56 protein-coding genes and 1 pseudogene (1 of these 57 cut by a window edge) are annotated in these 54922 nt (G+C 67.4%); 20 read left to right on the top strand and 37 right to left on the bottom strand.

Annotated elements, in window-relative coordinates; all coding sequences use genetic code 11:
• The 13 genes and pseudogenes from P2T65_RS18045 to P2T65_RS18105 form a co-directional block, all read right to left on the bottom strand.
• Positions 1-93: pseudogene (locus tag P2T65_RS18045) on the bottom strand (IS5/IS1182 family transposase); the annotation flags it as partial.
• 127 nt (positions 94-220) lie between these two features.
• The gene (locus P2T65_RS18050; RefSeq protein WP_276200428.1) at positions 221-1123 is read right to left on the bottom strand and encodes an SDR family oxidoreductase; all 903 of its coding nucleotides are present in this window, start codon (positions 1121-1123) and stop codon (positions 221-223) included.
• A 31-nt stretch (positions 1124-1154) separates the two neighbouring features.
• Positions 1155-2033 (bottom strand): helix-turn-helix domain-containing protein, encoded by an 879-nt coding sequence (locus tag P2T65_RS18055; RefSeq protein WP_276200429.1) that lies wholly within the window; start codon positions 2031-2033, stop codon positions 1155-1157.
• A gap of 42 nt (positions 2034-2075) precedes the next feature.
• Entirely contained in the window at positions 2076-2417 is a 342-nt protein-coding gene (locus P2T65_RS18060; protein WP_276200430.1) for a metalloregulator ArsR/SmtB family transcription factor, read from the bottom strand.
• Positions 2404-2853 (bottom strand): SRPBCC family protein, encoded by a 450-nt coding sequence (locus tag P2T65_RS18065; RefSeq protein ID WP_055457760.1) that lies wholly within the window; start codon positions 2851-2853, stop codon positions 2404-2406. The genes P2T65_RS18060 and P2T65_RS18065 overlap by 14 nt, the downstream gene beginning before the upstream one ends.
• A gap of 507 nt (positions 2854-3360) precedes the next feature.
• A complete protein-coding gene (locus P2T65_RS18070; protein WP_055457762.1) occupies positions 3361-3858 on the bottom strand; it encodes an SRPBCC family protein in 498 nt (165 codons plus the stop codon).
• Positions 3848-4195 (bottom strand): metalloregulator ArsR/SmtB family transcription factor, encoded by a 348-nt coding sequence (locus P2T65_RS18075; protein ID WP_055457763.1) that lies wholly within the window; start codon positions 4193-4195, stop codon positions 3848-3850. Before P2T65_RS18075 ends, P2T65_RS18070 begins: the two co-directional genes overlap by 11 nt.
• A 217-nt stretch (positions 4196-4412) precedes the next feature.
• The gene (locus P2T65_RS18080; RefSeq protein ID WP_245280445.1) at positions 4413-4769 is read right to left on the bottom strand and encodes an MmcQ/YjbR family DNA-binding protein; all 357 of its coding nucleotides are present in this window, start codon (positions 4767-4769) and stop codon (positions 4413-4415) included.
• Entirely contained in the window at positions 4766-5053 is a 288-nt protein-coding gene (locus tag P2T65_RS18085) for a hypothetical protein (protein WP_072249422.1), read from the bottom strand. The genes P2T65_RS18080 and P2T65_RS18085 overlap by 4 nt, the downstream gene beginning before the upstream one ends.
• Before the next feature lie 295 nt (positions 5054-5348).
• Positions 5349-6299, bottom strand: coding sequence for a threonine/serine dehydratase (locus P2T65_RS18090; protein WP_071924160.1), 951 nt, complete (start codon positions 6297-6299; stop codon positions 5349-5351).
• Positions 6296-6739: a thioesterase family protein gene (locus tag P2T65_RS18095; RefSeq protein ID WP_071924161.1), complete on the bottom strand. Its 444-nt coding sequence runs from the start codon at positions 6737-6739 to the stop codon at positions 6296-6298. Before P2T65_RS18095 ends, P2T65_RS18090 begins: the two co-directional genes overlap by 4 nt.
• Positions 6732-7637 (bottom strand): DMT family transporter, encoded by a 906-nt coding sequence (locus tag P2T65_RS18100; RefSeq protein ID WP_055457767.1) that lies wholly within the window; start codon positions 7635-7637, stop codon positions 6732-6734. Before P2T65_RS18100 ends, P2T65_RS18095 begins: the two co-directional genes overlap by 8 nt.
• Positions 7634-8773 (bottom strand): bifunctional helix-turn-helix transcriptional regulator/GNAT family N-acetyltransferase, encoded by a 1140-nt coding sequence (locus P2T65_RS18105; RefSeq protein WP_346348320.1) that lies wholly within the window; start codon positions 8771-8773, stop codon positions 7634-7636. The genes P2T65_RS18100 and P2T65_RS18105 overlap by 4 nt, the downstream gene beginning before the upstream one ends.
• Here P2T65_RS18105 and paaI point away from each other — a divergent pair.
• The 4 genes from paaI (at position 8672) to P2T65_RS18125 (ending at position 11021) form a co-directional block, all read left to right on the top strand.
• Complete coding sequence (paaI, locus tag P2T65_RS18110) at positions 8672-9031, top strand: hydroxyphenylacetyl-CoA thioesterase PaaI (protein ID WP_245280457.1); 360 nt, start codon at positions 8672-8674, stop codon at positions 9029-9031. The two genes, P2T65_RS18105 and paaI, sit on opposite strands and share 102 nt — an antisense overlap.
• A gap of 56 nt (positions 9032-9087) precedes the next feature.
• On the top strand, positions 9088-9699 hold the full coding sequence (locus tag P2T65_RS18115; protein WP_083585988.1) for a GNAT family N-acetyltransferase: 612 nt from the start codon (positions 9088-9090) through the stop codon (positions 9697-9699).
• Positions 9700-10134: 435 nt separating this feature from the next.
• Entirely contained in the window at positions 10135-10608 is a 474-nt protein-coding gene (locus tag P2T65_RS18120; protein WP_276200431.1) for a GNAT family N-acetyltransferase, read from the top strand.
• Positions 10609-10715: 107 nt separating this feature from the next.
• Positions 10716-11021 (top strand): putative quinol monooxygenase, encoded by a 306-nt coding sequence (locus tag P2T65_RS18125; protein WP_063186989.1) that lies wholly within the window; start codon positions 10716-10718, stop codon positions 11019-11021.
• Positions 11022-11027: 6 nt separating this feature from the next.
• Here P2T65_RS18125 and P2T65_RS18130 read toward each other — a convergent pair whose 3' ends face one another.
• From P2T65_RS18130 to P2T65_RS18145, 4 genes are all read right to left on the bottom strand, one after another.
• The gene (locus P2T65_RS18130; protein ID WP_019404235.1) at positions 11028-11366 is read right to left on the bottom strand and encodes a hypothetical protein; all 339 of its coding nucleotides are present in this window, start codon (positions 11364-11366) and stop codon (positions 11028-11030) included.
• A 203-nt stretch (positions 11367-11569) separates the two neighbouring features.
• Positions 11570-13000, bottom strand: coding sequence for a saccharopine dehydrogenase C-terminal domain-containing protein (locus P2T65_RS18135; protein ID WP_276200432.1), 1431 nt, complete (start codon positions 12998-13000; stop codon positions 11570-11572).
• A 110-nt stretch (positions 13001-13110) separates the two neighbouring features.
• The gene (locus P2T65_RS18140) at positions 13111-13677 is read right to left on the bottom strand and encodes an N-acetyltransferase (RefSeq protein ID WP_276200433.1); all 567 of its coding nucleotides are present in this window, start codon (positions 13675-13677) and stop codon (positions 13111-13113) included.
• A 122-nt stretch (positions 13678-13799) separates the two neighbouring features.
• Positions 13800-14930: a type III PLP-dependent enzyme gene (locus P2T65_RS18145; protein WP_276200434.1), complete on the bottom strand. Its 1131-nt coding sequence runs from the start codon at positions 14928-14930 to the stop codon at positions 13800-13802.
• A gap of 591 nt (positions 14931-15521) precedes the next feature.
• On the opposite strand from P2T65_RS18145, the gene P2T65_RS18150 reads away from it, so the two are divergent.
• The gene (locus P2T65_RS18150; protein ID WP_342585594.1) at positions 15522-17093 is read left to right on the top strand and encodes a glucan biosynthesis protein G; all 1572 of its coding nucleotides are present in this window, start codon (positions 15522-15524) and stop codon (positions 17091-17093) included.
• A 6-nt stretch (positions 17094-17099) separates the two neighbouring features.
• Here P2T65_RS18150 and P2T65_RS18155 read toward each other — a convergent pair whose 3' ends face one another.
• Together P2T65_RS18155 and P2T65_RS18160 are read right to left on the bottom strand one after the other, a co-directional pair.
• Positions 17100-17903 (bottom strand): creatininase family protein, encoded by an 804-nt coding sequence (locus tag P2T65_RS18155; RefSeq protein WP_055457777.1) that lies wholly within the window; start codon positions 17901-17903, stop codon positions 17100-17102.
• A 38-nt stretch (positions 17904-17941) separates the two neighbouring features.
• The gene (locus P2T65_RS18160; protein ID WP_276200435.1) at positions 17942-18331 is read right to left on the bottom strand and encodes a RidA family protein; all 390 of its coding nucleotides are present in this window, start codon (positions 18329-18331) and stop codon (positions 17942-17944) included.
• Positions 18332-18554: 223 nt separating this feature from the next.
• Here P2T65_RS18160 and P2T65_RS18165 point away from each other — a divergent pair, with 223 nt between their 5' ends.
• The 9 genes from P2T65_RS18165 to P2T65_RS18205 all read left to right on the top strand — a co-directional run bounded on the left by P2T65_RS18165 (position 18555) and on the right by P2T65_RS18205 (position 27606).
• Positions 18555-19559, top strand: a complete 1005-nt coding sequence (locus tag P2T65_RS18165; protein ID WP_055457779.1) for an ABC transporter substrate-binding protein — start codon at positions 18555-18557, stop codon at positions 19557-19559.
• Between the two features lie 167 nt (positions 19560-19726).
• Complete coding sequence (locus tag P2T65_RS18170) at positions 19727-20533, top strand: ABC transporter ATP-binding protein (RefSeq protein WP_276200436.1); 807 nt, start codon at positions 19727-19729, stop codon at positions 20531-20533.
• 57 nt (positions 20534-20590) lie between these two features.
• Positions 20591-21376, top strand: coding sequence for an ABC transporter permease (locus P2T65_RS18175; protein ID WP_096335222.1), 786 nt, complete (start codon positions 20591-20593; stop codon positions 21374-21376).
• Position 21377: 1 nt separating this feature from the next.
• Complete coding sequence (locus P2T65_RS18180) at positions 21378-22739, top strand: cytosine deaminase (protein ID WP_276200437.1); 1362 nt, start codon at positions 21378-21380, stop codon at positions 22737-22739.
• Positions 22736-24157: an FAD-binding oxidoreductase gene (locus P2T65_RS18185; protein ID WP_276200438.1), complete on the top strand. Its 1422-nt coding sequence runs from the start codon at positions 22736-22738 to the stop codon at positions 24155-24157. Before P2T65_RS18180 ends, P2T65_RS18185 begins: the two co-directional genes overlap by 4 nt.
• Positions 24158-24172: 15 nt before the next feature.
• The gene (locus P2T65_RS18190; protein WP_276200439.1) at positions 24173-24760 is read left to right on the top strand and encodes an NAD(P)H-dependent oxidoreductase; all 588 of its coding nucleotides are present in this window, start codon (positions 24173-24175) and stop codon (positions 24758-24760) included.
• 102 nt (positions 24761-24862) lie between these two features.
• Positions 24863-25375: a MarR family winged helix-turn-helix transcriptional regulator gene (locus P2T65_RS18195; protein ID WP_071924171.1), complete on the top strand. Its 513-nt coding sequence runs from the start codon at positions 24863-24865 to the stop codon at positions 25373-25375.
• 122 nt (positions 25376-25497) lie between these two features.
• Positions 25498-26418 (top strand): DMT family transporter, encoded by a 921-nt coding sequence (locus P2T65_RS18200; RefSeq protein WP_055457786.1) that lies wholly within the window; start codon positions 25498-25500, stop codon positions 26416-26418.
• A 141-nt stretch (positions 26419-26559) separates the two neighbouring features.
• Positions 26560-27606 carry a LacI family DNA-binding transcriptional regulator gene (locus tag P2T65_RS18205; protein ID WP_055457787.1) on the top strand — a complete coding sequence of 349 codons (1047 nt, stop codon included), beginning with the start codon at positions 26560-26562 and terminating at the stop codon, positions 27604-27606.
• 224 nt (positions 27607-27830) lie between these two features.
• Here P2T65_RS18205 and P2T65_RS18210 read toward each other — a convergent pair whose 3' ends face one another.
• The 4 genes from P2T65_RS18210 to ugpC form a co-directional block, all read right to left on the bottom strand.
• Positions 27831-28733: a carbohydrate ABC transporter permease gene (locus P2T65_RS18210; RefSeq protein WP_055457788.1), complete on the bottom strand. Its 903-nt coding sequence runs from the start codon at positions 28731-28733 to the stop codon at positions 27831-27833.
• Positions 28734-28744: 11 nt separating this feature from the next.
• A complete protein-coding gene (locus tag P2T65_RS18215) occupies positions 28745-29692 on the bottom strand; it encodes a sugar ABC transporter permease (RefSeq protein ID WP_055457789.1) in 948 nt (315 codons plus the stop codon).
• Between the two features lie 105 nt (positions 29693-29797).
• Entirely contained in the window at positions 29798-31114 is a 1317-nt protein-coding gene (locus P2T65_RS18220) for an ABC transporter substrate-binding protein (protein WP_055457790.1), read from the bottom strand.
• Between the two features lie 115 nt (positions 31115-31229).
• Positions 31230-32294, bottom strand: a complete 1065-nt coding sequence (gene ugpC, locus P2T65_RS18225) for a sn-glycerol-3-phosphate ABC transporter ATP-binding protein UgpC (protein WP_055457791.1) — start codon at positions 32292-32294, stop codon at positions 31230-31232.
• Positions 32295-32644: 350 nt separating this feature from the next.
• Between ugpC and P2T65_RS18230 the strand changes: the two genes are divergently transcribed.
• Entirely contained in the window at positions 32645-33607 is a 963-nt protein-coding gene (locus P2T65_RS18230; protein ID WP_198300586.1) for a 2-hydroxyacid dehydrogenase, read from the top strand.
• Positions 33608-34046: 439 nt separating this feature from the next.
• Here P2T65_RS18230 and denD read toward each other — a convergent pair whose 3' ends face one another.
• The 5 genes from denD to P2T65_RS18255 form a co-directional block, all read right to left on the bottom strand.
• Positions 34047-35027, bottom strand: a complete 981-nt coding sequence (gene denD / locus P2T65_RS18235; protein ID WP_055457792.1) for a D-erythronate dehydrogenase — start codon at positions 35025-35027, stop codon at positions 34047-34049.
• 168 nt (positions 35028-35195) lie between these two features.
• Complete coding sequence (locus P2T65_RS18240) at positions 35196-35942, bottom strand: SDR family oxidoreductase (RefSeq protein WP_063187002.1); 747 nt, start codon at positions 35940-35942, stop codon at positions 35196-35198.
• Positions 35943-35954: 12 nt separating this feature from the next.
• Positions 35955-36638, bottom strand: a complete 684-nt coding sequence (locus P2T65_RS18245) for a GNAT family protein (RefSeq protein ID WP_055457794.1) — start codon at positions 36636-36638, stop codon at positions 35955-35957.
• Positions 36635-37495, bottom strand: a complete 861-nt coding sequence (locus P2T65_RS18250) for an isocitrate lyase/phosphoenolpyruvate mutase family protein (RefSeq protein ID WP_063187004.1) — start codon at positions 37493-37495, stop codon at positions 36635-36637. Before P2T65_RS18250 ends, P2T65_RS18245 begins: the two co-directional genes overlap by 4 nt.
• Before the next feature lie 39 nt (positions 37496-37534).
• On the bottom strand, positions 37535-39337 hold the full coding sequence (locus P2T65_RS18255; RefSeq protein ID WP_071924176.1) for an IlvD/Edd family dehydratase: 1803 nt from the start codon (positions 39335-39337) through the stop codon (positions 37535-37537).
• A gap of 211 nt (positions 39338-39548) precedes the next feature.
• Between P2T65_RS18255 and P2T65_RS18260 the strand changes: the two genes are divergently transcribed.
• Positions 39549-39824: a hypothetical protein gene (locus P2T65_RS18260; RefSeq protein WP_276200440.1), complete on the top strand. Its 276-nt coding sequence runs from the start codon at positions 39549-39551 to the stop codon at positions 39822-39824.
• Between the two features lie 17 nt (positions 39825-39841).
• Positions 39842-41023, top strand: a complete 1182-nt coding sequence (locus tag P2T65_RS18265; RefSeq protein WP_276200441.1) for a pyridoxal phosphate-dependent aminotransferase — start codon at positions 39842-39844, stop codon at positions 41021-41023.
• Positions 41024-41210: 187 nt separating this feature from the next.
• Here P2T65_RS18265 and P2T65_RS18270 read toward each other — a convergent pair whose 3' ends face one another.
• On the bottom strand, positions 41211-42026 hold the full coding sequence (locus tag P2T65_RS18270; RefSeq protein WP_063187012.1) for a DUF533 domain-containing protein: 816 nt from the start codon (positions 42024-42026) through the stop codon (positions 41211-41213).
• A gap of 135 nt (positions 42027-42161) precedes the next feature.
• Positions 42162-42647 (bottom strand): Lrp/AsnC family transcriptional regulator, encoded by a 486-nt coding sequence (locus P2T65_RS18275; RefSeq protein WP_055457800.1) that lies wholly within the window; start codon positions 42645-42647, stop codon positions 42162-42164.
• 119 nt (positions 42648-42766) lie between these two features.
• Between P2T65_RS18275 and hppD the strand changes: the two genes are divergently transcribed.
• Positions 42767-43894 carry a 4-hydroxyphenylpyruvate dioxygenase gene (gene hppD, locus P2T65_RS18280; RefSeq protein WP_055457801.1) on the top strand — a complete coding sequence of 376 codons (1128 nt, stop codon included), beginning with the start codon at positions 42767-42769 and terminating at the stop codon, positions 43892-43894.
• Positions 43895-44083: 189 nt separating this feature from the next.
• Here the strand turns inward: hppD and P2T65_RS18285 are convergent, their stop codons facing one another.
• The 4 genes from P2T65_RS18285 to P2T65_RS18300 all read right to left on the bottom strand — a co-directional run bounded on the left by P2T65_RS18285 (position 44084) and on the right by P2T65_RS18300 (position 49810).
• Positions 44084-47227, bottom strand: coding sequence for an efflux RND transporter permease subunit (locus P2T65_RS18285; RefSeq protein ID WP_055457802.1), 3144 nt, complete (start codon positions 47225-47227; stop codon positions 44084-44086).
• A 117-nt stretch (positions 47228-47344) separates the two neighbouring features.
• Positions 47345-48433, bottom strand: coding sequence for an efflux RND transporter periplasmic adaptor subunit (locus tag P2T65_RS18290; RefSeq protein ID WP_055457803.1), 1089 nt, complete (start codon positions 48431-48433; stop codon positions 47345-47347).
• Positions 48430-49083, bottom strand: coding sequence for a TetR/AcrR family transcriptional regulator (locus tag P2T65_RS18295; protein WP_276200442.1), 654 nt, complete (start codon positions 49081-49083; stop codon positions 48430-48432). Before P2T65_RS18295 ends, P2T65_RS18290 begins: the two co-directional genes overlap by 4 nt.
• Before the next feature lie 166 nt (positions 49084-49249).
• On the bottom strand, positions 49250-49810 hold the full coding sequence (locus P2T65_RS18300) for a type 1 glutamine amidotransferase domain-containing protein (RefSeq protein ID WP_055457805.1): 561 nt from the start codon (positions 49808-49810) through the stop codon (positions 49250-49252).
• A 76-nt stretch (positions 49811-49886) separates the two neighbouring features.
• On the opposite strand from P2T65_RS18300, the gene P2T65_RS18305 reads away from it, so the two are divergent.
• On the top strand, positions 49887-50351 hold the full coding sequence (locus P2T65_RS18305; RefSeq protein ID WP_276200443.1) for a gamma-glutamylcyclotransferase family protein: 465 nt from the start codon (positions 49887-49889) through the stop codon (positions 50349-50351).
• 10 nt (positions 50352-50361) lie between these two features.
• Here P2T65_RS18305 and P2T65_RS18310 read toward each other — a convergent pair whose 3' ends face one another.
• Positions 50362-52533 carry a TRAP transporter permease gene (locus P2T65_RS18310; protein WP_063187019.1) on the bottom strand — a complete coding sequence of 724 codons (2172 nt, stop codon included), beginning with the start codon at positions 52531-52533 and terminating at the stop codon, positions 50362-50364.
• A 134-nt stretch (positions 52534-52667) separates the two neighbouring features.
• Positions 52668-53651 (bottom strand): TAXI family TRAP transporter solute-binding subunit, encoded by a 984-nt coding sequence (locus P2T65_RS18315; RefSeq protein ID WP_055457808.1) that lies wholly within the window; start codon positions 53649-53651, stop codon positions 52668-52670.
• A gap of 180 nt (positions 53652-53831) precedes the next feature.
• On the opposite strand from P2T65_RS18315, the gene P2T65_RS18320 reads away from it, so the two are divergent.
• The gene (locus P2T65_RS18320; protein ID WP_276200444.1) at positions 53832-54734 is read left to right on the top strand and encodes a CHAD domain-containing protein; all 903 of its coding nucleotides are present in this window, start codon (positions 53832-53834) and stop codon (positions 54732-54734) included.
• Positions 54735-54740: 6 nt separating this feature from the next.
• Here the strand turns inward: P2T65_RS18320 and P2T65_RS18325 are convergent, their stop codons facing one another.
• Positions 54741-54922: the final stretch of a sigma-70 family RNA polymerase sigma factor gene (locus P2T65_RS18325; RefSeq protein ID WP_055457810.1), read on the bottom strand. The gene runs 382 nt beyond the window's last position; 182 of the gene's 564 nt are visible here — the last part of the coding sequence; its start codon lies off the right edge, out of view; its stop codon occupies positions 54741-54743.

The raw sequence follows: 54922 nt of genomic DNA on the forward strand, positions 1-54922 counted from the left end.
CCGGTCATCCACGCGAGGCACGCCCCGCGACTTGTTGGGAAGGTGAGGCCGGATCGCCTCCCATTCGAAATCCGTCAGATCGTAGCGGCCCATCGCAAAGCTCCCGAAAAGGAGCTTGAATCACAATCGCCACCGTCAGGGAACCCAGAGCCGTTTATGGGTTTACGGCCTAGGATTCTATTCAGTTGACACAGCCCGCGGCGAGGCGGGGCGAAAGCAGTCATGGCGAAGGCTCCGGCACGAAGGCGGGCACGCGGCGACCGTCGATGTCAGTGAAACCGTAGTGCGCGGCGAGATCGGCCACCCGCAGCACCTTGCCGCTGTGCCGCATGACCCGCGGGTCGGCGGCCAGCGCGGCGACGGCGCGGCCGAGGTAGCGGGGTGACTCCGTCCGCGCCAGCGCCGGGACGTCCTGCCAGTGCGCCTCGTCGGTGCCATGGGCCGCCAGCACCCATTCCGTCCGCATCCAGCCGGGCGAGAGCGCCAGCGAGGCCACACCGTGGGGGCGCAGTTCCTCTGCCATGGCACCGGCGAGGCGACAGATCGCGGCCTTGGCGAGATCGTAGCAGAGGTTGCCGCGCAGCACCCGGCCCTCGTCCCAGAAGGTGGTGGCGACGATCACCCCGCGGCCGCGTCTCCCCATCCGCGGCGCGACGGCGCGGGCCGCCAACCAGTGCAGCCGCGCGCCGCCGTCCATCATCGCCGGCCAGTGCGACAGCGGCTGTTCCCAGAACGGCACGTCGAAACGCCCGTCGAAGCTCTCGTGTCCGCCCCAGGCATTGTTGACCAGAAGATCGATGGCGCCGGTCTCCTGCTCGATCCGTTCGACCAGATCGTTCACCGCCGCCGGATCCCCCTGATCGCAGCGCATCGCCATCCCGAAGCCGCCCGCGGCGGTGACGGCCTCGGCCGTATCCTCGATGCTGCCCGGTGCAGACGAAAGGCCCGAGAGCCCCAGAATCCCGCCGTAGCTGTCCGCCGGCCGGCCGCGCGTACTGCGCCCCGTCACCACGACGACCGCGCCGGCGGCCCCGAGTTCGATGGCGATGCCGCGCCCCGCGCCGCGGCTGGCACCGGTCACGAGCGCGATGCAATCCTTCAGGGGACGCTCGGGTGCTGACATGGGCAGTCTCCTGTCTCGGCTGGCGCGTTGCCTAGCCCGACTCCCGGCCGGCCGTCTTGGACGGACCCGAAACGGCCAGCGCCCGATAGGCCGTCGGCGTCATGCCCGCGAAGGCGCGGAAGTCGCGCAGCATGTGCGCCTGGTCGTACCAGCCCTGCGCAACGGCGAGCGCAGCCCAGTCCGGCCGGTCCACCATGCGCAGGCGGCGCAGCAAGCTGTGCCAGCGCCAAAGCCGCCGATGCTCCCGCGGCGAAAGCCCCAGATGTTCGACGAAAAGCTGCTGAATTCGCCGCTCGCCGAGTCCAATCTTGTCGGGGCCCTCGCCGCGCGCCAGCGCCGCCGCCACCCGCGCGGTCCGCCTGCCCTCGTCGGACAGGCCGCCGGCGCACTGAAGGCGCTGCCGCAGCCCTTGCCACAGGGCCGCGGCAAGCTGCCCCAGGTCTGCGGCACCCGTGAGCCGGTCGCCGAGATCCCTCGCCTCCAGTCCCCAGAGGTCGGTAAAGCCCACGGCCTGCGCGCGCAGGTCCCGGAGCGGGGCGCCCACAATTGCCCGCGCCGCGGCAGGCGTCAGCGCGAGCGACAACCCCGCCACGCACCCCTGCACGATGACAGTCTGGGCCTCCAACCGCGGGCCCAGAACCAACGGCTCTGCCGCCGCCCCCGACAGGTCGAACCAGAGCCGCACGGCCCCGTCCGGCAGGACATGCTCGACAATCCGCCGGTGGGGCGCCACGGCCTCGCGCCACACCAGCGCCTGACGGATCGCGGGGCGCAGGTCCGGCGGCACGGACAGCGTGTCCGTCTCGGCCTGCGGTGCAACGGTCTCGGGCCCCGGCCCGGTATCGCCTGGAAGGCCGACGAAGAGTCGGCGGGCCTGGGGCTCCGTTTGGCAGCCGGGTCGATCAGCCATGCCGGGCGCCCCTGTCGCGCAGAGTGAGGAATGTGTTTCTTTTCACCCCTCGTCCTCCTCGACCTGCCGCGCCAACCGGTCGAGCGCACCGTCCCAGGCGGCGCCAACCTCGGCCAGCCAGTTTGCCGCCTCGGCCAGCGGCGCGGGGCGCAGAGTCAGCTGCAGTTCGCGTCCATGGCGGCGCGCCGCGACGAGGCCCGCCGCCTCGAGCACGGCGACATGACGGCTGACCGCCTGCCGGGTGATCGGCGCGCCGCGGGCAAGCTGCGTCAGGCTCAGCCGCCCCTCGCGCGCCAGCCGCCGCAGGATGCCCGCTCGGGTGGGATCGCCGAGCGCGGCAAAGATCGGCACCGGATCGGGCGCGCGCATCTCAGGTCGCGACATGATCGACGATGTTCTGCATCTGCATCGTCCACCCACCCTCGTTGCGCTGCCAGACGGCGAGCGCCGGCCCCTCGGGCAGATCGGCAAAGCCCGATTCCACCAGCGTCAGCCGCGTGCCCGCGCCCTCGGGCGTGAGCGTGATCGAGACCGTCAGCCGCGCGTCGCTGTCCGGATCACCAGGAAAGGCTGCGGGGTCGAAGGCGGGCCAGTCCCAGACCAGCCGCCGGCCGGGTTCCAGCGTCACGATGCGCATGTCCCAGCGCATGTGCTCAGTGCCGGGATAGAGGCTGCGGCAGGAGAGCACCGCGCCCTCGCGGATCTCGCCGGTCACTTCTGCGCGGAACCAGCGGCCGAACTCGGTACTGTCGCTCAGCGCACGCCAGACGCGGTCGGGCGGAGCTTTGAGGTGGATGGTCTTCTCGATCGTATCGGGCATGGTCACTTCTGAATATGCAACACAATAGTTGCATGATGCCACGGGCACCGCAAAATACAACGAAAAGGTTGCATATTCTCCGGTCGCGTCGGTCCCGATCCGACGCGACCAGCGGAAAATCACCGCAACAGCGCGGCGCCTCGTCGACCGCGCCTGCAAAGGACGGGCGCGCCAACAGCCAGGCGCGATAGGCAACCCCGGATGCTCGAGCCCGATGGGTTGCGCCCAGCGGCATCGAACAGCGCCAGCCCTGCCGCCCTGGCCCGGCCGGTAATACGCCGCCGGATCCAGCCATGGGCGGCATCGAGCCGTTCGATGGCTTTTTGGCGCGCCTCAGCCAGCCCGTCCTATCCGGGCCGGATCGCCCCGTCCACGGCGGTCTGCATGGCGTTCATTGCGCCGGGTTCCTCGAGATGTCGGTCATCAATGTGGACGTTATTCTCCCACAGCGCGACCAGCACCTTCTGGCTGTGAAACGAGAACGGATAGGCATGGAGCGTCTCGTCATCACACACCTGCCCGCGCACCACGCGCGGCGAGGTGGCGCGCGAGCTTGTCAAGCGTCTGCGCGCCGTATTCGACCGCACCGAAGCCGACAGTCGCCTGCCGCTGCGCGCGGCTCGGATGCATCTGGCGCAAGGTCAGCACCGTCTTGCCGTCCGACTGCGCGTCGAACGTGACCAGCATGCGGAAGCGGCCGGGGTCGTCGTCGCGGTCGGCGCCGTGTTCAACCTCTATCCGGTGCGGCCGGTCGATGATGAGAAAGGTCATGCGATTGTCGTAGCGGGTGCCGTCTGCCCCCACCATGTCGAAGCGCCAGACGCCCCCTTCGGTGAGGTCGATCGCGCGCGTCTCGATCGCCATGCCTTCAGGCCCGAACCAGGCGGTGATCTGGTTGGGATCGGTCCAGGCGTCAAACACTGCCTCGGGCGGGGCATCGAGAACCCGGGCAAGGACGATCTCACGATCGAGCGGCCAGTCGGCCCAGGCGGAGTCAGCGGTCATTGCCTTGATCCTTCTTCATGCGGGTGAGATGCGCCTCCAGCCGGTCGAGCCGGCCTTCCCAAGCGGCGATATGGGTGCGCAGCCAGGCCTCGGTCTGGCGCAGGGCGTCGGGGACCAGAGCGCAGCGCCGGACGCGGCCTGTCTTGGTCGAGACGATCAGCCCGCCGCGCTCCAGCGCCCGGATGTGCTTGAGCATCGTCGGCAGACCGATGGCGAAAGGCTCTGCCAGATCGCCCACCGACGCCTCGCCCTGCGCCAGCCGCGCGACAATGGCGCGGCGGGTCGGGTCGGACAGGGCGGCGAAGACGTGATCGAGTCGGTCCGAATTGTTTTCCATACGGCGAAGTAATCGCACGGCACGCCGTCGTCAAGGACAATTTGCCGACCGACGAAGTTTACCCTTCGTCGCGGAGGTTCGCGCGGCATCAGCGGCAGCATTCGCCCTGGAATAGCGTCCGAAGACGGCATATAGCCCCGGACGGTCGCGGATCGAATGGCGAGCGCGTGCAGCGTATCGTCCGCGTCGGACCGCGCCTTGCGGATGAGCGTCTGCGCTATGTCGCCCCCCTGAGCGGCCGTTCGTCCATCCGCCCGCCAGCATCGAGCCAAGCCCGCTGCAGGATCGTTTCCAGATCGACAAGGTCGATCCGATCCAGTAGCACCTCCGTCCAGCCCCGCGCCCCCCAGCCGTTCGGCACCGGGCGCAGCGCCGCAGGAAGCAGGGCGCACCAATGCGCCTGATCCTCGGGCGACAGGCGCAGGTTCGCGGCGGTCCCATCCCGTGGCAGCGTGGCAAAGATGCGCCGGGCCCGAAATGCCGCGCGGTCGAAATGCGGCGCTTCGGTCGTGCCGGGGAGCGACAGGGCGAGGCGCCGCACGTCGGCGGCCGATGTAGGAGCAGGAGCAGTCACGGCGCCGCCCTCCGGACGGCCTTGCCTTCGGCGAAGGTCTCGCGCTTCTCCACCGACCCGTCGCGGGCAAGGCGCAGCCAGTCCCCGTGCTTCACGCCGTCGCGGAAATGGCCGATCTGCCACAGCTCGCCCGTCTCGCGCCAGAACAGCCATTCGCCCTGCATGACACCAGCGACAGAGCGTCCCTGGGCCTTCTTCAGCCCGGTCTTGAAATAGTAGGTCAGCAGTTCATCCTCCTGCCGGAAGACGGGCTGGCCGTTGGCATAGCGGGTCTTGCCCTGCATGGCCTCAGCCCCGACCGGCGGCATTGATGGCGGCTTGGTCGATCTTGCGCATGGTCATTATCGCGGCGAAGGCGCGCTCGACCTCGCGGTTGAATCCGAGACAGACGGTATTCTTCGGGACCATGGAGTCACCTCAGGCATCCTGAACCATCCAAAACCCGAATAGATCATGCGGCTTCCGTCAAACGACATAGAGCGGCCCGTCTCCACGGGGCGGCCATGACGCGGACACAAACGACATCGGGTAGTGACAGGCCGGCCGGTTGCCGACCTTGCCTCGCCTCTCGTCGGCGGCTCAGTCCAAGTCGATCCGCACGGCATCGGTGTTCGCGCCGCAGATCAGCACGCAGACCGTCTCGCCGGCCCGAGGCCGGTAGCGCCCGCTCAGGATCGCGGCAAAGGCCGCGGCTCCGCCCGGTTCGGCCACGACCCGCGCCGTTTCCCACAGTGCGGCTTGCGCCCGCCGAATCTCGTCATCGGTAACAAGCAGGCTTTCGGCGACAAGGGCCCGGGCGATCGGGAACATTATCCGTCCCACCTGCCGTGGCGCAAGGGAATCCGCAGCGATCCCGCCCGCAGGGGCATCGACCGGCTGTCCTGCGGCCAGCGCGGCATGAAGCGTCGGCGCTGTCTCGGGCTCGACGGCGACGACCCGCCTTTCGCCGGCAAACCAGGCTGCGATCCCGCCGATCAGGCCGCCGCCGCCGACGGCAACCAGCAGGGTCTCGGCTTCGGGGGCGTCCTGTGCAATCTCAAGGCCCAGCGTTCCTTGACCCAGCAGGGTCTCGGCCTGATCGAAAGCGTGGATCGGACGCGCTCCTGTTTCTGCTGCGAAGGCCTCGCTGGCGGCAAGAGCATCGGCGTAACGGGCACCGCCGACGACAAGGCGAGCGCCGTAGCTCTCGATGCGCCGGGCCTTGGCCGGCGACACGACTTCGGGCACGAAGATCGTGGCCGGATGTCCGAGGCGACCGGCGGCCCATGCCACCGCGGCGCCGTGATTGCCCCCCGAGGCAGCGACCACGCCAGCCTGCGGCACGGGATGGCCGATCAACGCCGCAAGGGCGCCGCGTGCCTTGAAAGATCCGGAATGCTGGTGGCATTCGAGCTTCAGGGCGACAGCGCAAGGCGCCCCACCGAAGTCCGCGAGGTCGCAGCGCAGCACGGGTGTGCGCCGGATGTGCGGGCGGATCAGGGCTTCGGTCTGCCGGATCGCGTCCCTGTCGATGCTTGCAGCCACGGTCATGTCGGGCGCCCCGTGCCTACAGTGGCTGTCCCCGCACGTTCGACGATCTTCTCGGAGAAGCGCGACATGCGAATGACCGCTCGGCGATGCGTCCCCTCGCCGATTGGACCAGCCGAATCGAAGGCCCGGACGCGGAAACTCAGGATCCGACCCGCGACGGTCTCAACTTCGACCTCGGCGCGCAGATCCGACCCTGCAGAGGTCGGAGCCGCATGGCTCATGTCGATATGGATGCCGACCGAATGTTCGCCCTCGTCGAGATGCGGGCGCATCAGGTCTATGCAGGTCGCCTCGACGAAGCCAACCATCATCGCCGTGGCCAGAACGGCGGGCATGTCCGCAAAGGGTGGCAGTTGGCCGGCCAGGGCCGGCACCAGCATGGCAGGGGTCACGATCGTCCTCGACTCGTGACGAAGGCCGGGAATCAGGGTGTCACGCAAGCGGCGATTTCCTTTCAGCAGGTTCGATCGAAGTGCAGCGCGCCAGCAGGATCAGACTGCCGAGAACCAGCGCCGCGGCGGCCACCTCGACCGGATGTGTCGGCGTGCCCAATGCCGCCCAGCCGATGACCAGCGCAGTCACCGGGCCGAGGCCGAGGAAAGCGCTGGCAACTCCGGCTGGCAGCCGCTCCAGAGCCGTGAGCCACAGGAGGATGCCGAGGCCGCTCGAAGCGCCGAGGCCCAGCACGAGCGCGACTGTCTCTTCCGACCAGTTGCGCGGCAGGACGGGCCAACCCTCGAGAAGGGTTGCGAGGGCGAGGAACGGCAGCGCCGCCGCCATCGACAGGCCACTCACGCGGGCGACTCCATGGCGCACGATCTGCGGCTGATGGACCAGCGCGCAAGCCGCCCCGACCAGTGTGGCCAGCGCAGCCAGACCCAGCCCCGGCAGGGCCGAGACGGAAGGGCTCGCGGCCAGCGCCTGCCGCCCCAGGACGAGGCCCGTCGCAGCAACCGCCCCGCAGACCGCCACCGCCTGACAACGCGTGACGGCGCGTCCCTCCGCCAAGGCCGACAGCGCCAGCGCCATCAGGGGCATGGTCGCGAAGACGAGCGCCACCTGCGACGCGGGTGCCGTGGCCACAGCCATGTTCAGCAGCACGACCAGAAGGCCGAACTGGGCTGCACCTGTCGCGCAGATGACCAGAAGATCGCGAGTGCCGGGCAGGATGCGCCATGCTCCGCGCAAAGCCGGCACGAGGATCGCGAGCCCTACACCATAGCGCAGAAAGGCGAGCGTGGACGCGCCGGTTTCGGCCACGGCCGCCGCGCTCATCGCCATCGCCGCGCCGACCTGCACGCCGGTCGCCGCCGCCGCGAGGTGAGCGTACCCGGTCACAGCGCGCGCTCCCAGGTCTGGCCGACGAGGTCCTGCCCGAAGCTGTGGTGGGGTTTCTCGTCGATCAGCCGGAAACCCGCCGCCTCGTAGATGCGCCGCGCCGAGACAAGAACATCGTTGGTCCAGAGAATCATTCGCCGGTAACCGCGGGCGCCGGCGAAGCGCAGCGCCTCTTCAACCAGCCGCCGCCCCAGACCCAGGCCGCGCGCCGAGGGCTCAACATAGAGAAGGCGCAAGCGCGCTGTTGCATCGTCCTCGCGGACGACGAAGATCGAGCCCACGATGCCGCCGTCGCGCTCGGCCACCCACGCGCGTTCGCCGGCCGGGTCGAAATGCTTCACGAACTGCCCGACGATTTCGGCCACGAGGCCCTCGTAGGTCCAGTCCCAACCGTATTCCTCTGCATAAAGGCGCGCCTGGCGGTGCACGATCCAGCCCAGATCGCCCGGCTCGGGATCCCGCAAGACCACGAAACGGTCCTCGGTCCGGTCGCCGAGAAGCTGCCGGATGCGCGCCATGGCCCCGACAAGCTCGCGCCGGTCACGCTCGGACAGGGGCGCGATCAGCGCCTCGACCTCGGCGGCAGAGGCGCTGTCGAGCCGGGCGAACTCCGCACGGCCCGTCTCGGTGAGCCGCAGTTCCTGCCGGCGCGCGTTGCCGGGCGCCGGCTCGCGCAGGATCAGCCCCTTCGCCTCGAGCCCGCCGATCAGGCGGCTGAGATAGCCGGGATCGAGCCGGAGGGCTTCGGCCAGATCGTTGGCCGAAAGCGGCGCGGCCGGGGGGGCGTTGGCGATCTCGTAGAGCACCCGGACCTGCGGCAGCGAATAGTCGGAGGCCAGCAGATGTTCGTTCAGCGCACCGACAAGCTTCGTGTGGAAGCGGTTGAACTGCCGGATGGCGGCGATGGCGGCATCTTGCATGTTGCCAATGTTCCATTTAAGTTGCTTTTGGCAACATAAAGACGGACGAGGCAACTTGCAATGGGTGTAAGTGAAGGGAAAAGGGCCCGGCAGATGTTCGAGGGTGACGCGCTGATGCGCAGTTTCGGCGCCGTTCTGGAAAGCGCCGACGGCGACAGGGCGCGGATTTCGCTGGTCGTTGGCGAGGGGATGGTTCAAGGTCATGGGACGTGTCATGGCGGTGTGATCTTTGCCCTCGCCGATGCCGCGTTCGGCGTCGCCTGCAATGGCGGAAGCGATACGGCGGTGGCGCAGCATTGCACCGTCACATATCTGCGGCCTGCCCGGCAGGGCGAGCGGCTGACCGCCGAAGTGTCGCGTCGGTCCGGGGCCGGACGCTCGGGCGTCTACGACGGTACGGTCACCGCGTCCGACGGCACCGTCGTTGCTGAATTCCGCGGCGTCGCGCGCAGGCTCCCGGATCGCGGGATTTGACGCCAGGCGCCGCACGGATTGGCCGGCACATCATGCCTATTACGAAGGGCTTCTCCATGGCCTTGATCGACGGCACCCGTCTGCGGCTTCCGGCCGAAACCTTCAGGTCGCCGGGCGCCCTGGCGCCGGCAACGATCCTCACGACGGCCCGCATGACTCTGACGCCCGCCTCGCCGGACGATGGCCCAGAGCTTGCTTCCCTTGAATTCGATGCCGAGGTCATGCGTTTCCTCGGACCGCCGGGACTGCCTGAAGATGACTCCGCACCCTTTCTGCGACCGCGCGGCGGCGAACCGGGCATCTGGACTGCGCGGTTGCGTTCGGACTGCAGTTTCGTCGGATGGTTTGCCCTGATCGCTGCGGAGGATCGCTCCGGCACGGCCGAACTCGGCTATCGGCTGCGTTCGGCTGACTGGGGTCGGGGCCTCGCCACCGAAGGGGCAACTGCCGTCCTGCAGCACGGGATCGCGACAATGGGCCTGACACGGGTCAGGGCGACAACGATGACAGTCAACACCGGCTCGCGGCGCGTCCTTGACAAGCTCGGCTTCGTTCACGTCGAGACCCGTCACCTGGACTGGCCCGCCCCCTTGCCGGGAAGCGAGAAGGGCGACATGTTCTACGAACTCGACACACGGCGGTATCGAGAAATACATTCGCAGCAGTGACGGGCCCGGCCGAAATTCTCAATGAGTGATGCATTCTGTGCCGGTCAGCAGTAGTCCCTGCTCGGACTTCGTGTCGACGCACTTGGTGTGGAAACGGTCCGATATCAGACCCATCCCCCGCCATTATTTATGATTTTCCCCAATGATCTTAAATTGCGTGAGCTTGCAAGCCGTCGTCCAATCGGCTAGCTCCCTGCGATGTGCAATGCGAACCGGGGAGCGCGCTCATGTCCAAGACTTCTGTCTCAAGCGCGCTCGCTGGCATCGAACAGGGCGACAGGCGTTAGGCCCGGTCGCGCCCGATCCCTTCTGAGCCAGTTCACCAGTCACCGGTTCTGCTCGGCCCCCGCGGGCTTGAGAAGAACATTGTGCATTGCCACGGCCGATCCCACTCCGGGCAAAGGGTGGTGATCGCGAACAACTCCGGAATTGTTCATGAAAGACATCGAGCAGCGGGCTGCCGAAGTGCGCGCCGCCGTTACAGTGAGACCACCGAAGCGTGAGGACTATCGCTCGATCTTGTCGTTGCGGCCCCATCCGCACCAGGCGGCGTATATCGCGAGCAACGCGGAATCGCTTGAGGAAGCAGAAGACAATGGTGCCTGCGTGCCGCTCATCATAACCGCGGCAGGTGAGCCCGTCGGGTTCGCCATGTATGCACGCGATGAGGACGACGGGAACTACTGGATCTATCGCCTGATGATCGATGCTCGGTTCCAGGGCAAGGGATATGGGCGGGCTGCCCTGGGGCACATCCTCGAGCAGTTCTCGCGGCTGCCCGGTTGCCCCTGCGTCGTCCTGGGCGTGCATCCCGAGAACGAGCGGGCGCGCCGGATCTACGAGAGCTTCGGCTTCCGGTACACCGGCGCTGTCATCGGGGGCGAGATCGTCATGGAATATCGGTTCTGAGACCGGTCGGGGGTGGCGCATGCACAGGCGCCGCCCTTCCGATTGCCAGTCCCCTTCGCCCGCCCTAACCTGTCGTCACACCGGCATCCTCAGGGGAAGACGACGCCATGTACGGACTGCTCGGCCAGATCATCGCCACGCCCGGCGCGCGTGACAGGCTGGCGGCCATCCTCGTCGAGGGCACGGCCGACATGCCGGGCTGCATCAGCTATGTCGTCGCCTATGACATGGAGGATGCCGACGCCCTGTGGGTGACGGAGGTGTGGAAGGACAGGGAGAGCCACGCCGCTTCGCTCGACCTGCCGGCGGTCAAAGACGCCATCGCCGAGGCGCGGCCGCTGATCGCGGGTTTCCGCAACCGCCACGAGACCCTGCCCATTGCCGGCGCGGGCCTGCCGGAGGACGCCGGCTGACGGCGTTCAATCGCCGTTGTCCGGCCGGCCCGAAAGCGCGACGTAGAAACCGGCGCCGTCGCGAGCCGGAAGCGGCGTGAGCCGCTCGACCCAGCCCTTGCGCCGCGCCTCGAGCAGAAGGCGGCCGACGGGCTGGAATAGGGTCTCTCCGCTCGTCGGCGAGGCCGGATCGATGAGCACGGCGACGGATTTGCCCGCGGCGAAGCGGCTGCGCTCCAGCATCTCCTTGATGGACGCGAGCGCCCGCTGGCGGGCCACGCCGCGCAGGTCGATCACTGATTCGGCATCGGCGAGGCCGAGATTGCCGCGCAGCTTGGCTGCGTAGATGTCGTCGAAGAAGGGCATGGGCGCGACAACTCGGGCAAGGCTACGCGGATAAGGGCAACGCTGGCGACAGACGCCGGACGACGTCGGGGTAGCCGGACCGGCACCCTGCGGGCCGCTCGGACCGCACTGTTGCCAACAGTCTGTCCATGCCCGCGCCGCCGCGTCAACCGCGACGGCGCTTGCTGCTGTCGAAGCGGAAACGAGGGCCTGTCGGCCCCGCCTCAGCGCACGATGACGTTCTTGAACTGCCAGGGATCGTCGTGGTCGACGTCCTCAGGGAAGAGGACGCCGCGGTCCTTGAGCGGCGTCCAGTCGGTATAGCGGCCGACGACGGGGCCGAGATAGGGCAGTTGCACCTCAAGGCACCGACGGAAATCCATCTCGTCGGCTTCGACCACGCCGCGGTCCGGGTTTTCGAGCGCCCAGACCATGCCGGCGAGCACCGCGGAGGTCACCTGCAGACCGGTCGCATTCTGATAAGGCGCGAGGCGCCGCGTCTCCTCGATGGAAAGCTGCGAACCGTACCAGTAGGCATTGCGCGCATGGCCGTAGAGCAGCACGCCGAGTTCATCGATGCCATCGACGATCTCCTCCTCGTCGAGGATGTGCCATATGTCCTGGATCCTCCATTGGCCACCGGCCATCTCGTGCAGCGACAGCACCGCGTCGTCGCAAGGGTGGTAGGCGTAGTGGCAGGTCGGACGGTAGACCACCTTCCCGCCCTCGCGCGCCGTGAAATAGTCGGCGATGGAGATCGCCTCGTTGTGGGTGATGAGCCAGCCGTGCTGGGCCTCGGCCGTCGGCGTCCAGGAGCGCACGCGCGTGCCCGCGCCGGGGCGCATGAGATAGATACCGGCGCCGCAACCGAAGTCGTGGCTGCGGCCCTCTGGCGGCAGCGTCTTCTCGTGCGTGCCCCAGCCAAGCTCGGCAGGCTGCAGGCCTTCGGCGATGAAGCCGTCGACCGACCACGTGTTGACAAACGTGCCGCGCGGCTTGGGCCACTTCGCGCGCTGGGTGTCGCGCTCGGCGACATGGATGCCCTTGACGCCGGCCTTCATCATCAGCTGCGCCCATTCCTCCCGGCTCGCCGGCTCGGGCTCGTCGAGGCCGAGGTCGGCGGCGAGGTTGAGGAGCGCCTGCTTGACGAGCCAGGACACCATGCCAGGGTTGGCGCCGCAACAGTTGACGGCCGTGCGGCCCGGGCCAAGCGCGCCCTTCATGTTGAGCACCCCCTCGCGCAGGGCGTAGTTCGAGCGCTGCGAGACCGTGAGGCGCGGGTCCGTGTAGAAGCCGGCCCAGGGTTCGGCCACGGTATCGATGTAGAAGGCGTCGCACTCGCGCGCGAGGCGCATCATCTCGGTGGACGACACCTCGACCGACAGGTTGACGAGAAAGCCCGGCCCCGGTCCGGCCGTCAGCAGCGGCTTGAGGAGATGGTCGAAGTTCTCGCGCGTGATCGCCTCGTTGATGAAGCGGATGCCGCGCTCGTCGAGCACGCCGCGGTTCTTGGCATCGGGATCGATGACCACGAATTTCGAGCGGTCGTGGGCGATGTGGCGCTCGATCAACGGCAGGGTGCCCTTGCCGATGGAACCGAAGCCGATCATGACGATGGGGCCGTCGAAGCGGGCATGCACGGGCCAGTCGGTCATCTCTTCACTCTCCTGGGCTGGCGGGTGATGTCCCGCAGGCGGGACGGACAAAACGGCTGCGACCGCACGAATCCGTGTCCGTGCGGCGCAGTCAATCGGAAAAGCAGGAATCAGGCCGCCCGGGCGTATTCCCGGCCGCCTTCGTGCGCCGCGGCGACGAGCTGGCCAAGATCGGGCAGTGCCGCCGGCAGCCCGGTCGGCGAGACGAGGCCGCGCGCCCCGCCGAGCGCGCCGGGGGCGAGTTCGAGCCCGAGGAAGCGCTCGCGCGTGAAGGGTCCGGGCAGCCACAGGCCGCCGGTGTGCGCCGCCGAGAAGCCGAAGCGCGCGTAATAGGGCGCATCGCCCACGAGCAGGATGGCCCCGTGGCCGAGATCGGCGGCATCGGCGATGGCCTGGCGCATCAGCGCGCCGCCAACGCCGGCCGAGCGCCTATCAGCCGCCACCGCGAGCGGGCCGAGCATGAGCGCCGGCCGTGAGGGACCGGCCGTGACGCGCCACAGGCGCAAGGTGCCGACGAGCCGCCCGCCCTCGCGCGCGGCAAAGGCGAGCCCCTCGGCCGGCAGGCGCCCTTCGCGCAGGCGCTCCGACGTCTTCGTGAAGCGCGCCGCTCCGAAGGCCTCGTCGAGCAGCGCCTCGCGTGCCGCGATGTCACGCGGCTCTTCTTTCCCGATGATCATGGCAATGCCTTCCCCGTCCCGCGGGCGGGACGTTCTGTGCAACCTGCGTTGCTTCGTGAGGAAGGGGAGCCGGCCGCCCGGCTCCCGACGATGGCGGAGCCGGGACCCAGACGGGCCGCGGCTCAGATGTGATAGGCCTTCAGCGGCGGGAAGCCGTTGAACGCGACCGCCGAATAGGTCGTCGTATAGGCGCCCGTGCCCTCGATCAGCACCTTGTCGCCGATCGACAGGCTGACCGGCAACGGATAGGGCACCTTCTCGTAGAGCACGTCGGCGGAATCGCACGTCGGCCCGGCGAGCACGCAAGGCTCCACCGCATCGCCATCGCGCGGCGTGCGGATAGGGTAGCGGATCGCCTCGTCCATCGTCTCGGCGAGGCCGCCGAACTTGCCGATGTCGAGATAGACCCAGCGCACCTCGTCGCTCGCGCTCTTCTTCGAGATGAGCACGACCTCGGCCTCGATGATGCCGGCGTTGCCGACCATGCCGCGGCCCGGCTCGATGATCGTCTCCGGAATCGCGTTGCCGAAGTGGCGGCACAGCGCCTGGAAGATTGACGAGCCATAGGCCTCGACCGCCGGCACGTCCCTGAGGTAGCGCGTCGGGAAGCCGCCGCCAAGGTTGACCATCGACAGGTTGATGCCGCGCTCCGCGCACTCGCGGAAGATGCCGGCTGCGGAGCCGAGAGCCTGATCCCAGGCCTCGGTGTTGCCCTGCTGCGACCCGACGTGGAAGGACACGCCATAGGCCTCGAGGCCGAGGCGGTGGGCGTGCTCCAGCACGTCGACGGCGAGCGACGGCTCGCAGCCGAACTTGCGCGACAGCGGCCACTCCGCACCCGCGCCGTCGCAGAGGATGCGGCAGAAGACCTTGGCGCCGGGCGCGGCGCGGGCGACCTTCTCCACCTCGTCCGCGCAGTCGACGGCATAGAGGCGCACACCGAGCGCGAAGGCGCGCGCGATGTCACGCTCCTTCTTGATGGTGTTGCCGAAGGAGATGCAGTCCGGTGTCGCGCCGGCGGCCATGGCCATCTCGATCTCGGCGACGGACGCCGTATCGAAGCACGAGCCGAGGCCGGCGAGCAGCTTCAGCACCTCCGGCGAGGGGTTGGCCTTGACGGCATAGAACACGCGCGTGTCCGGCAGCGCGCGCGCAAAATCGAGGTAGTTGTCGCGCACGACGTCGAGGTCCACCACGAGGCAGGGACCATCCTCTCGTCGGTTGCGCAGAAATTCGCGGATGCGCTCGGTCATCGACCTGCTCCCAAAGCTCAACAGGGGCGAAACCGCCCGGCATGACACGGATGCGATAGCCTGCGTCGCCACGCTGTGGAGACGTGACGACGACGAGGGGTTTCACACCCGAACGTGCTGCCTACGCTTTGGAAGGAATGCCTTCCGCACGCCTGGCAATGATGGACAAGCCTCTTCGGTAGCCCGAGCCGACCTTTGGAGGGTCGGTAGAGACCAAAAAAGCCCGTTCCGTCGTTGCTTTAAGCCGCGTCCCCCGCGGAGAGCGGAGTGCGCCGGTTTCGCCTCCGGCTGCCAGTCAAGTGTTCGAAGCGCTTGCGCTTCGGGCGGCTGTCCGGCCTCTTGTCCGGATGCCCACCGACCGGCACGCGACCACAGGCACGTGCGAAATTGGGCATGCGTTTAATAGTATCGTTGCCTGCCGCTCTCAAGACCCGAAGCGTGCAAAAATGTCGAAAAATTTCGTGCCCCCAGCGCAGCCCCGCCTTGATGCTGCCGCATGGGCGGATTGATGGGATCTTAAAGGTCGGAATGGCACCGTTCCGGCCTCGTTGTTCCCATGGGACGAGGACCAGAAAAGCGCAGCAGATGACGATGGACCGCCGCACCCTTCTCAAGCTCGTCGCAACGGCCGCCGCCGCTTCCCTGATGCCGCGGACCGGCATCGCCCAGCAGGTCGATCCCGCCGCCCGTGGCCCGCAGGCCCGCCCGCCCTTCAGCTTCGAGGAGGTCGTTCGCCGGGCCCGTGATCTCGGTTCTCTACCCTATGAGCGGCCGGCGAGCGCCGTGGCCGACGTATTGGCCAAGCTCGACTTCGATGCCTACCGCGACATCCGCTTCCGTCCGGACAAGGCCCTGCTCGCCCAGAGTGGCGGGCCCTTCCGCATGCAGCTCTTCCACCCCGGCTTCCTCTTCCGCCAGCCGGTGACGATCAACGTCATCCGCGAAGGCGTGCCAACGCCGGTGCCCTTCTCCGCCCAGATGTTCGACTACGGCCGCACCAAGCTCGACAAGCCGCTGCCGGTGAATACGGGCTTCGCGGGCTTTCGTCTGCACTATCCACTCAACAACCCGAAGGTGCTCGACGAGGTCATCTCCTTCCTCGGCGCGAGCTATTTCCGCTTCCTCGGCCGCAACCAGCACTACGGGCTTTCGGCGCGCGGGCTCGCCGTCAACGCCGGCGGGGAACCCGAGGAATTTCCCGTCTTCCGAGAGTTCTGGATCGAGAACCCGGAAGCCAATGCCGAGCGCGCCACGATCTACGCCCTGCTCGACAGCCCCTCCATCGCTGGAGCCTTCCAGTTCCACCTCTACCCCGCGGCGCAGAGCGTCCTCGACGTGACGGCGACGCTGTTCCCGCGCACCAGCATCCCGAAGCTCGGCATAGCGCCGCTGACCTCGATGTTCTTCTCTGGCGAGAACGACCGCCACCTCGACACGGGCTACCGGCCGGAGCTGCACGATTCGGACGGCCTGCTCATCCATTCCGGCTCGGGCGAATGGATCTGGCGTCCCCTGCGCAATCCCGCGCGTCCCGCCATCGCCGCCTTCGTCGAGAGGAACCCGCGCGGCTTCGGTCTGATGCAGCGGGACCGGCATTTCTCACACTATCAGGACCTCGACCTGCACTATCAGACACGCCCGAGCTACTGGATCGAGCCGCGCGGCGACTGGGGCGAGGGGCATGTGGAACTCGTCGAACTGCCCACCGGCGACGAGACGAACGACAACATCGTCGCCGCATGGATCCCGCGCCAGACGCCGGATCGCGGGCAGGAACTGACCTTCGGCTACCGCATCACCGCCCTCGACCGGGAGACGGAGATGCATCCCGGCGGCAAGGTGCTCAACACCTTCGTCACCGTGCCGAAGGCGCACGGTTCGGACGAGCCGGTGCCGGCGGGGGCGCGACGCTATCTCGTCGATTTCAACGGCGACGACCTGCCCTATTATCTCGGCGACCCGCAACTGGTGCAGGTCGATGCCAGCATCTCGGCCGGCCAGGTCACGCGCGCCTTCGTGCTGCCGAATCCGGCCATCGGCGGCTTCCGCGCCTCCATCGATATCGAGGTGCCGGAGGGCCAGACAGGCGATGTGCGCGCTTTCCTGCGCGCCGGCGACAAGGCGCTGACCGAAACCTGGATCTATCCCTGGTCGAGCCAGTGAAGGGGCTCAGTAACCCTCTTTTTGCCACGGCTGCGGCGGCGGACAATCCGCCACCTCGCGCAGCATGGCGATGAAGGCCTCGGCGCCGTGAATGGCGCAGGCCTCGCCTTTCTCGCGGCTGGCGCGCGCGGCATCGCCCATGGCGCCAGCCTCATGCAGGTCCTGGCTCATCCAGCCGAAGGACGTTGCCGTGCCGATGCCGATGTGGCGATAGCGTTGCTCCATGGCGAGCGAGCGCGGCTCGAAGTTCTCGGCCTTGTCCATGCGCACTGTGTCGGGCCGGAAGGCGAGCATCAGCGAGGTCTCCACCTCGCCCGCATGGATGCCGTGCCTCAATTCGCGCGCGGCGAAGAGGTCGGGATAGCCGAAGCGATGCCAGGAAGCCGAGACCACCAGCATGTCGCAGGCGACGCGCAACTCACGGGCCACGATGTCGATGATAGCGACGTTGCCGCCATGCGAGTTGACGATGACGAGCTTGCGACAACCGGCGCGGGCGACGCTCTCGCCGATCTCGGTCCAGGCCCGCATGGCCGTCTCGGCCGACAAGGTGAGTGTACCCGGATAGGCGAGATGCTCGTTCGACTTGCCAACCGACTGCACCGGCAGGAACAGCACGAATAGATCGTCAGGCAGGCGCCGCGCCACGGCGTCGAGATAGCCCTGCATGATATGGGTATCGACGCCGACCGGCAGGTGCGGGCCGTGCTGCTCGACAGCAGCGACCGGCAGCACGGCGATCGCCTCGTCCATGGGCAGACGGCGGAAGTCGTCGCTCGTCAGATCGAGCCAGTAGCGAGAGGGAAACATGGCGGCAGATCCTCGGCTTGCGGAATGTCAGCCCGGCGTCAGCCCTTGGCGGCGGCGATGATCTCCACCTCCACCTTGAACTCCTCGCGCGTGAAGCCGGAGACGATCATCAGCGTGGAGGCCGGCGGCGGCTCGCGCACGAATCGGTCGCGCACCTCCATATAGGCCTTCATGAAGGCCCTGTCGGTGACATAAGCGTTGATACGCACGATATCGCCGAAATCCATGTCCGCCTCCGCCAGGATCGCGCAGATCGCGCGAAAGCACAGTTCGGCCTGGGCGCCGGCGTCCTCCGGCACCTCGTCGTTGACGCTGATGCCGAGTTGGCCGGAAGCGAACAGCATGCGGCTGCCGGCCTGCACCTCGACGGCATGGCTGTAGCGGGCGAAGGGCGGGCGGACACTCGTCGGGCTGTGAGCCTTATTCATTCTGGTCGGTCCGTTGCTCGGATAGATGGCACACCATTGCCGAGACGCCGCATCACGGCAACGCCCGAATGGGAAGGGCGCCATGCACCGGGCGGGACCGTTCCTGTCCGGCACGGGTCTTGCCAGCGCCGTGCCGGGATCGCCGTTGAACCTTGCCAACCGGCGCGCTGGCATCGCACAACAGGCGTCTTAGCTGGAAGGCTGCGCAAGAGGGAGGCAGCGCATGAACGGTTCAAAGGCACTGGCAGCAGGTGTGACTGCTCTTGCCATCCTCGCTGCAACGAGCGGTGCCGAGGCGCTCGACAAGGTACGCTTCGGCACCAACTGGGTCGCCCAGGCCGAGCATGGCGGCTATTACCAGGCCGTCGTCGACGGCACCTACGCGAAATACGGCCTCGACGTCGAGATCGTCCCCGGCGGGCCGCAGTCCAACAACCGCATGCTGCTCCCGGTCGGCAAGCTCGACTTTTACATGGGCGGCAACATGATCCAGGCCTTCTCGGCCGTCCAGGAGAACATCCCGACCCTCGTCGTCGCCGCCCATTTCCAGAAGGACCCGCAGGTCATCATCTCGCACCCTGGCATGGACAAGTGGGAGGATCTCAAGGGCGCCACGCTGCTGATCTCCAAGGAGGGCCTTGCCTCCTTCTACCAGTGGATGGTGAGCCAGTACGGCTTCAGCGAGAGCCAGGTCCGCCCCTACAACTACAATGCCGCCCCCTTCATCGCGGACAAGAAAGCGGGCCAGCAGGGCTACCTCACCTCCGAGCCACTGGCCGTCGAGCGCGAGGCCGGCTTCAAGCCCAACGTCTTCCTGCTCGCCGACTACGGTTTCTCGACCTATGCGACGACCGTCGAGACGCGCCGCGATCTCGTCGAGAAGAACCCCGACCTCGTGCAGCGCTTCGTCGATGCCTCGGCCATCGGCTGGTACAATTACCTCTACGGCGACAACGCCAAGGCCAACGAAGCCATCAAGCGCGACAACCCGGAGATGACTGACGAGCAGATCGCCTATTCTGTCGCCAAGATGAAGGAATACGGCATCGTCGATTCGGGCGACGCGAGCGATAAGGGCATTGGCGCGATGACCGACGAGCGCATGAAGGACTTCTTCGACAAGATGGTGAAGGCCGGCGTCGTGCCGGCGGACCTCGACTACAAGAAGAGCTACACCCTCCAGTTCGTGAACAAGGGTGTCGGCCTCGACCTCAAACCCAAGAATTGATCGGGACCTGAACTGACGGGAAGAGGAAGCGGTCGGAAACCGGCAGCGGCTCGCCCCCGGCGGTTGACGCGCCGGGGCGGGGAGTGCAAGCACTGACGCAATCGACGCCAAGACGAATGCGCGGCGTGTCGCCCGGCGGCACGAGATTCAACAACACTCGAGACCTAATGATGCTCGCTTCGCTGTCGCCGACCGTCGCGGACCGGGAACCGGTCGTCTCCCTCATCGGGGTCGGCAAGACGTTCTCCAACGGCACGATGGCGCTCGAGAACCTCAACCTCGACGTCTTTCCGGGCGAGTTCCTGTCGCTGCTCGGGCCATCGGGCTGCGGCAAATCGACGGCGCTGCGGCTGATGGCGGGCCTCGGCCGGGCGACGTGCGGCGAGGTCTCCATCGTCCGCCACGATCCCGGCGAGCACCGCGGCGACATCGGCTTCGTCTTCCAGGAGCCGACGCTGATGCCCTGGGCGACGGTGGCGGACAATGTCTGGCTGCCCCTGCGCCTCAAGGGCGTATCGCGGGCGAAGGCCGATCCCGTGATCCGTGACAGCCTCGCGCTCGTCGGCCTCGCCGCCTTCGCCGGCGCGTATCCGCGCGAATTGTCCGGCGGCATGAAGATGCGCGTCTCCATCGCCCGCGCACTCGCGACGAAGCCCTCCATCCTCCTGATGGACGAGCCCTTCGCCGCGCTCGACGAGATCACCCGCTTCAGGCTCAACGACGATCTCCTGCGCCTCAAGGCCGAGCTCGGCTGTACGGTCGTCTTCGTCACCCATTCGGTTTACGAGAGCGTCTACATGTCGAGCCGCATCGTGGTGATGGCGGCGCGCCCCGGCCGCGTCGTCTCGACGATCGAGGTCGACGCGCCGATGCCGCGTGGCGAGAGCTTCCGCGCCACGGCGCGCTATGCCGAATTGTGCCGCGAGGCCTCGGCCGCCCTGCACGGCGCCATGGCGCCCGACGACCATCTCTAGCAGCCCACGATGAGCGCCTCGACAGACGATACGCCCGCAACCTCCGGCCCCTCGCGCATGGATGCGACGCGCCTCGCCGCCATCCTCCTGCCGGTCGCGATTCTCCTCCTCGCCGTCGCCGGTTGGGAGGCGGCGGTTCAGCTCAACGAGATCCCTCCCTACATCCTGCCGGCGCCGTCGCAGATCGCGGCGACGCTCGTCAAGGACTGGCCGGTGCTGTTCGGCTCGCTGCTCGTGACGCTGCGCATCACCTTTCTCGCGCTGTTCGCCGCCGTCGTCGGGGGCGTCCTGCTCGCCATCCTCTTCGCCCAGTCGCGCTGGATCGAACTGTCCTTCTTCCCCTTTGCGGTGATCCTGCAGGTGACGCCGATCGTCGCCATCGCGCCGCTGCTGCTCATCTATCTCGAACCGGGCACGGCCGTGCTCGTCTGCGCTTTCCTCGTCGCCTTCTTCCCCATCCTGTCGAACACCGCGCTCGGGCTTGCCTCCGCGGATCACAACCTGCGCGACCTCTTCGACCTCTACGGCGCCTCGCGCTTCAAGCAGCTCATCTACCTGCGCCTGCCGGCCGCCCTGCCCTATTTCCTCGGTGGGCTGCGCATCGGCGGCGGGCTGGCGCTGATCGGCGCCATCGTCGCCGAGATCGCCGCCGGTACGGCGGGCCAGGGCTCGGGCCTTGCCTTCCGCATCATCGAATCGGGCTACCGGCTCAACATCCCGCGCATGTTCGCGGCGCTCTTCCTGATCTCTGTGGCGGGCATCCTCATCTTCCTCCTCTTCACGGCCCTCAGCCATCTCCTGCTGCACCGCTGGCACGAGAGCGCCCGCAAGCGGGAGGCCTGAGGTGAGCCGCGGCTTCCTTTCGCTTCCCGACACGCCGGCCTTCGTCCTCGCCGACGCCACGGTGCCGGCGGCGGTGCTGCCCGCGGCGGCCATACGCGGCGCCGTCGAAGGGCTCGTGCGCTGCGACATTCACGTGGCCGACGGCCGCATCGCGCGCATCGCTCCCGTCGGTGGCGGCGAGGAAACAGCGTCCGCGCCGACGCGGGTCGGCCTCGACGGCGGCATCGTCCTGCCACGCCTCGTCGACGTGCATACTCATCTCGACAAGGGCCACATCTGGCCGCGCACGCCGAACCCCGACGGCAGCTTCATGGGCGCGCTCGACAGCGCCGGGCGGGATCGCATTGCCTTCTGGAGCGCCGAAGACGTCGCCGCCCGCATGGACTTCGCCCTGCGCTGCGCCCTCGCCCACGGCACGGGCGCCGTGCGCACGCATCTCGACTCGCTCGAGCCGCAGACCGCCATCTCCTGGCCGGTCTTCGCCGAGATGCGCGAGGCGTGGAAGGGGCGCATCGCCCTACAGGCGACCGCGCTCTTCACCTGCGACATCGTCACCGGCGACGAGCCGCAATTCCGCGACATCGTCGCCACCGTCGCCCGTCATGGCGGCGTCCTCGGCGGCGTCACCTTCCTCGGCGCCGCGCCAGATGCGGCGCTCGATCTTGCCCTCGATCGCATCTTCATGGCCGCCGCAGCCAACGGCCTCGACCTCGACTTCCATGTTGACGAGAGCGACGCCCCCGAGGCGCGCAGCCTCGAGCGCATCGCCGACGCCGCCATGCGCCACCGCTTCAAGGGCCGCATCCTCGCCGGCCACTGCTGCTCGCTGGCCCTGCAGAATGAAACCGATGCCGCGCGCGTTATCGACAAGCTGGGCGAAGCGGGCATTGCCGTGGTCTCGCTGCCGATGTGCAACATGTACCTGCAGGATCGCCGCCCGGGACGCACGCCACGCTGGCGCGGCGTCGCGCCCCTGCACGAGCTGAAGGCCGCCGGAGTGCCGGTGATGGTGGCGAGCGACAACACGCGCGACCCCTTCTACGCTTACGGCGACCTCGACATGGTCGAGGTCTTCCGCGAAGCGACGCGCGTCGCCCATCTCGATCACAACGGCGACGACTGGATCGCGACGGTGACGACGACGCCGGGCGACGTGATGCGCCTTGCCGACGCGGGCCGGCTCGCCGAGGGTGGCCCGGCCGACCTCGTGCTAACACGGGCGCGCAGCTGGACGGAACTTCTGGCACGGCCACAGGCGGACCGCGTCGTCGTCGTGGCCGGCCGGGCCCTCGACGAGGCCCTGCCGGACTATCACGAACTCGACCGGCTGGTCGCAGCGCAACGAGAGGGACAGGACCGATGACCCACCGCTACGACATCGAGGGGCTGAAGAGCCGCATCGACGGTATCAAGACAGAGGACAACCCGGCCCTCGTGCGCCAGAAGAGCCGCGACTTCTTCTGGTATTCGCCGACCCTCAAGCGCCAACTCGAGAACGTGACCGGCGACATCCTCGTCTCGCCCGCGAGCGAGAGCGAGGTGCTGCGCGTGCTCGCCGCCGCCTACGAGCTCGGCATCCCGGTCACACCGCGCGGCACCGGTACCGGCAATTACGGCCAGGCCATGCCACTCTCTGGCGGTGTCGTCCTCGACATGTCGGGCATGGACAAGGTCAAGGAGATCGGCCCCGGGCGCCTCGTGGCCGAGCCCGGCGCCATGCTCGCCAAGATCGACCGGCAGACCCGGCCCCATTCCGGGCAGGAGCTGCGCCTCTTCCCGTCCACCTATGCCACCGCCTCGCTCGGCGGCTTCATCGCCGGCGGCTCGGGCGGCGTCGGCTCCATCCGCTGGGGCGGCTTGCGCGATGCCGGCAATGTCCTCTCGCTCAAGGTCGCGACCATGGAGGCGAGCCCGCGCGTCCTGACGCTCACGGGCGACGACCTGCACAAGGTGGCCCATGCCTACGGCACCAACGGCATCATCACGGAAGTCTCCGTGCCGCTGGCGCCGGCCTATACCTGGGTCGACGTCATTGTCGGCTTCGACACGCTGGCTGCGGCCGCGGCCTATGCCAACGCCCTCGGCGAGCAGGACGGGCTCCTCCTGAAGGAGCTCGCCGTCATCGCTGCGCCGGTGCCGCATGACGTCTTCCTGCGCCACCAGAAATTCCTGCCGCGGGAGAAGCACATCGCTGTCGCCATGGTGGCGGAGCACGCGCTCGACGCCACCCTCGCCTTCACCCGCCGCTTCGCGGGGGCGCAGGTGCTCTTCCGCCAGGACGTGATGAGTCCCGAAGAGCTGCGCGGCCTGCCGCCCGCCTTCGAGCTCGCCTGGAACCACACGACGCTGCGCGCCCTGCGTATCGACCCGAGCATCACCTATCTGCAGACGCTCTATCCCTTCCCGAACCAGCTCGACCTCGTCGAGAAGACCCGCGAGCGCTTCGGCGACGAGGTGATGGCCCATCTCGAATTCGTCCGCTTCGACGGCAAGATCACCTGCTTTGGCCTGCCGCTCGTGCGCTTTACCAGCGAGGAGCGCCTCGACGAGATCATCCGCATCCACGAGGACATGGGCGTGCCTGTGTTCAATCCGCATCGCTACACGCTCGAAGAGGGTGGCATGAAGCAGACCGATGCCGTGCAACTCGCCTTCAAGCGCGAGGCCGACCCACGGGGCCTCCTTAACCCCGGCAAGATGATCGCCTGGGAGAACCCGGACTACGATTACACGTCGGGCAAGACCTACCTCTTTCCTGGCCTTGCCGACCGTGCCGCCTGACGCCGGGCGGCAGCGATGCGCATCCTCCTCGTCTACTGCCACCCTTGCGCGGACAGCTTCACCGCGGCGGTGCGCGACACCGCCCTCTCTGCCCTGTCGGGCCGAGGGCACGACGTGCACCTGCTCGATCTCTATGCCGAGGGCTTCGACCCGGTAATGAGCGCGGACGAGCGCCGCGGCTATCACACGCCCGGCACCAATGAGGAGCCGGTCGCCGGCCATCTCGCCCTGCTGCGCTGGGCGGAAGGGCTCGTCTTCGTCCACCCCACCTGGTGGTACGGGCCGCCGGCGATACTCAAGGGCTGGCTCGATCGCGTCTTCGTGCCGCATGCCACCTTCCGCATGCCCGAGCGCGGCAAGACGACCCTCGGCACCTTGGGCCACATCCGTCTTATCGCCGTCGTCTCCACTCTCGGCAGCCCGCGCTGGTGGTGGTGGTTCATGGGCATGCCCGGCCGGCGCATGCTGCTGACAGGCATCGGTGCCCTGTGCGGCCTCCGGTGCAAGCGCCTCTGGCTCGGCCTTCACGGCATGGACACGGTGACGGCGAACGAGCGCCGGCGCTTTCTGACCAGGGTTTCGCGCGTCCTCAGTCGTGTCTGATCGACGGCGCGTTCAGCCCGTCATTGAAGTGTCATGGCCTGCCGGTCATTATTTCGACGGCAAGGCAAGCCTTTCCGTGAGCAAAACTGTTCGAGGCCCGCAATGAAGCACCCGGTCGCCAAGAGTGTCGGGTGGGCATTGGTCCACGCCGCCCGTCTCCACCGCACGCGCGTCGGCGAGCGGCTCAACGGCCTCGGCCTGTTCCCGGGCCAGGAACAGGTGCTGCAGGCCCTCGTCGGCGGCAAGACGCTAACCATGGGCGAGCTCGCCAGCCTCCTGCGCGTCAAGCCGCCCACCGCCTCCAAGACCATCGCTCGGCTCGCGGCTCAGGGGCTTGTCCAGCGCGCCACAGAGCCGGGTGACGCCCGCATCGTCGTCGTGAGGCTGACCGACGAGGGCGCCCGCCGCGCCGCCTCGATCGATAATCTCTGGAACGAGGTGGAGGACGATCTGCTGCGGGGCTTCGACAACAAGGACCGCAAGCGCCTGCGCAAGCTCCTGCGCAAGGCTGCCAGGAATCTCGCGGGCAGCAGCTCCGACGAGGGCGAGAGTCTCGACGAGGATCCTGACACCGACGACATCGAGGAGGCGCCCGCGATCGCCTCCGTTGGCTGAGCACCGCATCGCCGCAGCACCGCACAAGGCGCAGGGGAGCTTTGCGGGGGGACGACTCGCTCTTCGCCCGCGCCTCGTCTAGCGTCGGGCATGGCTCGGTCAAAACGGTTGAAATCGGCAGGATGACGCAGGCCTCGCTCGAAGCGGCGGATGAAAGGGCGCGCAGGGACCGGCTCGTCGCGATCGCCCTGATGTGCGGGGCCCTTCTGTGCTTCGCCTGCCTCGACACCAGCGCCAAGTGGCTCAACCGTTACATGGACCCTATCCAGACGGTGTGGGTGCGCTATATCGGCAGCATCATCTTTGTGGCGGCGCTCATCAATCCCGCCACGCATCCCGGCGTTCTCAGGACCAACCGCCTCGCGCTGCAGCTCGGGCGCTCGCTGCTGCTCTTCCTGTCAACGATTCTCAACTTCTTCGCGCTGCGCTACCTGCAGCTCGTCGAGACGATGTCGATCCTCTTTTCGACGCCGCTCATCGTCGCGCTGATCGCCGGCCCGCTCCTCGGCGAATGGGCGGGGCCGCGACGCCTCGCCGCCATCGGCGTCGGATTCATCGGCGTCCTCGTGGTCACCCGGCCCGGCATCGGCGGGCTGCATCCGGCCGCGCTGCTCTCCGTCGCCGGCGCCGTCTGCTATGCTCTTTACAGCATCGCCACGCGCGTCCTCGCCGCCCATGATTCGTCCGAGACGACGATGGTCTATTCCGGCTTCGCCGGGGTGGCGCTGACGACGCCGATCATTCCCTTCGTCTGGTCAGCTCCGGCCTCGCTCATGGTCTGGCTCATGATGTTCGCCGTCGGCGCTTTCGGCGCGCTCGGGCACTGGATGCTGATTCTGGCGCACCGGCGTGCCCCCGCCCCGATTCTCGCCCCTTTCATCTACACGCAGATCGTGTGGATGATCGCGCTCGGCCTCATCGTCTTCGGCGATGTGCCGGACGGATGGACGCTCGCGGGCGCCGGCATCGTCGTCGCATCCGGGCTCTATCTGCTGTACCGGGAGCGCGTGCAGAAGGCCCCGCTGAGCCAGGCTGCAGGCTGAGACGGACATCTTGCCGCGTGCCGCGGCGCAGAATGTCGTTTCGCCAAATGGCCCCTTGACTTAATTCGATTGAAAATGCGTCCTTGCTGGACAAGCAAAGGGCTCCGGCGAAGCGGGGCAGACCAGGGGGAAGCGCAGACCATGACCGTCGATGGCTTGATGACCGAAGGCCAGGAGCGCGGCCGCGTAACCCTGCAGGTCATCGCCGACAAGCTCTCCCTCTCCACGGCCACCGTCTCGCTCGCCCTACGCGACAGCGCCGTGGTGGCCGAGAGCACCAAGCAGCGCGTGCAGGAACTCGCCCGCGAGCTCGGCTATGTCTACAACCGCAGCGCCGCCAGCCTGCGCACCGCCCGCACCAACATCATCGCGGTCGCCTTCCACGACATCACCAACCCCTATTTCACCGAACTGCTCAGCACGATCGAGGACACGGCGAGCCGCAACGGCCTCACCATCCTGCTAGGCACCTATGCCGAGAGTCTCGAGAAGCAGAACAAGGTCTTCGCGACGCTCCGGGAATATCGGCCGGACGGCATGATCATCTGCCCTGCCGGTGGCACCACGGTCGCCAACCTGCGCATCCTGACGTCAGCGGGCATTCCCGTCGTGCAGGTGTCGCGCGAGGTGCCTGACGCCCCTCTCGACTTCGCCGGCTCCGACGACGCGCGGGGCATGGAGCTGGCGGTCGAGCACCTGCTCGCGCTCGGCCACCGGCGCATTGCGCTCATCGGCGGCAACGAGTTGATCTCGACCGGGCACAACCGCAGGATCGGCTATCGCAACACCCTCGCCCGCCATGGCATCCGCTTCGATCCCGCCCTCGTCGTCGAGGGCTTCGGCACGCGCGAGCTCGGCTTCCGCAGCGTGCAGAGTCTGCTCGGACTTCACGATCCGCCGACGGCCGCCGTCTGCTTCAACGACCTCGTCGCCTTCGGCGCGATGCTCGGCCTGCGCCATGCGGGGCGTGAGGCCGGCGTCGACTTTTCAGTCGTCGGTTGCGACGACGTCGCCGAGGCAGCCCAGTGGTATCCGGCCCTGACGACGGTTCATAACCGCCAGCTCGAAATGGGCCAGAGCGCCGCCGAGCTGCTCATCCGCCGCATTGCCTCACCGCAGGCGGAGGTGCGCCGCGTCCTCCTCGAGCCGCGCCTCGTCGTGCGCAACTCGACCTGCCCGCTGCGGTGACAAGGGGCGGATAGCGAACCGCGGGCCCGGCCATCTCTCGACCCAGCGCCAGCACAACGCACGACCGTCCAGGTTGAGCGACGTATCGTCTGCAACGGCCCGGTGCACGCCCCTCTCGTCATGGCCTGGCGCGTCCCGGCCATCCACGCCTTTGACGTCGCTGATGTTGTCAAGGGCGTGGATGCCCGCGACGAGCGCGGGCATGATGACCAGGCCAGCCGGCCCTATTCCTTCACCGCGCCGGTCATCGACGAGACGTAGTGCTCGACGAAGAAGGAATAGAGGATGACCACCGGCAGGGAGCCGATGAGCGCCCCGGCCATCAGCGACCCCCATTCATAGACGTCCGAGCGCACCAGCTCCGTCAGCACGCCGACCGGCACCGTCTTGTTCTCCGACGAGGCGATGAAGGTGAGCGCGTAGATGAACTCGTTCCACGACAGCGTAAAGGCGAAGATGCCGGCCGAGATCAAGCCCGGCACCGACAACGGCAGCAACACCTTGACGAGGATCTGCCAGCGCGAGGCGCCGTCGATCAGCGCGCATTCCTCGAGCTCGTAGGGGATGGAGCGGAAATAGCCCATCAGCAGCCACGTGCAGAACGGTACGAGGAAGGTCGGATAGGTGAAGATGAGCGCCAGCTTGCTGTCGTATATGCCGAAGTTGAACACCATCAGGGCCAGCGGAATGAACAGGATCGACGGCGGCACCAGATAGGCGAGGAAGATGGCGAGGCCGACGAAGCGCGAGCCCGTGAAGCGCAGCCGCTCGATGGCATAGGCCGCGAACACCGAGGTGACGAGCGACACGAAGGTCGCCGCCACCGCGACGATCATCGTGTTAACCAGCCAGCCCGGATAGGAGGTCTCGAACAGGAGGTAGCGAATGTGGTCGAGCGTCGGGTCGACCACCCAGAAGGGGCTGTAGTTGTTGTAGTCCGTCAGCTGGGCATTCGGTTTGATGGAGGTGATCGCCATCCAGTAGAACGGGAACAGCAAGACGAAGAGGAAGACGAGAAGGGGCAGGTAGACGGTCACGAGTCGCCGCGGCAGGCGCTCGAGATAGCCCATCCCGCCCTCGTCGCCGACGAGGGCCTCGCGGGGCGCCGTGTGGGTTGGAGCGCTCATCGATGTCTCCCTCAATCGGCCCCGCCCTGCTGCCAGCGGCGGCGTTGCAGGCCGAAATAGCTGAACAGGATGGCGGCAAGCAGGAATGGAATCATGGCGACCGCGATAGCCGCGCCCTCGCCCAGCTGCCCACCGGGAATGGCCCGCTGGAAGCTCAGCGTTGCCATGAGATGTGTCGCATTGAGCGGCCCGCCGCGCGTCAGCACGTAGATGAGCTGGAAGTCGGTGAACGTGAACAGCACCGAGAAGGTCATCACAACGGCGATGATCGGCGTCAGCATGGGCAGCGTGATGTGGCGGAAGCGCTGCCATGATGTTGCCCCGTCCAGCGTCGCCGCCTCGTGCAGCGAAGGCGGAATGGTCTGCAGGCCCGCGAGCAGCGAGATGGCGACGAAGGGAATGCCGCGCCAGACATTGGCTGCGATCACCGAGGCCCGCGCATTCGTCGCGTCGCCAAGGAAGTTGATGTTGGAATCGATCAGGCCGATCTTGATTAGCGCCCAGGAGATGATGGAGAACTGCGCGTCGTAGATCCACCAGAAGGCGATCGCCGACAGCACGGTCGGCACGACCCAAGGCAGCAGCACGATGGCGCGGAAGAAGGCCTTGAACGGCAGGCGCTCGTTGAGAAGCAGGGCAAGCCACAGGCCGAGCCCGAATTTCAGCACCGAGGCGACGGTGGTGTACAGGATGGTGTTGAACACCGACAGCCAGAAGATGTGGTCTTCCCACAAGAGCTGGTAATTCTCCAGCCCGACGAAGATGCCCGAGCGGCCGATGCGCGTGTCTGTGAACCCCAGCCAGACACCGAGGCCGAGGGGATAGGTGAGGAAGACCAGCAGGAACGCGGCCGCTGGCAACAGGAACAGGACGCCGAGGACATTATGGTCGTGCGCAAGCCGCGACAGGCTCCAGCGCGATGAGGGGGCGGCCGGGATCGAATCGGCACTGACGGACATACGCCGCTCTCCGGTTTCACAGTGAACGAGACCGCCACGCGGCCGGGTTTGACGGGCCGCGGCGGCCTTGAGGAGGCGGCGGCGGCGCCGCCGCCTCGTGATCGATCAGACGCGGTAGTAGCGGTTGGCGCGCTGCTCGGCGCGCTTGGCCGCATCTTCCGGCGTGCGCTGGCCGGTCGCTGCCTCGGCGAACATGTCGACGAGCACGTAATCCGCCATGACCGCTGCCGAAGCATAGCCGAGCGGCCCGGCATAACCGTTCGGGCGCAGCGTCTCGGAGGCCTTGGCATAGGGCGCGTGCACCGGATCCGACGTCCACACCGGATTGCTGGCGAAGGCCTTCAAGGTCTGGCAGCAATAGGCGCTCGAGCCCTGGATCCAGTTGTTCATCTGGTCGGCCTCGAACATGAACTGCAGATAGGCCTGCGCCGCCTGCGGGAACTTCGTGTACTTGAAGATCACCGCCGTCGTCGTCTGGTGCAGCTCGACAGACTGGCCAACCGGTCCGATCGGCAGGTTGGTCGTCTTGATGTCCGCCGCCATCTCGGCGAGTTTCGGATCGTTCTTGGCGGCGTAGTAGAGCGACACGCCGTTCGCCGTCACCGAGATCTCGCCCGCGAGGAACGCGCGGTTGTTGTTGACGTCGAGCCAGCTCTCCGTGCCGGGGATGAAGGTCTGGTAGAGCTCGCGGGCATATTTCAGCGCCTCGATCGTCTCCGGGCTGTTGATGACGACTTTGCCGTTCTCGTCGACCATCTTGCCGCCATGGCTCCACAGCAGCCAGTGGGCGTAGTTGTTGCCGTCGCCAACGGCCTTGCCGTGCGGGAAGCCCGCCGGGTGGCCCTTGGCCTTCAGTGCCTTGCAGAGCTCGAGGAAGCCCTTGGTGTCCTTCGGAAACTCGCTGAAGCCAGCTTCCTTAACCCAGCTATCGCGATAGCACAGGGCGTTGCCGATGGTGGCGAGCGGCAGGCCGATAAACCGCCCGTCGCGCTTGGCATAGCCCTCGGGGCCAGCGTACCAGCCGCCGTAGCGCGAGCCGAGGTCGTTGGCAAGGTCGGTCACGTCGAGGAGCTTGTCGGGATACTGGTGCGCGTCGTCGAACCACACCCACATGACATCCGGCCCGGAGCCGACATTGGCCGCGACCGCCGCCTTCGGCCGGATGTCTTCCCAGCTCTCCTTGTCGATGCGCACCTCGACGCCGGTGGCTTCCGTGAATTTCTTGGTATTGGCGAGCCAAGCGTCCTCGTCGCCCTTGACGAAGGGTGACCAGCGCAACACCCGCAATGAGGCGCCCTGCTCGGGCGTGAACTTCATGGCGGACTGGGCACGGGCCGGCACGGAGCCGAGCATGGACATGCCGGCAGCGCCGGCGGCAAGGCCGGCGCTGCCGAGAAGCAGATCGCGTCTCGAAATGGTCATGGGCAATCCTCCGATATGATGGGACGCAACTCATGGGCGCGGTGCGGCCGTCCCTTGGCCATTCTGCATGAAGACACCGCCATGCAGCCGCGGCCGCAAGGCCGCGGCCGAAGCCTTACAGGCGCTGACCCGTCTGCGCGTCGAACAGGTGAACGAGCGCGGGATTGGGCGTGAGCGGGATGGTGTCGCCCGGGCCGACGGTGACGCGCTCGCGGAAGACGCCGACAATGTCCTGCCCGCCGAGTTTGGCGAAGACCTGGGTCTCCGAGCCCGTCGGTTCGACGACGACGACCTCGGCCGGGATGCCGTTCGCCTCGTCAATAACGAAATGCTCTGGCCGGATGCCATAGACGGCCGGACGCCCGTCTGCACCGGCCGGCGCCGTAGCCAGCGGCAGCTCGAGGCCGCCCTCTGTCCTGAAGACCGCCTTGCCGTTAGCCGTGATGCTGCCCTTGATGAAGTTCATGGCCGGCGAGCCGATGAAGCCGGCGACGAACATGTTGGCGGGCCTGTCGTAGAGCTCGAGCGGCGCGCCCATCTGCTCGACGATGCCGTCGTGCATGACAACGATCTTGTCGGCCATGGTCATGGCCTCGATCTGGTCATGCGTGACGTAGACCGTCGTGGTCTTCAGGCGCTGGTGCAGTTCCTTGATCTCGGTGCGCATCTGCACACGCAGCTTGGCATCGAGGTTCGACAGCGGCTCGTCAAAAAGGAAGACCTGCGGGTCGCGTACGATGGCGCGGCCCATGGCGACGCGCTGGCGCTGGCCGCCCGAGAGCTGGCGCGGATAGCGGTCAAGCAGATGGCCGAGGCCGAGGATGTCGGCCGCCTTCTTGACACGGGCCTCGATCTCGCTCTTGGGTGCGTTCCGCAGCTTGAGCGAGAAGGCCATGTTATCCGCCACCGTCATGTGCGGATAGAGCGCGTAGTTCTGGAAAACCATGGCGATGTCCCGCTCCTTCGGCGGCACATCGTTCACGACGCGTTCGCCAATGCGGATTTCGCCGCCGGTCACGTTCTCGAGGCCGGCCACCATCCGCAGCAGGGTCGACTTGCCGCATCCGGAAGGGCCGACGAGAATCACGAACTCGCCGTCCACGATGTCGATCGACACGCCGTGGATGACCTGGGTCGCGCCAAACGCCTTGCGCACGTCTCGAATTTCAACCGATGCCATTTAAGTCGACCGTCCCTGTTCGAGCGGCGCCACCGGCCGCATCACCACTTTCCCCGATGCCTTCCACGGAAGGCATCAGGACACGCGAGATCGTTCGTCAAACGCAATCGCTACGCAAGACGAAAACCCGCTCATCGCGAAAAGCTGAGATGACGCGCACCGGTTGCGCACGCTGTCCCCTCCCCTGGGCCCGCGAAGGCTGTTCCCCCCATCGCCGGTATCCGGCAATTCTTGGCGTGCCGCGTCGGCGGCATCCTTGTTCACCCAACGCTAGCCGCGTCTCAACTTGAATTCAATCGTTTAAACGCTTAAGCCCGACGAAACCGAACGACAGCCAGGGAAACGCGCCCGTGAGCAAGCCCGACATTCTCCTCGTCCGCCCCATCATGCCTCTCATCGAGGATGGACTGACGCAGCACTTCACCTTGCACAAGCTCGCCCAGGTCGCGGACGAGGCAGCCTTCTTCCGCGAGGTAGGCCCGCGCATCCGCGGTGTCGCGGCCGGTGGCGCCGGCAAGGCCGACAGGGCACTGATCGAGAAGCTACCGGCGCTCGAGATCATCGCCAATTTCGGCGTCGGCTATGACGGCATCGACGTGAAGGCGGCAGCCGAGCGTGGCGTCATCGTCACCAACACGCCAGACGTGCTCACGGACGAGGTGGCGGACCTCGCACTCGGTCTGCTTCTCGCCACCGTGCGCCAGATTCCGCAGGTGGACCGTTATCTGCGCGCCGGCAAGTGGCTGGAGAAGCCCTATCCGCTCACCGCCACGCTGCGCGAGCGCAAGGTCGGCATCCTCGGCCTCGGTCGCATCGGCAAGGCCATCGCCGAGCGTTGCGCCGCCTTCGGCCTTGACATCGCCTACCACGGCCGCAGCCGCCAGGCGGACGTGCCCTACCGCTATTACGACAACCTCCTCGCCATGGCACGCGACGTCGACGTGCTGATGGTGGTCGCGCCGGGCGGGACGGCGACGCATCACATCGTCAATGCCGAGGTGCTGGAGGCGCTCGGCCCGGACGGCATCCTCATCAATGTCGGCCGCGGCAGCGTCGTCGACGAGAAGGCGCTGATCGCCGCCCTGCGGGACCGCAAGATCCTCTCCGCCGGCCTCGACGTCTTCGAGGACGAGCCGCGCGTGCCGGCCGAGCTCATCGCCATGGATCACGTGGTGCTGCTGCCCCACGTCGGCTCCGCCTCGGTCTACACCCGCAACGCCATGGGCCAGCTCGTCGTCGACAACCTTGTGTCCTGGTTCGAGGGCAAGGGCCCGAAGACGCCGGTCGCCGAGACGCCCTGGCCGCGGAAGTGACGCGCAGCTGAACTCATCGAGCAGCGCAGCCGCCAGAGGGCCCTGTCCCCCTCCCCCCCCGCTTGCGGCGAGGAGGGGCTAGGAGTGGGGGGGCGCCGACGCTCGTCACGAGCATGCCGGCAATCCCCGACCAGCAACGCTCTCTCCCAACTTTCAATCGGCGACCGCCGGCCTGCGGCATCGCCCCGCCCCTCCCCACCGCTTCGTGGGGGAAGGCGCGACCGGGGGCGTTCGAGTCAGGCCTTCCTCGCCCGCCACGGGCGCTTGATGCCCCACGGCTGTTCGGTCGAGATAAAATGCCACCGTTTCCCCACGTCTTGGCCGGGCCTATCCCGGCCATCTTCGCCGTTGACGTTGCTCAGCCGGCAAAGACGTGGGTGCCGGCGGCCAGCGCGGGCCTGACCACATCGAAGAATGCCAGCTTGCGTGCTCCTTCCCGTCACACCCCCAGTTTGCCACCGAGCTCATCCTCGATATGCACGCGGATGATGTCGTCGAAGGACGCCTCCGCCTTGAAGCCGAGGGAGAGGGCGCGGCTGGCATCGAAGTTGCGCGGCCAGCCAGCGACAATCTTCATGATGCCCGGATCCGGCTCGTGCCTGACCAGCGCCACCGCCTTGTCGCCGGCGATGCGCCGCAGCGCCTCGAGCTGCTCGCCCACGGTCACGGAGAGGCCCGGCATGGTGAGGTTGCGACGCGGCCCCACCTTTTCGCCCTCGATGGTCGCGGCGTGGATGAGGAAGCCGACGGCCGAACGCGGGCTCGCGTGCCAGTGGCGCACGTCCTCGCCCACGGGCAGCACCGCCTCGATACCGGACAGCGGCTCGCGAATGATGTTGGAGAAGAAGCCCGACGCCGCCTTGTTCGGCTTGCCCGGCCTGACGCAGATCGTCGGTAGGCGGATGCCGATGCCGTCGAAGAAGCCACGGCGGGTGTAATCCGCAAGGAGCAGTTCGCCGATCGCCTTCTGCGCGCCGTAGCTCGTCAGCGGCGTGGTGAAGAACTCGTCGCCGATCGCGTCGGGGAAGGGCGCGCCGAACACCGCGATCGAGGAGGTGAAGACGAGGCGCGGCACATAGCCCTCGATCGCGCGCACCGCGTCGAAGAGATAACGCGTGCCGTCGAGATTGATGCGGTAGCCCTTGTCGAAATCCGCCTCCGCCTCGCCGGAGACGATGGCCGCGAGATGGAAGATGACATCCGGTCGCTCGGCCACCAGCTTCTCGGCTTCGCCCGGCTGAGAGAAATCGGAGGCGAGCGTCTTCACGGCGAAAGGCGCACCCGCCGGGACGGGCGGCTCCACGATGTCGTGCAGCGTGGCGCGCGTGATCGTCTTGCCGCCGAGCGCTCCGTCTCGGACCAGCCGTTCCGTGAGCTTGCGGCCGACCATGCCCGCCGCGCCGATGATGAGGATATGCATGACCTGGGGTTCCTTTGCATTGCGGTAGGGACGGAGCCCCTCCCCCTTGCGGGGAGAGTTGGGGTGCGGTCGCGACGCAAGAGCCATGAAGCCCTGCATGCTGCACCACCCCCTCCCTACCCTCGGAGAGGGAACGGGATGCGCTCGCCCCGTTAGACCAATCGTCGTTCAGAGCGCGAAGCCGCCGTCGGCGAGATGGATCTGGCCCGTCGTGAAGGCCGACTCGTCGGAGGCGAGATAGACTGCGAGAGCGGCGATCTCTTCCGGCTTGCCGAGCCGGCCCATCGGCTGGCGGTCGATGAAGGCCTGCCGGACGGCTTCCACGCTCTGGCCGGTCTCGCGCGCCAGGGTCGCGATGCGCTCGTCGAGCGAGGGTGATTCGATGGTGCCGGGGCAGATGGCGTTGGCGCGCACGCCCTTGCGGATGAAGTCGGCCGCCAGCGCCTTGGTGAGGCCGACGACCGCCGCCTTGCTGGCACCATAGACATAGCGGTTGGGGATGCCGCGCACGGAGGAGGCACCCGAGGCGATGTTGACGATGGAACCGGCGCCCTTCTCCAGCATACCGGGCAGGAATGCGCGCACCGTGCGATGCATCGACTTCACGTTGAGGTCGAAGGAGAAATCCCAGTCCTCTTCCGAGCATTCCAACACCGAGCCGTGGTGGACATAGCCGGCCGCGTTGAGCAGCACATCCACCGGGCCGACGGCGCGCGCCAGCGCCTCGACGGCAGCGGTCGAGCGCACATCGAGTTTGCTGCAGCGCGCGCCCGCAAGACCGGCGAGCTTGGTCTCGTCGAGATCGGTCGCGACGACTTGGGCTCCCTCGCGCAGGAAGGCCTCGGCGCAGGCCCGGCCGATGCCCTGCCCTGCCGCCGTCACGACACATGTCTTGCCCGATAGGCGTCCAGCCACTTGCGTTACTCCCTAGATTGTCGCTTGAGATTTCTTCTGAAAAGCGGCGAGCGGGACGCGCTGGCGCCCCGCGGCGTCGAAATTGTCGGGCGACAGCCAGCCCTCGAAGGCCGCCTTGCGCGCCGGCCACTCTCTGTCGAGCATCGCGAACCAGGCGGTATCGCGGTTCTTTCCCTTGACGATCATGTGCTGGCGGAAGATGCCCTCGAAGGTGAAGCCGAAGCGCTCGGCTGCCCGACGCGAGGCGGCATTGGCCGCGTTGCACTTCCACTCGAAGCGGCGGTAGCCGAGATCGTCGAAAACATGCTTCGCAAGAAGATAGATCGCCTCCGTCGCCGCAGGGGTGCGCTGCAGCGCCGGCGAGAAGACGATGTTACCGACCTCGACGACCCCGTGGGCGGGGCGGATCTCCATCAGCGTCGCGAGCCCCACGGCCCGTCCCGTGCCGCGGTCGATCACGGTGAAATAGAACGGGTCGCTCAGCTCCGCCCGCCCCTCGAGCCAGAGGCCGAAAGCCTCCGCATCGGCGAAGGGGCCGTAGGCCATGTAGTCCCAGAGGCTGTCGTGGCCGGCGACGGCCGCCCACAGGTCGGCCGCATGCCGCCGCGCGTCAAGCGGCGCGAGAACGACCGTGCGCCCCTCGTGCTCTCGCCGCGGCGGCAGGCCGCGCGCCGGGCCGATGACCGGAGCGTTCATCGCGTCGGCCTCCGCCCGTGCGCCAGGTCGTCGCGAAAGAAGCCGTTGATCTCGTCGAAGGGCACGGCCTCGGCGAGCGCGTCGAAGCGCCCGGTCGCCGCGACACTGCGCGCCGCCTGCATGAAGGCGCCCCAGGCAACCCGGCACAAGGCCGAGCCGCCGCTGAGGCGCTTGACGCCGAGGGCCGAAAAATCGTCGACGCCCATGGTCGTGCCGGCGGGAATGAGCACGTTGACGGGCTTGGGCGCCACGGCCTCCACGATGGCGCGGATCTGCTCGGGCGTCCTGCAGCCCGGCGCATAGAGGCAATCGGCCCCGGCCTCGGCATAAGCCACGAGCCGGCGGATGGATTCGTCGAGCGGCGCCGCATGGCCGACGAGCCAGCACTCCGCCCGCGCCGTCAACACGACGCCCTTGCCGGCCTCGTCGATGGCCGCACGCGCCGCCGCGATCCGTTCCTGCGCGAGGCTGAGGTCATAGAGTGGACGCGACGGCTCTCCCGTCGCGTCCTCGATGGAGAGGCCCGCGACGCCGGTGTCGACGCACAGCCGCACATTCTTGGCGACGTCGCCCGGCTCGTGCGCATAGCCCGATTCGAAATCGGCGTTCACCGGCACGTCCACGGCTTCGACGATCTCGCGGATATGAGCCAGCATCGCATCGCGCGGCACGGCCCAGTCGGTGTCCGGGAAGCCCTGCGAGAAGGCGACGCCCGCGCTCGTCGTCGCGAGCGCCTTGAAGCCGAGGCTCTGCAAGAAGCGTGCGGTGCCCACGTCCCACGGGTTCGGCATGACGAAGGTGCCGCCGGCCTCGTGCAGCCGGCGGAATGCGTGGCGGCGGTCGTGGATGGAGCTCACTGGTCTCTCCGTCGGGAAAGGCGAGCCGTGTGAACGACGTCAATGGTTGTCGCGCGGCACCCCGAAGGTCTGGGAGACCTTTTGATATTTCACCGCCGGTTTCAGCACCATGCCCTCCGAGAGCTGATCGACCATGGCGCGCTGGATCTCCTGCCAGGGCGTCTGGCTGGCGGGATAGGGATAGCCGCCGTTCTTCTCGAGCTCCGCCCGGCGGGCGGCAAGCTCTTCGCCGGAGATGAGGATGTCGGCTGTGCCCTTGCGCAGGTCGACGCGCACCCGGTCGTTGGTCCTGAGCAGTGCCAGGCCGCCACCCGCCGCCGCTTCCGGCGAGGCGTTGAGGATCGACGGGGAGCCCGACGTGCCGGACTGACGCCCGTCGCCGATGCAGGGCAGCGAGGTGATGCCCTTCTTGAGGAGATAATCCGGCGCCTGCATGTTGACGACCTCAGCCGCCCCGGGATAGCCGATGGGCCCGGCGCCGCGCATGAAGAGCATGCAATGCTCGTCGATGCCGAGAGCCGGATCGTCGATGCGCCTGTGGTAATCCTCCGGCCCGTCGAAGACGATGGCCCGCCCTTCGAAGGCGTCGGGGTCGCTCGGATTCGACAGGTAGCGGTCGCGGAACTCCTTCGAGATCACGCTCGTCTTCATGATCGCCGAATCGAACAGGTTGCCCTTCAGCACGATGAAGCCGGCATCCTGCATCAGCGGGTTGTCGAAGCTGCGGATGACGTCGCGGTCCTCCGCCTCGCGCCCACGGCAGTTCTCGCCGATGGTCCTGCCGTTCACCGTGAGCGCGCTCTCGTGGATAAGACCATGCTTCATCAGTTCGTTGACCACCGCCGGCACGCCGCCGGCGCGGTGATATTCCTCGCCGAGATATTTGCCGGCCGGCTGCAGGTCGACGATCAGCGGCACCTTGTGCCCCACCGTCTCCCAGTCCTCCACGCTCAGCGGCACACCAATGTGCTTGGCGATGGCATTGATGTGGATCGGCGCATTGGTCGAGCCGCCGATGGCCGAATTGACCACGATGGCGTTCTCGAAGGCCTCGCGCGTCAGGATGTCGGAGGGCTTCAGGTCTTCCCATACCATCTCGACGATGCGCTTGCCGGTCTCGTAGGCAATCTGCCCGCGCTCGCGGTAGGGTGCCGGGATCGCGGCACAGCCCGGCAGGCTCATGCCGAGCGCCTCGGCCAGCGAGTTCATGGTCGAGGCCGTGCCCATGGTGTTGCAGTGCCCGACGGACGGCGCCGAGGAGGCCACGAGCTCGATGAACTTCTCGTAGTCGATCTTGCCCTCGGCAAGCAGCTCGCGCGCCTTCCACACCACGGTGCCGGAGCCCGTGCGCTCGCCGCGGAACCAGCCGTTGAGCATCGGCCCGCCGGAGAGCACGATGGCGGGGATGTTCACCGTCGCCGCCGCCATGATGCAGGCCGGCGTCGTCTTGTCGCAGCCCGTCGTCAGCACCACGCCGTCGAGCGGATAGCCGTAGAGCACTTCGACGAGGCCGAGATAGGCGAGGTTGCGGTCGAGCGAGGCGGTCGGACGCTTGCCCGTCTCCTGGATGGGATGGACGGGGAATTCCATCACCACGCCGCCGGCCGCACGGATACCCTCGCGCACCCGGTGCGCCAGATCGAGATGGTGGCGGTTGCAGGGCGAGAGGTCCGAGCCCGTCTGGGCGATGCCGATGATGGGCTTGCCCGACTGCAGTTCCTCGCGCGTCAGGCCGTAGTTGAGGTAGCGCTCGAGATAGAGCGCCGTCATGCCCGGATTGTCGGGATTGTCGAACCACAGGCGCGAGCGCAGCTGCGATTTGTCCCGGGATTGCGCAGTCATGTGGCGTTGTCCTTCCCGTCTCACGCCTTTTTGGCAAGGCGCTATAAAACCGATTTAGCCGTTTGATTTCCCTGCCAGCATCGCCCTAAATGCAGCGGAAAATCAATCGCTGAACGGATGCGCTGGAGGCAGGGCTCGGTTGCCTCACGCTGGCAACAGGCGGGGGACGCGAGGGGTGGGGAGCGATCGGAGGGGGCGCAGCGGCCGAACCATGCGGCTGTTCGCGGCGGTGTTCGCCGTCGCCGTGCTGGCCTGCGCCGGTCCGGTCCTGGCGGCCTGTCCCGAGCGGCCGGCGTGCCGCGGCTGCGGCTGCAAGGGCGGCCCCGGCTACCGCGGCCCGGACGGCCGCTGCGTCGGCTTTCGCGACCTCGCGAAGGTCTGCGGATCGCAACCGGAGCGCCGATGCACTTTCGAGAACGCCCCGGGCACGGGCGCCAACCGCGCCTGCGCCCTCGGCAAGCAGATGAACAACCGGGACATCAACTGAAGATCTAGGGAGTGAGAATGCTCAGGATCGTCGACGCCTTCGGGCGTATAGGAGAGGAAAACGCCTTCGCCGTGCTGGCCCGCGCCACCGCGCTCGCCGCCGAGGGGCGCGACATCATCAACCTCGGCATCGGCCAGCCGGATTTCCCGACCCCGCCCCACATCGTCGAGGCGGCCGTCAAGGCCCTGCGCGACGGCCACCACGGCTATACGCCGGCCACCGGCATCCTGCCGCTGCGCGAGGGCGTCGCCGCCGACATCCACCGCCGCCTCGGCGTCTCCGTCTCGCCCGACGAGGTGCTGATCGTACCCGGCGGCAAGGTCACCATGTTCATGGCGATCCTCATGTTCGGCGAGCCGGGGGCCGAGATCCTCTATCCCGATCCCGGCTTTCCCATCTACCGCTCGATGATCGAGTTCACCGGGGCGACGCCCGTTCCGGTGCCGATCCGCGAGGAGAACGGCTTTGCCTTCTCCGCCGAGGAGACCCTGTCGCTGATCACGCCGCGGACGCGCCTCCTCATCCTCAATTCCCCCGCCAACCCCACCGGCGGCGTCACGCCCAAGGCCGAGATCGACCGGCTCGTCGCCGGCCTTGCCGACCACCCGGACGTCGCCGTGATGTCGGACGAGATCTACGGCCAGATGACCTATGACGGCGAGAGCCATGTGTCGCTGCTTGCCTATCCCGAGATCCGCGACCGCCTGATCCTGCTCGACGGCTGGTCGAAGACCTATGCCATGACCGGCTGGCGCATGGGCTTCTCGGTCTGGCCGAAGCCGCTCTACGAGGCGGCGCGCAAGCTCGCGGTCAATTCCTATTCCTGCGTCAATGCCGCCGCGCAATGGGCGGGGCTCGCCGCCCTCACCGGGCCGCAGGATTGCGTGGGAGAGATGGTGGCCGAGTTCGACCGGCGGCGGAAGGTCGTCGTCGAGGGCCTCAACAAGCTGCCGAACGTCTCCTGCGCCACGCCGAAGGGCGCGTTCTATGCCTTCCCGAACGTCTCGCGCACGGGCTGGAAGGCGAAGGCGCTCGCCTCAGCCCTTCTCGAGGAGGCGGGCGTCGCCGTCATCGGCGGGCCGGACTTCGGCGTCCATGGCGAGGGCTTCATCCGCCTGTCCTATGCCAACTCGACCGAGAACATCTTGAAGGCGCTCGAGCGCATGGGCGACTTCCTCGCCTCGCGCAAGGCGGCGTGACAAGCCTGCCTCGCTCAACGGCGGAGCGTAGCCTCCCCGCCCGTCATGGCCGGGCTTGTCCCGGCCATCCACCCCTTTTCACCCCTGCGCGAGCGTCACGGCGTGGATGCCCGCGACAAGCGCGGGCATGACGGCTGAGAGCGCCGGACAGTCTTGTCAGCGCCCCGCCCCGTGTCTGCGCGCGCCCCTACGCCTTCGCCGCCGTCGCCGCCGCGTCGATATGGGCGATAAGCGCCTTGTCGAGGCCGAGCGCGTCGCCGAGCTGGGTCAGGAACGTCTTTTCCTCGAAGGTGTCCGGCTCGATCGTGAGGCGCGCCGCCGTGTAGATCTCGCTCGCCAGTTCCGGCGTCCGCGCGGCGGCAGCGAGCGTCGTGATCGGGGCGGGATTGGCGAATTCGTTGTCGAGGAACTGCGTCGCCTCGATGTCGAAGCCCGCCTGCTTCAGCCCGCCGATGATGCGGCCGCGCTCGACCGTATCGACGTGCCCGTCCGCAGCCGCCGCGGCGATCATCGCCCTCAGCAGCACGAGCGCCGTGTCCTGCGAGGCGCCCTCGACGCTGAAGGGCGACTGCGACGGCGGCGGCAGCATCTGCACTCCGCCGTTTTGCGCACCGGCCGAGGCGGCCGGCTGCTGCCCGGCCTTCCAGTTGCGGTAGGCGGTATAGGCGAGGCCACCGATCAGTGCGAGGCCGCCGATCTTCGCGGCCGAGCCGGCGAGCTTGCGGCCGGATTTCGAGCCCATCAGCAGGCCCGCGAGGCCGCCGATGACGGCGCTCGCCGCCATGTTGCCCTGCGGCGTGTTGAGATAGCCCATCGCCTTCTCGGCGATGTTGCCGTCCACCCCCGGTGCTCCGGGGCGTCCGGCTGCGCCTGCACCGCCCGTGAACTGCCCGAGCACTTCGTTCAGCATGCTACCGAGGCCGGCATCCCCCTGCCTGGCGGTATTGCCGCCGGCAGCCGCCGAACCGACCAGCGCGTCGAGAAGCTTCTTGGCGTCGAACATCCCTCTCTCCCTGTTGCGGGCGCTGCTCGCCGCCCTCTCCTTCCGGCAGGTAGGATCGCCCGGCGACGAATGCCAGATGGGTACTGCTTCGAAGGGCGACAAATCCCACCGGCGGGACAGCCGGCTTCCGCCGCCTCACGTCGGCGGGCCCGGGAGCGGCAGTCCGGCCGCCTCCTTCAGTGTCTCGAGCACGATTTCCGAGCGCACACGAGCGACGCTCGGATCCGGCAACAGGACGTCGTTGATGACGAGCGACAGCTCGCCAAGGTCCGCGACTGCGAGCTTGATGAGATAATCAGCCTCGCCGGTCAGGGCATGGCCCTCGAGCACGCTTGGTGTCCGGCGCACCAGGTCCCGGAAGCGCCGCGCATTGTCGCGCGAATGGGTATTGAGCGTCACGTGGACGAAAACGGTGACGCCGAGGCCGAGCCGGCGCCCGTCGAGATCGACCCGGTAGCCGCGGATGATCCCGGCCTCCTCCAGCTTCTGGCGCCGCCGCGATACCTGCGAGGCCGACAGGCCGACGCGCTCGGCGAGCCCCGCATTGGTCAGCGAGGCATCGCCCTGCAACGCGTGGAGGAGACGCCAGTCAAACCCGTCGAGCGCGATCGCTTCCTGCATCCATCCTCCGTTTCATGCACCAAACTAGCATCATTGCCGACCTCGATGCCGCCGTTTGCAAGCACCTTGCGCCGATCATGCGTCATTCTGTCTTCCATAGCCAGAGAGGAGACAACAGCATGGGACCCTTCCCGCATGACGCCGGACCGGCCGTCATCGATGCTTCCAATCCCATGGGCACCGACGGCTTCGCCTTCGTCGAGTTTGCCCATCCCGAGCCTGAGAGGCTCGCCGATCTCTTCAAGAAGATGGGCTTTGCCCCTGTCGCCCGGCACAAGAGCCGGGCGGTGACGCTATGGCGCCAGGGCGACGTCTGCTATCTCGCCAATGACGAACCGGCAAGCTATGCTGCGGCCTTCAAAGCCGAGCACGGCCCCTGCGCTGTCGGCATGGGCTGGCGCATGGTCGATCCCGCCTTTGCACGCGACCGCGCGCTCTCGCTCAATGCCAAGCCCGTACGCGAGGACCGCGGACCGCTCGCGCTCGATGCACCGGCGATCGAAGGCATCGGCGGCTCGGTCATCTATTTCGTCTCCAACAAGGGCGACGACTGGATGGCCGATTTCGAGCGGTTGCCAAGTTCCGAAAAGAAGCCCGCGGGCGTCGGGCTCTATTACATCGACCATCTCACCCACAACGTGCACCGCGGGCGCATGGACGTGTGGGCGAGCTTCTACGAGAAGCTTTTCAACTTCAAGGAGATTCGCTTCTTCAACATCGAGGGCAAGCTGACCGGCCTCATCAGCCGTGCCATCACCAGCCCATGCGGCAAGATCCGCATCCCGATCAACGAATCCGTCGATGACAAGAGTCAGATCGAGGAATATTTGAAGGATTACAAGGGCGAGGGCATCCAGCACATCGCGTGCGGCTGCCGCGACATCTACGAGAGCGTCGAGCGCCTGAGGGCAAACGGCCTGCCCTTCATGCCCTCACCGCCCGCCACCTATTATGAGAAGGTGGACGCGCGTGTGCCTGGCCACGGCGAGGACGTGGAGCGGCTGAAGAAGGACGGCATCCTCATCGACGGCGAGGGCGCGGTGAAGGTTGGCGCGCGCGGTGGCAGCATGACGCGCGTGCTCCTGCAGATCTTCTCCGGCACAGTGCTCGGGCCGATCTTCTTCGAGTTCATCGAGCGCAAGGGCGACGAAGGCTTCGGCGAGGGCAACTTCCGCGCCCTCTTCGAATCGATCGAGGAAGACCAGATCCGCCGCGGCGTACTGAAGGTGCCGGACGCGGCGGAATAATATCGAAAACCACGCTTCCAGCGTCATGGCCGGGCTTGTCCCGGCCATCCACGCTCTTGAAGCTGCACGACCTCGCAGGCGTGGATGCCCGCGACGAGCGCGGGCATGACGCTGTGACTCAAGACCGTCGACACGAGAGGGGTCCTGTCGGCCATCGCCTTGCCCGATCGGCCCCGCGCTCCGTCTCGGCTATTCCGCCGGCGTCGCACCCGCCGCAGAGCCGCCACCGGCCGGTCCGGCCTTACGCTCGCGCCGGCGGGCGCGGCGCGCGTCGCGCCAGGCGGCGAGATTGGCGATGGCCATGAGGGCGGCCGGCGTGACGATGAGCGTCAGGATCGTTGCAAAGCCGAGGCCGAAGACAATGGCCGTCGACAGGTGCACCCACCACTGCGTCGACGGCGCCCCGACAAAGACGTCGCGCGTCACGAAGTCGATGTTGACCCCGAAGGCGATCGCCGCAACACCGAGCACCGCCGTCACCGCTGTCAGCACCACCGGCCGGGCACGCTCGCGGCAGGTCTCGATGATGGCGTCATAGGCCGTCCAGCCTTCGCGCCTCAACCGGTCGTAGGTGTCGATCAGCACGATGTTGTTGTTCACGATGACGCCTGCATTGGCAATGACGCCGATGCCGGTCATCACCACGCCGAAGGCCTGGCCCATAATCATGAGGCCGACGAGCACCCCGATGGTCGACAGGATGACGGCCGTCAGCACCAGGAGGACGCTGGTGAACTTGTTGAACTGCGCGAGCAGGATGGCGAAGATCAGGAACAACGCCGCGCCGAAGGCCTTCATCAGGAAGGCGCCGGCCTTCTCGCGCTCCTCGTCCTCACCCTTCATCTTGAAGGAGATGCCGTCGCCGAAATTCTCCCTGGCGAGCGCCTCCATCACCGCCTGCTGAACCTGGGCGGTCTGCACTCCCTCGGCGACGTTGGCCGTCACCGTCACGACGCGCTGGGCATTGACGCGATTGATGAGGCCGACCTTCTGGTCCGGCGTGCGCGTGACGAAATTGCCGATCGGGACATAGCCCGAAGGCGTGTTCATCCGGAGGTCGTCGAGCTGGTCGATGCTGCGTCGGTCTTCCGGAAAGCGCACGAGGATGTCGACCGACTTGTCGGTGTTGTCGGGCCGGTATTCCGCGATCTTCACGCCGTTCGTGACAAGCTGCACGGCCGTACCGACGGAGGAGGGATTGGCGCCGTACTTGGCGGCTTCGGCCTTGTCCACGTCGAGCCGCCAGTCGATGCCCGGCAGCGGCAGCCCGTCGTCCACGTCGCGCGTGTCCGGCATGGCACGCAGCATGTCGGCCACCCGCACGGCGGTGGGGAACAGCTTCTCGGGATCGAGAGAGGTGATCTGCAGCGTGATGGGCTTGCCCGTCGGCGGACCGGCTGCGGGCTTCGTCACCTCGATGATAACGCCCGGAATGTCCGCGGTTTTCTGGCGGATCTCCTCCATGATGACGGAAGCCGGCCGCCGCTCGCGCCAATCTACGAATTCGAACTGGATGGTACCGACCGTGTCCTCGGTCACCTCGTCGGAGCCGCGCTGGCCTTCGCCGGCGCGCGCATAGACGGTCTCCAGCTCCTTCATGCCGAGCAGCGTCTCCTCCACCTGCCGCACGAGCCTGTCCTTCTCGGCGATGGAGAGATTGCCGCGCGCGCGCACCTGCACCAGAGCATAGTCCGGCTCCACCTCCGGGAAGAACTCCACGCCGTTGCCGAAGCGCCCATAGGCCTGGATGACGCCGACCAGCAGCAGCACCGCGAGCCCGAGCGTCGCGAGGGGATGTTTCAGGGCAACGCGCACGGTGCGCATGTAGAAGCCCCTTTCCGCCGCACGCTCGTCCTTGATCTCGGTGGCCCGGCCCATGATGGCGCCGAGAGTCGGGGTGAAGAACAGGGCGACCGCAAGCGACGCCGAGAGCGTGGCGATCAGCGTCAGTGGAAGGAATTTCATGAACTCCCCGACGATGCCGGGCCAGAACATCAGCGGCGAGAAGGCGGCGACGCGCGTCGCCGTGGCGGCGATCACCGGCCCGGCCATGCGCTTGGCGGCGAGCGAATAGGCCGCCTTCGCCGGCATCCCTTCGGCCATGCGCCGCTCTGCGAATTCCGAGACGATGATCGCATCGTCGACCAGCATGCCGACGGCGAGGATGAGCGAGAACAGGACGACGATATTGACCGTCAGCCCCGCGAGCTGCAGGCCGAGGATGCCGGCGAGGAACGAAGCCGGAATGGCGATGCCGATGAAGATCGACGCACGGCCGCCGAGCACAAAGAGCATGATGATGACGACGAGCAGCACGGCCGTGATGACACTGTTCTGCAGCTCGTGCAGCATCGTACGGATGTCTTTCGACTTGTCCTGCGTGAACGCCACTTCCACGGTCGACGGCCAGGTCTTCTGCAGATTCGCCATCGTCTGCTTGACGGCATCCACCGTCTCGATGAGGTTGGCGCCGGTGCGCTTGACGATCTCGAGCGTCATGGCCGGCTTGCCGTTGATGCGCGTGATCGATGTCGCATCCTTGAAAGTCGGCCGCACCTCGGCGACGTCGCCGAGCGTGACGACGGCAGATGGCGTCGCCGCCACCGGGAACTTCAGCACATCCTCCGGCCGTTCAATGAGCGAAGGCACCTTCACCGCGAAGCGCCCCGACGCGCTCTCGATGGCGCCCGCAGCAACGAGGCTATTGCCGGCGGAAAACGATTGTACCAGCGCGTCGAGCGAGATGCCGTAGCTCTTCATCAGCATCGGCTCGGCGATGATTTCAACCACTTCGTCCCGCGCGCCGCGCAGGTCGGCCGAGAGCACGCCCGGCAGTTGCTCGATCGCTGTCTCGGCCTGACGTGCGAGCTGCAGCAGTGTCCGCTCCGGCACATTGCCTCCGAGCGCCACCACGAGCACCGGAAAGAGCGAGAGATTGACCTCCTGCACCTTCGGCTCGTCCGCCTCACGCGGCAGGTCGCTCTTGGCGTCGTCTACCTTGGCACGCACGTCGGCGAGCGCCGCATTGGAATCGAAACCCGCCTCGAACTCGACCAGCACGTAGCCGCCGCCCTCGTAGGACGCCGCCCGCATCTCCTTGACGTGCGACACCGACTTGAGCTGCGTCTCGAGCGGCCGCAGGATGAGCCGCTCCGCATCCTGCGGGCTGATGCCGCGCTGGGTGACGCTGACATAGATGATCGGGACCTTGACGTCCGGCTCCGCTTCCTTCGGGATGGACAGATAGGCTGAAAAGCCGGCGATGAGCAGGAACGCCAGCGTCGCAAGCGTCAGCCTGGCGTGGGAGATGGCATAATCGACAGGATTGGCCATGGACCCGGTCCCCGAACGTTACAGGCGGAACGGCCGCTCGCGCCGTCCGGCCATTGAAGATGCATGATGGCCCCGAAACGCCAGCCGGCGGGCCGGATACAGGCAGTCGCGCGGGCCTCAGCCCTTGCTGACCATTGCCGCTGGCGCCTCGACGGGCGCCACGCGCTGGCCTTCCTTGACGAAATCCTGCCCCTGGACAATGACGCGCTGGCCGGTCTGAAGGCCGCCGAGCCACACCTTCTCAAGCCCGTCCTCGATGATCGTGACGGGCACGAAGGCCACCTCATCGCCAGCGCCGACGACGCGCACCCCAAGCCGCCCCTCGGCCGAGAAGGTCAGCGCCGAGCGCGGCACATGCGCGGCCGGCTGGGGCGCGAGCTCCAGCACCACCTCGCAGGTCACGCCGTCGGGCAGCCGCCCATCGGCATTGGCAAGCTCGATGTCGACGCGGTAGGTCCGGGTCTGCTGACTTGCTGCCGCCGAGATGAAGCGCACGCGCCCGGTGGCCTCGACGCCGTTCACCGTCTTGACCTTCGCCGTATCGCCAACCGTGATGCCGCCGAGCTGGCGCTCGGCAATCTCGACCACGGCAAGCATGGGATCGAGGCTGATGATCTCGGCCACCTTGGCGCCGACCTGCAGCGGCTGGCCGGCCTCCACCGGCACCTCGATGACGATGCCGTCGATGGGGGCACGCACCTGGTTCTTGCTGAGCTCCGTCTCGGCCTGGGCAAGCGAGGCCTCGGCCGCACGCAGCTCTGCCTCGAGTTGCGGCTTCTGCAACGGGGCGAGATTGCCCTGCTCGATCAAAGTAAGCCGCGCCCTAAGCTCGACGCGACGCTGCTCGAGCTTGGCCTTGGCTTGCGCCACTAGAGCCTCGCGTGCCTCGTCGGAAATGACGGCGAGGACGTCGCCGGTCTTGACGCGCGCGCCGCGTCGCACGTTGAGCTGATCGATGGTGCCATCGGCGCGGGCCGTCACATTGACGCGCCGGTCCGCCTCGGTCCGGCCGGACAGGACGACGCGCCGCGCATGGTCCTCCACCGTCGCCGGCAGCACCGCGACGCGAAAGAGCGCCGACGCCTGCTTCTCGACCTGCGGTGCAAGCGCCGCGGTCTGCTCGCCGTCGCGGCCGAACACGCCCGATCCGATCCACGCGACGGCGCTGATCAGGATGACGCCGGCAAGAACTCGACTGGCCTTCATGAGGACGCCTCCGCGCCGCAACCGCCTTGTGACAGACAAATGTGTCCCTTCAACAAGGCACCAAGGATTGTGAGAACATGACGGACCTCCCGCTCGGCGTCGAAATCCGGCAGGAGAGCCCGGCGTACGAACAGCCCATCGGCAAGCGTTGCGATCAGCACCGCAATGTCACGCGCCTCGCTTTGCGTCGAGACCGAGCCATTTGCCTGCGCCGCGGCGATCAGGTCGGTCAGGCGCGTGATGAGGTCGTGCTCGAACTCCCGCGCCGTTGCGGCCACCTCGTGGTTGCGGGTGGCCTCCGCCCAGATCTCGAGGCACAGAACCGCCCTTTCGCGCGGCTCGTCCTCGAAGTGCTTGCGCCCCAGTTCACGGAAGGCGGCGATGAAATCGTCCCCCGCACCGATGACGGACAGGTCGGAGGCCATCTCCGCCCGGTCCCGCTCCGTCAGGCCCGCGACGATCGCGCCCTTTGAGCGGAAGTACCGGTAGAGATTGCCCGCACTCATGCCTGCCTCGGCGGCAACGTCCTGCATCGTCGTGCGATGAAAGCCGCTGCGGACGAAACACCGCTCGGCCGCATCGAGGATACGCGAGCGCCTGTCAGCGCTGCCCTCGCCCTCGGCCGAACGCTCCCATAGGTCGCTACCCAACACTCACCCGATGAGAATGAACATTCATTCTCCTATGAATCGGGACCGGGCCCCTGTCAAGCTGATGGACGCTTCCGGGATGGTAGCGGCGGCACGTTGTCCGCTCCGAAATGGAAAAAGCGCCCTCTGAGGGGCGCTTTCCCGTGTGCGGTCCGGGTCACGGCGGTCACGCAGCGCGGCGCTCGTGCCGGCCCTCGCGGATCTCCTCCGCGAGCTTGCCGCAGAAGGCGTCGAGGTCGCCGGGATTGCGGCTGGTGACGAGGCCCTGGTCCGTGACCACTTCGCTGTCCTCCCACTTGCCGCCGGCATTGATCACGTCGGTCTTGATGGACTTGTAGGATGTGACGCGACGATCGCGGATGACGCCGGCCTCGATCAGCAGCCACGGCGCATGGCAGATGGCACCGATCACCTTCTTGTCGGTCCAGAAGCTCCTGATGAAGGCGAGCGCCTTCGTTTCGACGCGCAGCAGGTCGGGGTTGATCTGCCCGCCGGGCAGCACCAGCGCGTCGTAGTCCTGCGGCCGGACCTCCTCGAGGGTCTTGTCGACCGGCACCGGGCGGCCCCAGTCGCTCTTGTCCCACCCCTTGATCTCGCCGGCCTTAAGCGAAACCACGTGAACCTCGGCACCCGCCTGGCGCAGCTTGTCGCGCGGCACCTCGAGCTCCGACTGCTCGAAGCCGTTCGTTGCGAGAATTGCGACGCGCTTGCCGGAAATATCCTGCATCTGTCTTCTCCCTTTCGTTGTCGGGGACAGTCTTCGAACGAAGCGCGGCCACCTTCGTTCCGCGGCGAAGGGCGAGATGCGCCGCAGGAACCCGCGCGACGATGTCGCAGCCTGCCGCGGCGACACCCACTGGCCGGCGGGGCGCGAGGCGCTAACGTATCGGCCCCGCGATTTTCGACTGAAGGGCGACCCGATGAGCGACAGCCGCACCGTTCTCCTGTTCTCCTACGGCACCCTGCAGCAGGAGAACGTGCAGCTCGCCTCCTTCGGCCGGCTGCTCGACGGCAGCGACGATGCCATGCCGGGATACCGGCAATCCTTCGTCGAGATCACCGATCCGGAGGTCGTCCGCACCAGCGGCAGCCGCTTCCACCCCATCGTCGCGCCCACCGGTGACCCGGCCGACCGAGTCCCCGGCAAGGTCTTCGCCATCACCGAGGCCGAGCTGGCGGCCGCCGACGCCTACGAGGTGGCGGACTACCGGCGCATCCTCGTGCGCCTCGCCTCCGGCCGCGAGGCCTGGGTCTACGTCAAGGCCTGACCTGCCGGCCTCAGCCGAGGCCGGGCGCCGCCGCGCGCCGCATGGCAAGGATCTGGCGCAGGACGACCGGGCTCGCGAGGGCGACGCCGGCGAGCGAGCTCGTCAGCCCCGGCGCCACGGTTGGCAGCGCCGCGATGCCGATGAGCCACCGCTCCCAGCCGGCGAGCGGGGCAAGGCCATAGCCGGCGAAGGCCGCTGAGAGCAGCGTGATGCCGATGAGGCAGCCCGCCGTCGTCGTCAGGAAGTCCGGCCAGTTGAAGCCCTGTGTAACGATGAGCATAGCCGGGCCATAGACAAAGACGAAGGGCACCAGCACCTTGCCGAGTGCGAGCCGAAAGGCCGTGTTGCCCGTGCGGAACGGGTCGGCGCCCGCCATGCTGGCGCCAGCATAGGCCGCAAGGGCAACGGGCGGCGTCACATCCGCCAGTACCCCGTAGTAGAAGACGAAGAAGTGGGCCACCACGGGTTCGATGCCGAAGAGCGCGAGCGTCGGTGCCGCCACCGTCACCATGATGATGTAGTTGGCCGTCGTCGGCACGCCGCAGCCGAGCAGGATGCAGACGATGGCGGTCAGCACGAGGGTGAAGAAGAGCGTGAGCCCCTTGTCGCTCAGGAGTTCGCCTGGTACGACCGAGAGTACCCCTTGGCCTATCTGCGCCGCAAGGCTCGTGACGATGTAAGAGATCTTGAAGCCGACACCCGTCAGCGTGACGATGCCGATGATGATGCCGACGGTCGCGGCAGCGGCTCCCACCGATATGGCATATTTGGCGCCCACCACGAAGCCGTCGGCGACGTCGATGACGAGCGCCTTGTGCCGATCGTCGCGCAGCCAGCCAACGACGCCGAGTCCGATGGCGAAGAGCACCATCGGCACCGAGAACCAGAGCTGCGTGACGACGCCGAAGGCCACCGCCATCGCGAGCGCCACGAAATAGCCGACGGTGATCGCCGGCACGCGCGCGAGGCCGACGATCATGCAGGCGGTGATGCCCCAGAACGCGGCGAGATAGGGTGTATAGCCCGAGAAGAGGATCGTGAGCAGCGCGGCGAGCGGCATCAGCGTCTGCCAACCCTCCCGCAGCACCTTGAGCGGATTCGGCAGTTCGGCCGCGGTCAGGCCGCGCAGGCCGGCCTTCTTCGCCTCGAAATGTACCTGCGCGAAGACGCCGTAGAAATGCATGAAGGCAGGCACGGCGGCGGCGAGGATGACGCTGGTATAGGCGATGCCGAGGAACTCGACCATGAGGAAGGCCGCAGCCCCCATGATCGGCGGCGTGATCTGCCCGCCGGTCGACGCAGTCGATTCCACCGCCGCCGCGAAGTGGCGCGGATAGCCGAGCCGGATCATGGCCGGAATGGTGAGCGAGCCCACCGTCACCGTGTTGGCGATAGACGAGCCAGAGATCATGCCGAAGAGCGCCGATCCGAAGATCGAGATCTTCGCCGGCCCGCCGGCAAAGCGCCCGGCGACGCAGGAGGCGAGATCGATGAACAGCTTGCCGAGGCCGATGCGCGTCGCCAGCACCCCGAACAGGACGTAGTGGAAGACATAGGTCGCCACGACGCCGAGCGGGATGCCGTAGATGCCTTGGCTCGTCAGGTAAAGGTGGTTGACGATGTTGGACCAGGAGGCACCCGGATGCTGGAAGATGCCCGGCATGGAGGGGCCGAAATAGGCATAGACCATGAGGCCCGTCGCGATGATCGGCAGGGGCCAGCCAACGCCACGCCGGGTCGCCTCGATGAGCGTGACGATCATCAGCGTGCCCATGAGGACGTCGGTCGGCGTCGGGTTGCCGACTCGGAAGGCGAGTTCGCTGAAGATCCACGGCACGTAGAGGCTGGCAGCGACGGCGGCGACGGCCAGGATCCAGTCGAGAAGCGGGATGCCGCCGGGACGCCACCAGCGCGAGGGCGCGAGCCTGTCCTGGTCGACCTTGCGGGCGGCAAAGACGAGAAAGATGAGGCCGACGACGAAGGCCATGTGGATGCCGCGATGCGTCGTCTCGCGCAGGAGGCCGAAGCCGGCCGTGTAGTAATGGAATGACGACAGCGCGAAGAGCAGCCCCGCGACCAGCCACGCCACGCCCGGCTGGAGCGGGCGGAAGCGCATCTCCGGATCGAACTTCTCCTCGAGCGACCGGCTCTCGGTCACCGTGTGAAGATTTGCATTGGTCATTGTCAGGGACACGGCAATGGGCAGTCGGCAGTCGTCGGGGCTGTCTGCCCCAAAGGCTTGGCAGCAGGCAATCGCGCCTCGGCGGCCGGGATCCCGACTGCCGACGGCCGATTGCCTACTGCCTCTCCAGGCTCTTACTTCAAGAGGCCGGCTTCCTTGTAGAACTTCTCGGCGCCCGGATGGACCGGGATGCCCGCGCCGGCGAGCGCCGTCTCCTTGCGGATGAGCTTGCCCTTCGCGTGGCCGGCGTCGAGCGCCTGGCGGGTCTTGTCACTCCACAGCGCCTTGACGATCTCGTAGACGACATCATCCGGCACCTTCGAGGAGGTCACCCACTGGGCGCCGACGGCGAGCGTCTTGACGGCACCGACGCCCTTGTAGGTGTCGGCCGGAATCTCGTCGGCCGCGAAGAACTTGTATTCGTTCATGATCTTGGCCGCGCCTTCGCCGTCGATCGGCACGATGTCGATGCCGGTGGAACTGGTCGCCGCGAGTTCCGCGATGGCGCTCGTCGGATAGCCGCCGACGAAGAAAAAAGCGTCCATGCCGCCGTCGCGCATCTTCTCGGCTGCCTGGTTCGGCTTCAGATAGTCCGCCGCCACGTCCTTCTCGGTCAGGCCCCAGCCGCCGAGGATGATCTTGGCATCGACAAGGGTGCCCGAGCCCGGCTCGTCAAGCGACACGCGCTTGCCCTTGAGGTCGGCGACCGACTTGATGTTGGCGGCCTTGGAGACGACGAGGTGGATGCTCTCCGGATAGAGGTTGGCAATGAGCCGCAGCACGTCGACCTTGCCCTTGCCCTCGAACAGGCCCGTGCCCGTATAGGCCCAGTAGGCGACGTCCGCCTGGCTGAAGCCGGATTCGATGGCGCCGGAGGCGATGCCGTTGACATTGGCGACGGAGCCGTTGGCCGCCTGCGCCGTCACGATGAGATTGGGCGGATTGGAGACCGCGTTGGCGATGAGGCCGCCAACGGGATAGTAGGTGCCCGCCGTGCCGCCCGTGCCGATGCGGAAGAAGGCCGGCCCCTGTGCGAAGGCTGCGCGCCCCATGAGCGCAGCCGCGCCGAGCCCCAGACCGAGCCGCGCGACATCGCGGCGCGAGAACAGTTTCTGCATGATCGATTGCCTCCCGAGATGCGGGCACACGCCCGCGGCCGCCGATGACGGCGCTTTCACGAGCTTAGATCAGGAAGCTGCGGATTTGAAAGCTGCCCCGCGACGTGCTCCACGATCCTATTCGCCGCCCGGGCGCACCTTGCCGTTGACAGCAGGCTTGATGATGCCGCGAATAACGCCATGGATGCACGTCCGCCGACCATCGCGGAACACGCGCTCGACCCCTCTTTGCCCGCCGACGAGGCCTTGCGACAGCTCGCGCGTGCCCTCCTCGCCGACATGTCCCGCGCGCTCGACACATTCGACACGATGCCGGCGCCGGCCGCCCATGAGACGCGGAAAGGCATCAAGGCACTGAGAGCGCTTTTGCGCCTCGCCGACCCGGCATGCGGGCAACTCGGCGATATCGACACGCAGCTGCGCGACAGCGCAGCACTGCTCGCGGGCGCACGTGAGGCGCGCGTCCTTGCCGGAACCCTCGGCGACCTGGTACCCCGCGCCAGAGGCACGGCCGCTGCCCTGCTGGCCCGACTGTGCCGGTGGGCCGACGAATATGCCACCATCGCCGAAGCCGAGGCCCTCGGCCACCGGCGCGCGGCACAGGTGGCCGAGATCTTGCTCCGACTGGCCGCGGGCGTCGACAATTGGCCGCTGCCGGACGCGTGGCCGCACCTCATCAAGGGCGCGAAGCGCACCGTGCGCCGCGCGCGGCAGCGCCTCGCGAAGGGCCTCGCCAGCGGCGACGCGGAGGAACTGCATGCCGCGCGGCGCTGGGTCGTGCGCCATCGCTACCATCTCGGTTTTCTCGCGGCCGCGGGCCGGCTCACCGAGACGCGGCGCAAGCGCATGCAGGACCTGCGCGATCTCCTCGGTCGCCACCACGACCTCCATGACGCCCGCCAGACCATCGCGCGCGCCGGCCTCGTCGATGGGGCGGAATTCGCCGCCATCGACTCCCTCGTCTGCAGCGAGCAGCGGCGGCTGGAGAAGAAGATCGCCCGTGCCGCGGACAGGCTGTTCGACGGCGACAGCCGACGCCTCGCCAGGGCCTTGAAGGCCACCTTCGGCAAAAAGGCCGGCTGAGCGCGCTCAGCCGGCGCGTGCCGCGGGAGCCGGCTGCTCCAGGACCGCCTGCCATTCGGGATCGGCGCTGAAATCGGCGCCGTTCTCGACGGAGAGCATCTGGGCAAGGCGCGTGCGCGCCCGGTTGATGCGGCTCTTGATGGTACCGAGCGCGCAGCCGCAGATCTCCGCCGCTTCCTCGTAGGACA

This window comes from Chelatococcus sp. XZ-Ab1 (assembly GCF_029309855.1).
In the GTDB taxonomy this organism is placed as follows: domain Bacteria; phylum Pseudomonadota; class Alphaproteobacteria; order Rhizobiales; family Beijerinckiaceae; genus Chelatococcus_A; species Chelatococcus_A sambhunathii.

What these genes read in the sequence shown, in the direction of transcription:
- P2T65_RS18260 (WP_276200440.1), top strand. Translation starts at nt 39,549, where the DNA reads ATGCGGCTGTTCGCGGCGGTGTTCGCCGTCGCCGTGCTGGCCTGCGCC.
- P2T65_RS18070 (WP_055457762.1), bottom strand. Translation starts at nt 3,858, where the DNA reads ATGACCGCTGACTCCGCCTGGGCCGACTGGCCGCTCGATCGTGAGATC.
- P2T65_RS18065 (WP_055457760.1), bottom strand. Translation starts at nt 2,853, where the DNA reads ATGCCCGATACGATCGAGAAGACCATCCACCTCAAAGCTCCGCCCGAC.
- P2T65_RS18290 (WP_055457803.1), bottom strand. Translation starts at nt 48,433, where the DNA reads ATGAAGGCCAGTCGAGTTCTTGCCGGCGTCATCCTGATCAGCGCCGTC.
- P2T65_RS18185 (WP_276200438.1), top strand. Translation starts at nt 22,736, where the DNA reads ATGACCCACCGCTACGACATCGAGGGGCTGAAGAGCCGCATCGACGGT.
- hppD (WP_055457801.1), top strand. Translation starts at nt 42,767, where the DNA reads ATGGGACCCTTCCCGCATGACGCCGGACCGGCCGTCATCGATGCTTCC.
- P2T65_RS18145 (WP_276200434.1), bottom strand. Translation starts at nt 14,930, where the DNA reads ATGACCGAGCGCATCCGCGAATTTCTGCGCAACCGACGAGAGGATGGT.
- P2T65_RS18255 (WP_071924176.1), bottom strand. Translation starts at nt 39,337, where the DNA reads ATGACTGCGCAATCCCGGGACAAATCGCAGCTGCGCTCGCGCCTGTGG.
- denD (WP_055457792.1), bottom strand. Translation starts at nt 35,027, where the DNA reads ATGCATATCCTCATCATCGGCGCGGCGGGCATGGTCGGCCGCAAGCTC.
- P2T65_RS18160 (WP_276200435.1), bottom strand. Translation starts at nt 18,331, where the DNA reads ATGAATAAGGCTCACAGCCCGACGAGTGTCCGCCCGCCCTTCGCCCGC.
- P2T65_RS18300 (WP_055457805.1), bottom strand. Translation starts at nt 49,810, where the DNA reads ATGCAGGATATTTCCGGCAAGCGCGTCGCAATTCTCGCAACGAACGGC.
- P2T65_RS18165 (WP_055457779.1), top strand. Translation starts at nt 18,555, where the DNA reads ATGAACGGTTCAAAGGCACTGGCAGCAGGTGTGACTGCTCTTGCCATC.
- P2T65_RS18135 (WP_276200432.1), bottom strand. Translation starts at nt 13,000, where the DNA reads ATGACCGACTGGCCCGTGCATGCCCGCTTCGACGGCCCCATCGTCATG.
- P2T65_RS18090 (WP_071924160.1), bottom strand. Translation starts at nt 6,299, where the DNA reads ATGACCGTGGCTGCAAGCATCGACAGGGACGCGATCCGGCAGACCGAA.
- P2T65_RS18190 (WP_276200439.1), top strand. Translation starts at nt 24,173, where the DNA reads ATGCGCATCCTCCTCGTCTACTGCCACCCTTGCGCGGACAGCTTCACC.
- ugpC (WP_055457791.1), bottom strand. Translation starts at nt 32,294, where the DNA reads ATGGCATCGGTTGAAATTCGAGACGTGCGCAAGGCGTTTGGCGCGACC.
- P2T65_RS18270 (WP_063187012.1), bottom strand. Translation starts at nt 42,026, where the DNA reads ATGTTCGACGCCAAGAAGCTTCTCGACGCGCTGGTCGGTTCGGCGGCT.
- P2T65_RS18200 (WP_055457786.1), top strand. Translation starts at nt 25,498, where the DNA reads ATGACGCAGGCCTCGCTCGAAGCGGCGGATGAAAGGGCGCGCAGGGAC.
- P2T65_RS18155 (WP_055457777.1), bottom strand. Translation starts at nt 17,903, where the DNA reads ATGTTTCCCTCTCGCTACTGGCTCGATCTGACGAGCGACGACTTCCGC.
- P2T65_RS18140 (WP_276200433.1), bottom strand. Translation starts at nt 13,677, where the DNA reads ATGATCATCGGGAAAGAAGAGCCGCGTGACATCGCGGCACGCGAGGCG.
- P2T65_RS18055 (WP_276200429.1), bottom strand. Translation starts at nt 2,033, where the DNA reads ATGGCTGATCGACCCGGCTGCCAAACGGAGCCCCAGGCCCGCCGACTC.
- P2T65_RS18275 (WP_055457800.1), bottom strand. Translation starts at nt 42,647, where the DNA reads ATGCAGGAAGCGATCGCGCTCGACGGGTTTGACTGGCGTCTCCTCCAC.
- P2T65_RS18215 (WP_055457789.1), bottom strand. Translation starts at nt 29,692, where the DNA reads ATGTCCGTCAGTGCCGATTCGATCCCGGCCGCCCCCTCATCGCGCTGG.
- P2T65_RS18125 (WP_063186989.1), top strand. Translation starts at nt 10,716, where the DNA reads ATGTACGGACTGCTCGGCCAGATCATCGCCACGCCCGGCGCGCGTGAC.
- P2T65_RS18320 (WP_276200444.1), top strand. Translation starts at nt 53,832, where the DNA reads ATGGATGCACGTCCGCCGACCATCGCGGAACACGCGCTCGACCCCTCT.
- paaI (WP_245280457.1), top strand. Translation starts at nt 8,672, where the DNA reads ATGCGCAGTTTCGGCGCCGTTCTGGAAAGCGCCGACGGCGACAGGGCG.
- P2T65_RS18175 (WP_096335222.1), top strand. Translation starts at nt 20,591, where the DNA reads ATGGATGCGACGCGCCTCGCCGCCATCCTCCTGCCGGTCGCGATTCTC.
- P2T65_RS18305 (WP_276200443.1), top strand. Translation starts at nt 49,887, where the DNA reads ATGCGCCGCAGGAACCCGCGCGACGATGTCGCAGCCTGCCGCGGCGAC.
- P2T65_RS18265 (WP_276200441.1), top strand. Translation starts at nt 39,842, where the DNA reads ATGCTCAGGATCGTCGACGCCTTCGGGCGTATAGGAGAGGAAAACGCC.
- P2T65_RS18050 (WP_276200428.1), bottom strand. Translation starts at nt 1,123, where the DNA reads ATGTCAGCACCCGAGCGTCCCCTGAAGGATTGCATCGCGCTCGTGACC.
- P2T65_RS18310 (WP_063187019.1), bottom strand. Translation starts at nt 52,533, where the DNA reads ATGACCAATGCAAATCTTCACACGGTGACCGAGAGCCGGTCGCTCGAG.
- P2T65_RS18285 (WP_055457802.1), bottom strand. Translation starts at nt 47,227, where the DNA reads ATGGCCAATCCTGTCGATTATGCCATCTCCCACGCCAGGCTGACGCTT.
- P2T65_RS18115 (WP_083585988.1), top strand. Translation starts at nt 9,088, where the DNA reads ATGGCCTTGATCGACGGCACCCGTCTGCGGCTTCCGGCCGAAACCTTC.
- P2T65_RS18105 (WP_346348320.1), bottom strand. Translation starts at nt 8,773, where the DNA reads ATGACACGTCCCATGACCTTGAACCATCCCCTCGCCAACGACCAGCGA.
- P2T65_RS18075 (WP_055457763.1), bottom strand. Translation starts at nt 4,195, where the DNA reads ATGGAAAACAATTCGGACCGACTCGATCACGTCTTCGCCGCCCTGTCC.
- P2T65_RS18130 (WP_019404235.1), bottom strand. Translation starts at nt 11,366, where the DNA reads ATGCCCTTCTTCGACGACATCTACGCAGCCAAGCTGCGCGGCAATCTC.
- P2T65_RS18205 (WP_055457787.1), top strand. Translation starts at nt 26,560, where the DNA reads ATGACCGTCGATGGCTTGATGACCGAAGGCCAGGAGCGCGGCCGCGTA.
- P2T65_RS18150 (WP_342585594.1), top strand. Translation starts at nt 15,522, where the DNA reads ATGGACCGCCGCACCCTTCTCAAGCTCGTCGCAACGGCCGCCGCCGCT.
- P2T65_RS18220 (WP_055457790.1), bottom strand. Translation starts at nt 31,114, where the DNA reads ATGACCATTTCGAGACGCGATCTGCTTCTCGGCAGCGCCGGCCTTGCC.
- P2T65_RS18085 (WP_072249422.1), bottom strand. Translation starts at nt 5,053, where the DNA reads ATGCAGGGCAAGACCCGCTATGCCAACGGCCAGCCCGTCTTCCGGCAG.
- P2T65_RS18060 (WP_276200430.1), bottom strand. Translation starts at nt 2,417, where the DNA reads ATGTCGCGACCTGAGATGCGCGCGCCCGATCCGGTGCCGATCTTTGCC.
- P2T65_RS18195 (WP_071924171.1), top strand. Translation starts at nt 24,863, where the DNA reads ATGAAGCACCCGGTCGCCAAGAGTGTCGGGTGGGCATTGGTCCACGCC.
- P2T65_RS18245 (WP_055457794.1), bottom strand. Translation starts at nt 36,638, where the DNA reads ATGAACGCTCCGGTCATCGGCCCGGCGCGCGGCCTGCCGCCGCGGCGA.
- P2T65_RS18120 (WP_276200431.1), top strand. Translation starts at nt 10,135, where the DNA reads ATGAAAGACATCGAGCAGCGGGCTGCCGAAGTGCGCGCCGCCGTTACA.
- P2T65_RS18170 (WP_276200436.1), top strand. Translation starts at nt 19,727, where the DNA reads ATGATGCTCGCTTCGCTGTCGCCGACCGTCGCGGACCGGGAACCGGTC.
- P2T65_RS18315 (WP_055457808.1), bottom strand. Translation starts at nt 53,651, where the DNA reads ATGCAGAAACTGTTCTCGCGCCGCGATGTCGCGCGGCTCGGTCTGGGG.
- P2T65_RS18210 (WP_055457788.1), bottom strand. Translation starts at nt 28,733, where the DNA reads ATGAGCGCTCCAACCCACACGGCGCCCCGCGAGGCCCTCGTCGGCGAC.